The sequence below is a fragment of the Sphingomonas paeninsulae genome (assembly GCF_003660165.1).
GTDB lineage: Bacteria > Pseudomonadota > Alphaproteobacteria > Sphingomonadales > Sphingomonadaceae > Sphingomonas_O > Sphingomonas_O paeninsulae.
In genome coordinates this window covers 57,672-113,302 of sequence record NZ_CP032827.1, presented here as the reverse complement: position 1 = coordinate 113,302, position 55,631 = coordinate 57,672, and the positions used below count along the sequence as shown (strand labels likewise).

Annotated in this window: 61 protein-coding genes and 4 pseudogenes (2 of these 65 cut by a window edge); 41 read left to right on the top strand and 24 right to left on the bottom strand. The window is 58.3% G+C overall.

Annotated elements, in window-relative coordinates; all coding sequences use genetic code 11:
• The 5 genes in view from D3Y57_RS00590 to D3Y57_RS00575 are tightly spaced (at most 37 nt apart) and all read right to left on the bottom strand, a layout consistent with a single transcriptional unit that may run on beyond the window.
• Positions 1-1,513, bottom strand: the 5' portion of a protein-coding gene (locus D3Y57_RS00590) for an efflux RND transporter permease subunit (protein WP_121150390.1). Its footprint begins 1,544 nt before the window's first position; 1,513 of the gene's 3,057 nt are visible here — the first part of the coding sequence; the start codon lies at positions 1,511-1,513; the stop codon falls past the left edge of the window.
• Positions 1,513-2,448, bottom strand: coding sequence for an efflux RND transporter periplasmic adaptor subunit (locus tag D3Y57_RS00585; RefSeq protein ID WP_239025675.1), 936 nt, complete (start codon positions 2,446-2,448; stop codon positions 1,513-1,515). Before D3Y57_RS00585 ends, D3Y57_RS00590 begins: the two co-directional genes overlap by 1 nt.
• A complete protein-coding gene (locus D3Y57_RS21240) occupies positions 2,429-3,103 on the bottom strand; it encodes a TolC family protein (protein WP_347400360.1) in 675 nt (224 codons plus the stop codon). The genes D3Y57_RS00585 and D3Y57_RS21240 overlap by 20 nt, the downstream gene beginning before the upstream one ends.
• A 5-nt stretch (positions 3,104-3,108) precedes the next feature.
• Positions 3,109-3,936 carry a TolC family protein gene (locus tag D3Y57_RS21235; protein WP_347400359.1) on the bottom strand — a complete coding sequence of 276 codons (828 nt, stop codon included), beginning with the start codon at positions 3,934-3,936 and terminating at the stop codon, positions 3,109-3,111.
• 37 nt (positions 3,937-3,973) lie between these two features.
• Positions 3,974-4,282, bottom strand: coding sequence for a PepSY domain-containing protein (locus D3Y57_RS00575; RefSeq protein ID WP_121150386.1), 309 nt, complete (start codon positions 4,280-4,282; stop codon positions 3,974-3,976).
• Between the two features lie 152 nt (positions 4,283-4,434).
• Here D3Y57_RS00575 and D3Y57_RS00570 point away from each other — a divergent pair, with 152 nt between their 5' ends.
• From D3Y57_RS00570 to D3Y57_RS00550, 5 genes and pseudogenes are all read left to right on the top strand, one after another.
• Positions 4,435-5,115 carry a winged helix-turn-helix domain-containing protein gene (locus tag D3Y57_RS00570; RefSeq protein WP_121150384.1) on the top strand — a complete coding sequence of 227 codons (681 nt, stop codon included), beginning with the start codon at positions 4,435-4,437 and terminating at the stop codon, positions 5,113-5,115.
• The gene (locus D3Y57_RS00565) at positions 5,112-6,485 is read left to right on the top strand and encodes a sensor histidine kinase (RefSeq protein ID WP_121150382.1); all 1,374 of its coding nucleotides are present in this window, start codon (positions 5,112-5,114) and stop codon (positions 6,483-6,485) included. The genes D3Y57_RS00570 and D3Y57_RS00565 overlap by 4 nt, the downstream gene beginning before the upstream one ends.
• Before the next feature lie 37 nt (positions 6,486-6,522).
• On the top strand, positions 6,523-7,551 hold the full coding sequence (locus D3Y57_RS00560) for a YncE family protein (protein ID WP_121150372.1): 1,029 nt from the start codon (positions 6,523-6,525) through the stop codon (positions 7,549-7,551).
• Between the two features lie 2 nt (positions 7,552-7,553).
• A pseudogene (locus tag D3Y57_RS00555) lies at positions 7,554-8,045 on the top strand (COG4705 family protein); the annotation flags it as partial.
• A gap of 46 nt (positions 8,046-8,091) precedes the next feature.
• The gene (locus D3Y57_RS00550) at positions 8,092-8,538 is read left to right on the top strand and encodes an Rrf2 family transcriptional regulator (protein WP_121150368.1); all 447 of its coding nucleotides are present in this window, start codon (positions 8,092-8,094) and stop codon (positions 8,536-8,538) included.
• 41 nt (positions 8,539-8,579) lie between these two features.
• Here the strand turns inward: D3Y57_RS00550 and D3Y57_RS00545 are convergent, their stop codons facing one another.
• From D3Y57_RS00545 to D3Y57_RS00535, 3 genes are read right to left on the bottom strand one after another with little or no spacing between them, the layout of a single operon-like run.
• On the bottom strand, positions 8,580-8,936 hold the full coding sequence (locus D3Y57_RS00545; RefSeq protein WP_121150596.1) for a DUF488 domain-containing protein: 357 nt from the start codon (positions 8,934-8,936) through the stop codon (positions 8,580-8,582).
• A 15-nt stretch (positions 8,937-8,951) separates the two neighbouring features.
• Positions 8,952-9,437 carry a DUF6306 domain-containing protein gene (locus D3Y57_RS00540; RefSeq protein WP_121150366.1) on the bottom strand — a complete coding sequence of 162 codons (486 nt, stop codon included), beginning with the start codon at positions 9,435-9,437 and terminating at the stop codon, positions 8,952-8,954.
• Positions 9,434-10,282: a LysR family transcriptional regulator gene (locus D3Y57_RS00535; RefSeq protein ID WP_121150364.1), complete on the bottom strand. Its 849-nt coding sequence runs from the start codon at positions 10,280-10,282 to the stop codon at positions 9,434-9,436. Before D3Y57_RS00535 ends, D3Y57_RS00540 begins: the two co-directional genes overlap by 4 nt.
• Positions 10,283-10,794: 512 nt before the next feature.
• Here D3Y57_RS00535 and D3Y57_RS00530 point away from each other — a divergent pair.
• The 6 genes from D3Y57_RS00530 (at position 10,795) to D3Y57_RS00505 (ending at position 13,990) form a co-directional block, all read left to right on the top strand.
• Positions 10,795-11,418 (top strand): superoxide dismutase, encoded by a 624-nt coding sequence (locus D3Y57_RS00530; protein ID WP_121150362.1) that lies wholly within the window; start codon positions 10,795-10,797, stop codon positions 11,416-11,418.
• A gap of 110 nt (positions 11,419-11,528) precedes the next feature.
• Positions 11,529-12,191: a peroxiredoxin gene (locus D3Y57_RS00525; RefSeq protein WP_121150593.1), complete on the top strand. Its 663-nt coding sequence runs from the start codon at positions 11,529-11,531 to the stop codon at positions 12,189-12,191.
• Positions 12,169-12,870 (top strand): carbonic anhydrase, encoded by a 702-nt coding sequence (locus D3Y57_RS00520; protein WP_121150360.1) that lies wholly within the window; start codon positions 12,169-12,171, stop codon positions 12,868-12,870. The genes D3Y57_RS00525 and D3Y57_RS00520 overlap by 23 nt, the downstream gene beginning before the upstream one ends.
• Positions 12,871-12,898: 28 nt before the next feature.
• A complete protein-coding gene (locus D3Y57_RS00515) occupies positions 12,899-13,273 on the top strand; it encodes a hypothetical protein (protein ID WP_121150358.1) in 375 nt (124 codons plus the stop codon).
• Positions 13,274-13,281: 8 nt separating this feature from the next.
• Complete coding sequence (locus tag D3Y57_RS00510) at positions 13,282-13,575, top strand: hypothetical protein (protein ID WP_162986845.1); 294 nt, start codon at positions 13,282-13,284, stop codon at positions 13,573-13,575.
• Between the two features lie 157 nt (positions 13,576-13,732).
• On the top strand, positions 13,733-13,990 hold the full coding sequence (locus D3Y57_RS00505) for a hypothetical protein (protein WP_162986844.1): 258 nt from the start codon (positions 13,733-13,735) through the stop codon (positions 13,988-13,990).
• Between the two features lie 277 nt (positions 13,991-14,267).
• Here the strand turns inward: D3Y57_RS00505 and D3Y57_RS00500 are convergent, their stop codons facing one another.
• The 3 genes from D3Y57_RS00500 to D3Y57_RS00490 form a co-directional block, all read right to left on the bottom strand.
• Positions 14,268-14,522: a hypothetical protein gene (locus D3Y57_RS00500; protein WP_162986843.1), complete on the bottom strand. Its 255-nt coding sequence runs from the start codon at positions 14,520-14,522 to the stop codon at positions 14,268-14,270.
• A gap of 163 nt (positions 14,523-14,685) precedes the next feature.
• The gene (locus D3Y57_RS00495) at positions 14,686-15,012 is read right to left on the bottom strand and encodes a hypothetical protein (protein WP_121150350.1); all 327 of its coding nucleotides are present in this window, start codon (positions 15,010-15,012) and stop codon (positions 14,686-14,688) included.
• A 160-nt stretch (positions 15,013-15,172) separates the two neighbouring features.
• Positions 15,173-15,613, bottom strand: a complete 441-nt coding sequence (locus D3Y57_RS00490) for a CBS domain-containing protein (protein ID WP_277873292.1) — start codon at positions 15,611-15,613, stop codon at positions 15,173-15,175.
• Between the two features lie 808 nt (positions 15,614-16,421).
• On the opposite strand from D3Y57_RS00490, the gene D3Y57_RS00480 reads away from it, so the two are divergent.
• Entirely contained in the window at positions 16,422-16,775 is a 354-nt protein-coding gene (locus tag D3Y57_RS00480; RefSeq protein ID WP_162986842.1) for a hypothetical protein, read from the top strand.
• Between the two features lie 63 nt (positions 16,776-16,838).
• Here D3Y57_RS00480 and D3Y57_RS00475 read toward each other — a convergent pair.
• Positions 16,839-18,622 (bottom strand): annotated as a pseudogene (locus D3Y57_RS00475) (chloride channel protein).
• A gap of 74 nt (positions 18,623-18,696) precedes the next feature.
• Between D3Y57_RS00475 and D3Y57_RS00470 the strand changes: the two are divergent.
• The 6 genes from D3Y57_RS00470 to D3Y57_RS00445 all read left to right on the top strand — a co-directional run bounded on the left by D3Y57_RS00470 (position 18,697) and on the right by D3Y57_RS00445 (position 24,327).
• Positions 18,697-19,104 (top strand): MarR family winged helix-turn-helix transcriptional regulator, encoded by a 408-nt coding sequence (locus tag D3Y57_RS00470; RefSeq protein WP_121150341.1) that lies wholly within the window; start codon positions 18,697-18,699, stop codon positions 19,102-19,104.
• Positions 19,105-19,279: 175 nt separating this feature from the next.
• Positions 19,280-19,531, top strand: a complete 252-nt coding sequence (locus D3Y57_RS00465) for a hypothetical protein (protein ID WP_121150339.1) — start codon at positions 19,280-19,282, stop codon at positions 19,529-19,531.
• Positions 19,532-19,717: 186 nt separating this feature from the next.
• Positions 19,718-21,784, top strand: coding sequence for an FUSC family protein (locus tag D3Y57_RS00460; protein ID WP_121150337.1), 2,067 nt, complete (start codon positions 19,718-19,720; stop codon positions 21,782-21,784).
• On the top strand, positions 21,781-22,005 hold the full coding sequence (locus D3Y57_RS00455; RefSeq protein WP_121150336.1) for a DUF1656 domain-containing protein: 225 nt from the start codon (positions 21,781-21,783) through the stop codon (positions 22,003-22,005). Before D3Y57_RS00460 ends, D3Y57_RS00455 begins: the two co-directional genes overlap by 4 nt.
• A gap of 1 nt (position 22,006) precedes the next feature.
• Positions 22,007-22,906, top strand: a complete 900-nt coding sequence (locus D3Y57_RS00450; RefSeq protein ID WP_121150334.1) for an efflux RND transporter periplasmic adaptor subunit — start codon at positions 22,007-22,009, stop codon at positions 22,904-22,906.
• Positions 22,900-24,327, top strand: coding sequence for an efflux transporter outer membrane subunit (locus D3Y57_RS00445; protein WP_121150332.1), 1,428 nt, complete (start codon positions 22,900-22,902; stop codon positions 24,325-24,327). The genes D3Y57_RS00450 and D3Y57_RS00445 overlap by 7 nt, the downstream gene beginning before the upstream one ends.
• 457 nt (positions 24,328-24,784) lie before the next feature.
• Here the strand turns inward: D3Y57_RS00445 and D3Y57_RS00440 are convergent, their stop codons facing one another.
• Complete coding sequence (locus D3Y57_RS00440; protein WP_239025712.1) at positions 24,785-25,657, bottom strand: LysR family transcriptional regulator; 873 nt, start codon at positions 25,655-25,657, stop codon at positions 24,785-24,787.
• Between the two features lie 67 nt (positions 25,658-25,724).
• Between D3Y57_RS00440 and D3Y57_RS00435 the strand changes: the two genes are divergently transcribed.
• The 6 genes from D3Y57_RS00435 (at position 25,725) to D3Y57_RS00410 (ending at position 29,279) form a co-directional block, all read left to right on the top strand.
• Positions 25,725-26,924: an amidohydrolase family protein gene (locus D3Y57_RS00435; protein WP_239025711.1), complete on the top strand. Its 1,200-nt coding sequence runs from the start codon at positions 25,725-25,727 to the stop codon at positions 26,922-26,924.
• Between the two features lie 39 nt (positions 26,925-26,963).
• Positions 26,964-27,362 (top strand): hydroxyisourate hydrolase, encoded by a 399-nt coding sequence (gene uraH / locus D3Y57_RS00430; protein WP_121150328.1) that lies wholly within the window; start codon positions 26,964-26,966, stop codon positions 27,360-27,362.
• Positions 27,363-27,364: 2 nt separating this feature from the next.
• Entirely contained in the window at positions 27,365-27,766 is a 402-nt protein-coding gene (locus D3Y57_RS00425; protein WP_239025710.1) for an MAPEG family protein, read from the top strand.
• 41 nt (positions 27,767-27,807) lie between these two features.
• Positions 27,808-28,287 (top strand): GlcG/HbpS family heme-binding protein, encoded by a 480-nt coding sequence (locus tag D3Y57_RS00420; protein ID WP_205590029.1) that lies wholly within the window; start codon positions 27,808-27,810, stop codon positions 28,285-28,287.
• Between the two features lie 295 nt (positions 28,288-28,582).
• Complete coding sequence (rnk, locus tag D3Y57_RS00415; protein WP_121150585.1) at positions 28,583-28,999, top strand: nucleoside diphosphate kinase regulator; 417 nt, start codon at positions 28,583-28,585, stop codon at positions 28,997-28,999.
• A gap of 52 nt (positions 29,000-29,051) precedes the next feature.
• Positions 29,052-29,279 carry a hypothetical protein gene (locus tag D3Y57_RS00410; protein ID WP_121150326.1) on the top strand — a complete coding sequence of 76 codons (228 nt, stop codon included), beginning with the start codon at positions 29,052-29,054 and terminating at the stop codon, positions 29,277-29,279.
• 106 nt (positions 29,280-29,385) lie between these two features.
• Here D3Y57_RS00410 and D3Y57_RS00405 read toward each other — a convergent pair whose 3' ends face one another.
• From D3Y57_RS00405 to D3Y57_RS00395, 3 genes are all read right to left on the bottom strand, one after another.
• The gene (locus D3Y57_RS00405) at positions 29,386-30,048 is read right to left on the bottom strand and encodes a hypothetical protein (RefSeq protein WP_121150324.1); all 663 of its coding nucleotides are present in this window, start codon (positions 30,046-30,048) and stop codon (positions 29,386-29,388) included.
• Between the two features lie 12 nt (positions 30,049-30,060).
• Positions 30,061-30,612, bottom strand: a complete 552-nt coding sequence (locus D3Y57_RS00400; RefSeq protein WP_239025709.1) for an OmpA family protein — start codon at positions 30,610-30,612, stop codon at positions 30,061-30,063.
• Between the two features lie 107 nt (positions 30,613-30,719).
• A complete protein-coding gene (locus D3Y57_RS00395; protein ID WP_162986841.1) occupies positions 30,720-31,241 on the bottom strand; it encodes a hypothetical protein in 522 nt (173 codons plus the stop codon).
• A gap of 355 nt (positions 31,242-31,596) precedes the next feature.
• Between D3Y57_RS00395 and D3Y57_RS00390 the strand changes: the two genes are divergently transcribed.
• Positions 31,597-32,631: an HPP family protein gene (locus tag D3Y57_RS00390; RefSeq protein WP_239025708.1), complete on the top strand. Its 1,035-nt coding sequence runs from the start codon at positions 31,597-31,599 to the stop codon at positions 32,629-32,631.
• Between the two features lie 238 nt (positions 32,632-32,869).
• Here D3Y57_RS00390 and D3Y57_RS20540 read toward each other — a convergent pair whose 3' ends face one another.
• Both D3Y57_RS20540 and D3Y57_RS20535 read right to left on the bottom strand, forming a co-directional pair.
• Complete coding sequence (locus tag D3Y57_RS20540) at positions 32,870-33,361, bottom strand: site-specific integrase (protein ID WP_347400358.1); 492 nt, start codon at positions 33,359-33,361, stop codon at positions 32,870-32,872.
• Positions 33,322-33,990 carry a hypothetical protein gene (locus D3Y57_RS20535; protein ID WP_239025707.1) on the bottom strand — a complete coding sequence of 223 codons (669 nt, stop codon included), beginning with the start codon at positions 33,988-33,990 and terminating at the stop codon, positions 33,322-33,324. Before D3Y57_RS20535 ends, D3Y57_RS20540 begins: the two co-directional genes overlap by 40 nt.
• Before the next feature lie 488 nt (positions 33,991-34,478).
• Here D3Y57_RS20535 and D3Y57_RS00380 point away from each other — a divergent pair, with 488 nt between their 5' ends.
• The 4 genes from D3Y57_RS00380 (at position 34,479) to D3Y57_RS19935 (ending at position 37,979) form a co-directional block, all read left to right on the top strand.
• Positions 34,479-35,357 carry an aldose 1-epimerase family protein gene (locus D3Y57_RS00380; protein WP_121150320.1) on the top strand — a complete coding sequence of 293 codons (879 nt, stop codon included), beginning with the start codon at positions 34,479-34,481 and terminating at the stop codon, positions 35,355-35,357.
• Positions 35,358-35,383: 26 nt separating this feature from the next.
• Complete coding sequence (locus D3Y57_RS00375) at positions 35,384-36,151, top strand: SDR family NAD(P)-dependent oxidoreductase (RefSeq protein ID WP_121150319.1); 768 nt, start codon at positions 35,384-35,386, stop codon at positions 36,149-36,151.
• 2 nt (positions 36,152-36,153) lie between these two features.
• Positions 36,154-37,047 carry a glycoside hydrolase family 130 protein gene (locus tag D3Y57_RS00370; protein ID WP_239025706.1) on the top strand — a complete coding sequence of 298 codons (894 nt, stop codon included), beginning with the start codon at positions 36,154-36,156 and terminating at the stop codon, positions 37,045-37,047.
• 662 nt (positions 37,048-37,709) lie between these two features.
• Positions 37,710-37,979, top strand: a complete 270-nt coding sequence (locus D3Y57_RS19935; RefSeq protein ID WP_162986840.1) for a hypothetical protein — start codon at positions 37,710-37,712, stop codon at positions 37,977-37,979.
• 49 nt (positions 37,980-38,028) lie between these two features.
• Here the strand turns inward: D3Y57_RS19935 and D3Y57_RS19930 are convergent, their stop codons facing one another.
• Entirely contained in the window at positions 38,029-38,220 is a 192-nt protein-coding gene (locus tag D3Y57_RS19930) for a hypothetical protein (RefSeq protein ID WP_162986839.1), read from the bottom strand.
• Positions 38,221-38,455: 235 nt separating this feature from the next.
• Between D3Y57_RS19930 and D3Y57_RS00360 the strand changes: the two genes are divergently transcribed.
• From D3Y57_RS00360 to D3Y57_RS00340, 4 genes and pseudogenes are all read left to right on the top strand, one after another.
• The gene (locus D3Y57_RS00360) at positions 38,456-38,857 is read left to right on the top strand and encodes a response regulator (RefSeq protein ID WP_205590028.1); all 402 of its coding nucleotides are present in this window, start codon (positions 38,456-38,458) and stop codon (positions 38,855-38,857) included.
• Positions 38,858-39,046: 189 nt separating this feature from the next.
• Entirely contained in the window at positions 39,047-39,811 is a 765-nt protein-coding gene (locus tag D3Y57_RS00355; RefSeq protein WP_121150315.1) for a Crp/Fnr family transcriptional regulator, read from the top strand.
• Between the two features lie 608 nt (positions 39,812-40,419).
• Complete coding sequence (locus D3Y57_RS00350; protein ID WP_239025705.1) at positions 40,420-41,637, top strand: sensor histidine kinase; 1,218 nt, start codon at positions 40,420-40,422, stop codon at positions 41,635-41,637.
• A gap of 506 nt (positions 41,638-42,143) precedes the next feature.
• Positions 42,144-44,551: pseudogene (locus D3Y57_RS00340) on the top strand (membrane-bound PQQ-dependent dehydrogenase, glucose/quinate/shikimate family).
• Positions 44,552-44,559: 8 nt separating this feature from the next.
• Here the strand turns inward: D3Y57_RS00340 and D3Y57_RS00335 are convergent.
• From D3Y57_RS00335 to D3Y57_RS00315, 5 genes and pseudogenes are all read right to left on the bottom strand, one after another.
• Complete coding sequence (locus D3Y57_RS00335) at positions 44,560-44,874, bottom strand: cytochrome o ubiquinol oxidase subunit IV (RefSeq protein ID WP_121150311.1); 315 nt, start codon at positions 44,872-44,874, stop codon at positions 44,560-44,562.
• Positions 44,871-45,497, bottom strand: coding sequence for a cytochrome c oxidase subunit 3 (locus tag D3Y57_RS00330; protein ID WP_121150309.1), 627 nt, complete (start codon positions 45,495-45,497; stop codon positions 44,871-44,873). The genes D3Y57_RS00335 and D3Y57_RS00330 overlap by 4 nt, the downstream gene beginning before the upstream one ends.
• Positions 45,494-47,577: pseudogene (locus D3Y57_RS00325) on the bottom strand (cbb3-type cytochrome c oxidase subunit I). Before D3Y57_RS00325 ends, D3Y57_RS00330 begins: the two are co-directional and overlap by 4 nt.
• Positions 47,574-48,437 carry a ubiquinol oxidase subunit II gene (locus tag D3Y57_RS00320; protein ID WP_121150307.1) on the bottom strand — a complete coding sequence of 288 codons (864 nt, stop codon included), beginning with the start codon at positions 48,435-48,437 and terminating at the stop codon, positions 47,574-47,576. The pseudogene D3Y57_RS00325 and the gene D3Y57_RS00320 overlap by 4 nt, the downstream one beginning before the upstream one ends.
• A gap of 16 nt (positions 48,438-48,453) precedes the next feature.
• Positions 48,454-50,739 carry an FdhF/YdeP family oxidoreductase gene (locus tag D3Y57_RS00315; protein WP_121150305.1) on the bottom strand — a complete coding sequence of 762 codons (2,286 nt, stop codon included), beginning with the start codon at positions 50,737-50,739 and terminating at the stop codon, positions 48,454-48,456.
• A gap of 662 nt (positions 50,740-51,401) precedes the next feature.
• Between D3Y57_RS00315 and D3Y57_RS00310 the strand changes: the two genes are divergently transcribed.
• The 8 genes from D3Y57_RS00310 to D3Y57_RS00280 form a co-directional block, all read left to right on the top strand.
• Positions 51,402-51,794 carry a hypothetical protein gene (locus D3Y57_RS00310; protein WP_205590027.1) on the top strand — a complete coding sequence of 131 codons (393 nt, stop codon included), beginning with the start codon at positions 51,402-51,404 and terminating at the stop codon, positions 51,792-51,794.
• A 171-nt stretch (positions 51,795-51,965) separates the two neighbouring features.
• On the top strand, positions 51,966-52,241 hold the full coding sequence (locus tag D3Y57_RS19925) for a hypothetical protein (protein WP_162986838.1): 276 nt from the start codon (positions 51,966-51,968) through the stop codon (positions 52,239-52,241).
• Positions 52,238-52,381 carry a hypothetical protein gene (locus D3Y57_RS19920; RefSeq protein ID WP_162986837.1) on the top strand — a complete coding sequence of 48 codons (144 nt, stop codon included), beginning with the start codon at positions 52,238-52,240 and terminating at the stop codon, positions 52,379-52,381. Before D3Y57_RS19925 ends, D3Y57_RS19920 begins: the two co-directional genes overlap by 4 nt.
• The gene (locus tag D3Y57_RS00300; RefSeq protein ID WP_121150301.1) at positions 52,378-52,896 is read left to right on the top strand and encodes a GNAT family N-acetyltransferase; all 519 of its coding nucleotides are present in this window, start codon (positions 52,378-52,380) and stop codon (positions 52,894-52,896) included. Before D3Y57_RS19920 ends, D3Y57_RS00300 begins: the two co-directional genes overlap by 4 nt.
• A 5-nt stretch (positions 52,897-52,901) precedes the next feature.
• Positions 52,902-53,603 (top strand): VIT1/CCC1 transporter family protein, encoded by a 702-nt coding sequence (locus tag D3Y57_RS00295; RefSeq protein WP_205590026.1) that lies wholly within the window; start codon positions 52,902-52,904, stop codon positions 53,601-53,603.
• An 80-nt stretch (positions 53,604-53,683) separates the two neighbouring features.
• A complete protein-coding gene (locus tag D3Y57_RS00290) occupies positions 53,684-54,514 on the top strand; it encodes a universal stress protein (protein WP_162986836.1) in 831 nt (276 codons plus the stop codon).
• 18 nt (positions 54,515-54,532) lie between these two features.
• On the top strand, positions 54,533-55,192 hold the full coding sequence (locus tag D3Y57_RS00285; protein WP_121150297.1) for a YoaK family protein: 660 nt from the start codon (positions 54,533-54,535) through the stop codon (positions 55,190-55,192).
• 9 nt (positions 55,193-55,201) lie between these two features.
• On the top strand, positions 55,202-55,631 hold the 5' portion of the coding sequence (locus tag D3Y57_RS00280; protein WP_239025704.1) for a PAS domain-containing sensor histidine kinase. 1,124 nt of this gene lie beyond the right edge of the window; only the first 430 of its 1,554 coding nucleotides appear in the window; the start codon lies at positions 55,202-55,204; its stop codon lies off the right edge, out of view.

Below are 55,631 nucleotides of genomic sequence, written 5' to 3'. Positions count from 1 at the left end.
GCCAGCCTTCACCGGCACCGCCGGGGTCGCGCCATTTGCTAAAATCCACGATCCGGCGGGTAAGCACCGGCACCACGAACGCAGTCATGGCCCAGGAAATGCCCAGGGCTGCTGCCATCGTGATCGACAACGCCTTTGAAAAGGCGCCGGTTACTCCGCTCAGGAAGGATAGTGGCAGGAAGACGATTAACGTGGCGAGGCTCGATCCTGCGAGTGGAACCATGAACTCGCGGGCCGCGGGTAGCACGGCGGCCTTGCCGTTCTCGCCATGTGCCTCGTTTGCGCCCGCTCGTCGGGCAATTTGCTCGACCATGACGATCACGTCATCAATGAGCAGCCCCACCGCCGCAGCGATACCGCCAAGCGTCATCAGGTTGAAGCTCATCTTCATCATGCTGAGCACGAGAACGGTCGCTGCCAGGGTCGCAGGAACGACGATTACGGCGACCAAAGTCACTCGCCAGCTGCGCAGGAACAACAGCAGGACGCCGGCCGCGAGCACCAGCCCGATCAGCACTGCGTCGCGCACGCTCGACACCGATTGCGTGACGAGTTCGCTCTGATCATACCAATTGATGAGCTTCACCCCTGGCGGCAGGCGATAGTTTGCAAGCGCCTGCGCCACGGACTTGGCGATCTGGACTGAGTTGCCGTCCGGTTGCTGGTAGATATTGAAAAGCACCGCCGGGTGCCCGTCCTCGACAACGCGCGTCCATTGAGGTGCCACGCCGTCTTGAACTGTCGCGAGATCGCGCACGCGCACGGTTCCGACCGGATCGGATCGGACGACGATCTCGCCAACGGCGGATGCGCTGATAATGCTGCGGTCGGCTAGAACCAGCGAAAGCCGCCCGCGATCCTGGATTTTGCCGACCGCGCTCAACACGTTGCCTGAGCGGATCGCGGTCGCTAGGTCGCTCATCGCCAGACCGTAGCTGGCGAGTCGGTTTGGATCGGCCAGCACCTGTACTTCCGCCGTATCACCGCCCTGAACCTCGACGCGGGCAAGCCCGGGTATCGACGACAGAAGCGGCGTGATTTCGTACCGGGCAAGATCCTGCAAAGCGACAGGTGAGATGGACTTTGAAACGAGCGCGTAGGAAATGACAGGGAAGACCGTGGGGTCCATCCTTCGCACATTGTAGTTGGTTCCCGGCGGAAGGGAGCCGATCGTGCGTGCGATGGCCGTGTCGACCAGTAACGTGCTGGCCACCATGTCGCGACCCCAACCGAAATCGATCGAGATCTGGGCTGAGCCTCGGGTCGTTTCCGATCGAACGTCACGAACGCCTGGAATGCTGCGAATCGCCTCCTCAACGGGGCGGGTGACGATAAGCGCCATTTGATCGGCGGGCCGACTGCCGGCATCAAGATCAACCAGCACGCGCGGGAACGAGACCTGCGGGAACAGGCCGAGCGGCAGCGACAGCGCCGCCGCGATGCCGGCCAGCGCCATTGCCATAGCAATCATCACGAATGCACGGGATTGCCGGCCAAGCAGTCTTTCAAACATCAGCGGGCGATCGAACGGACGGCTTGGCCATCCTGTACTTGATAGGCCCCGTCCACGATCAGCGGCCGGTTAAGCAGTATCGGTCCTTTGACCACATCGAGCTGCTCGCCCGCCAAAAGAAGTTCGATCTTGATGAGGTGCGCTTTGCCGGCGACGAGCTGGAAGATGCTCGTAGGCCCGTTGGCGGTGACCACGGCGCGGTGGGGCACGATCCATCCGGCGACCTCGCCTATGGCGATATCGCCGCGCAGTGCTTCGTTCGGAAGCACCGCGCCTGCCGGTAGCGAGAGGTCCACATTGATCATGTGCGTCTTTGGATTGAGCACTCCGTCCACCCGCACCACATGAGCCGGGATTGGTGGGCCCCCATTCAGGCGAACCACCTTGGCGCTTTGTCCCACTTGGACGCGGCCGGCTTTGGCGGGATCCAGCCCGACGGTCGCGACGATGCTTCCCGTTCGTGCCAAGGTCACCAAAGGTGCACCGGCTTGTGTTCGATCACCTTGTGCGACTGACACCGTGGTGACAACGCCGCCGAATGGCGCGGTAAGCGTTCGCGTCGGCTGTCCTGCACCCGACCGTCGCAAGGCCGTAATGGCAGCTTGGGCGTCGCTGACCACCTTTTCCGCCTGAACGAGTTGGTCGCGCGTCGCGAGCTGTTGCGTCAGCAACTGCGCCGTCGTTGCCCGCTGCTTTTGCGCTGCGGAAAGCGATGTGATTGCCTGCTGATACGCACTTACCGACGATGGGTCGGTGGTGAATACCATGAGCACTTGTCCCGCGCGCACCGTCGAGCCCGGCATCACCGCGAGGCGCGACACTTGGCCGGGTTGGGGCACGCTGATGGTTTCTGAGCCGTTTACCCCTGGCGCGGCGCTGCCATAGGCTGTCGCCCACTCGGGAGCGGTGCCCCGCTCAATTTTCTGCAGGCTCACGAGCACCGAAGGCGTAGGAGCAGGATCGGACGGCGATGAACTGCCGCACCCAGCCAGCAGGGCCAGAGGCAGAAGGGCGAGCGGCTTCATCGCCGCACTTCGGTGTTATCCAGACCCGGCAAGATTTCGACGGGGGTAGCCCGGCGCCTACCAGAGTTTGTAGCGCCACCTGCCGGTCGAGCAGTCCCAGCTCCAGAGTTACCACTTCCTGCTCCTTGGTGTAGCGATTGACGACAAGATCAACATAGCTGCGCTCGTCGAGATTGGAGGCGCCGAAGGCATTGGCGGCGCGTTCTGCAGCCAGCCTTGCTGCCGGAAGATCACGGCGCACGATGGCAAGTTGCTCGGACAGCAGGTCCATTTCGGACAGAAGTGCGCCAACCTGGCCGGCTGCTGCCGCAAGGCGCGCCGAATAGTCCCCATGGAGCTGAGCCCGGGTCGCATTCGCAATGGCGACATTGCCTTGATTGCGATCGAAGATCGGCAGCCCGATCGTGGCTTGCGGCCCGCCGTTGATGACACTGCTGTTGTCGCTGCTGGCGGTCGCCCCGAGAATCAGATCGGGAAACTGCGACAGGATCGCCACCCGGACATTGGCGTCTTGGGCGTCATATCCGAGGCGGAGCGCCACGAGGTCAGGACGCCGATCGGCCAATGTTGTCAGATCCGCGCGGATCGTGGCCGGATTGAAGGGAGGCAGATCAATCGTCCCCCTAGCGGAACGACGGCATCAGGCACCAGTCCGAGCAGCGCGTTGAGCTGGTGCCTGAGCGAGAGTTGCCGCTGATCCAGCGCTTGCAAGGCGGCTCGCGCCGATTCCAGAGCGACAAGCGTGGGTGCCGCCGTGACCAGAGTGACGTTACCGGCTGCAAGCGCATGCTGGAGAACGGCGTTGCGGTGGGAGAGAAGGCCGAAAGCCTCGACCAGCAGGGGCCGGCTTTGCTCACCTGCGATCAATTCTACCGCGAGTTGCCGTGCCTGTCCGGCGACCTGCCATTCGTTCCAGAGGATTTCGGCATCGATCTGTTGGGCCGCATAGCCCGCCGCCTGCCGCCGCGCACGGTAGGTGATGAGCGATTTAATGTCTTGCGTCAGGCCAACATTCCATCCGGTCACGGTGCCAGCTCCCGAGATCAGAGGGAGTAACGCGCCGGCAAGCGAGGGGTTTGGCAGGATACCGGATTGCAGGAGTTGAGCTTGCGCGAGCCCGTGCTTTCCGCGCGCCGCGCGCAGATCAGGATTGTTTTGAAGCGCCAGCGCAGTGACTTGAGCGACACTAAGCGGCGCTCCCGGTACGAAACCAGGGAGCGCCGCGACCGAGGGTGCCAGAGGGGGCGTTTGCACCAGCGAGAGGGGGAATAATGCGCGCAGCCAGCCAGCGCCAAGGGGGCAAAGAGCAGCAGGGAGCGCACGGTGGCGGCCCGGTTCGTCGGCAGTGGCAGTGGCATCGGTCCTCCCGTTCAGCGCCGTGTCTTCGACCCGGGCCACGCAGCCTATAGTGCTGCGATCAGCTATCAGGTGTGCATCAATCGGGATGCGCGCCTTCGGCCTGGTTCTCCAGAACCCTGCCCGTTTTTGCATCGACGCCGACTTCATAAGTCTTGCCGTGGCTTATCACGTCGAAAGAGTAGCGCAGGCCCGTGCCGCCCGCTTCCTTTTCCAGTTCTTGGTCGGTGATTTTGCCGGGCCGGGCGTGAAGCGCCGTCGCCCGCGCCGTCGCCAGTGACACCTTCGCCGTCGGCATGAGTTCGGAACCTGCCATGTGCCCAGTTGCCGCTTGAGCGCCGCTGGCGATCAACGTGGCAGCGGCCAGCGCGATGAGATAGTTACGCATTGTGACTCTCCTGAGGCTTCATTGCCTCTGTGATCCGGCCTACACCCCCCTACATTCGCGGAACCTCAATTGGACATTAGGAATTCCTAACTTGTGTGGCGAAGATTCATTAGCACCATAGGCGTACTCGCATAGGAAAGGCGGCCCTGACGATGAAGCTGCTGCTACTCGAGGATGACGATGCGACACGTTCGCATATCGAGAAGGCTCTGACCTCGGCCGGGCATGTTGTCGATGTATGCCTAACTGGACCAGATGCAGTATTTCTTGCGAGCAGTAACGAATATTCGGTTATCATTCTTGACCGCATGGTGCCAGAACTTGATGGTCTCTCCGCGTTGAAGCAGCTGCGCGCTCAAGGAGTCTCTACGCCGGCAATCCTGCTGACCGGAATGGACGGCATCAGGGATCGGGTCGAAGGCCTCGAGGGCGGAGCAGATGACTATCTGGTGAAGCCGTTTGCGACCACCGAACTTGTCGCCCGGGTGGCGGCGCTTGCCCGGCGCCCACCGTCCGTCGATGCCATCACGATGTTGAGGGTGGGCGACCTGGAACTGGACCTCCTGAAGAGAACGGTAAGCCGGGCGGGACGCCGCATTGAGCTCCAAGCGCAGGAAATGAAGCTTCTCGAATACCTTATGCGTCACAAGGGCGAAGTCGTAACTCGGACGATGATGCTCGAAAATGTCTGGTCGTTTCACTTCGACCCGCAGACCAATCTCATCGAGAGCCACATGAGCCGGTTGCGAGCGAAGATCGATCGCGGATTTGACGCGGACCTGATCCACACCATTCGCGGCTCCGGTTACCGGATCGAAGCGTCGCCGCCATGAAAAAAACCAGCTCCTTCAACAGCGCCGCTTTTCGCTTTGCCCTGCTAATTGCAGGGCTTTTCGCCGTGGGCTCGATCGTCTTGCTGACGATCGTCGAACATTCGCTTCGCGCTTATGCAGCCGAGGCGACAGCAGTTGGCCTTCGATCGGAACTGGCTGTTCTGACAGAAGATTGGCCGGATGGCGGCAAGCAGGAAGTGATTGATAGCATCCGCCGTCGCCAACGATCAGCATTCGAGCAACCGTTCCACTATCTGCTGCTGGATGCCGACAGCAAACGTCTGGCGGGGGATCTGCCGGTGACTGCCGCCCGGCCCGGATGGGGCCGCGTTACTTTCGTGGACGACAGGCCTCAACTAGGTGAACCGAGCGATGCGGAGACCTTCCAGACCCTCGGCACACGACTATCAGACGGCTCGCTGCTGGTGGTCGCCACCGATACTTTCGACGTGCAGAGCGTTCGCCATCGGCTTGTGGCGTTCACGATCGGCTCGAGCATTGCATTGACCATTCTGGCCCTCATTGGCGGCTATTTGATCGGGCTGATGTTCCTGCGCCGGCTTGATCGCGTTAACGGTGCGGTGGCGCGCATCATGTCGGGAGACATGACAGAACGCTTGCCCGCGATCGGCATGAGCGCAGAGTTCGATCACCTGTCCACGAACCTCAATGCTATGCTGGACCGGATCGCAGCGTTGATGGAAGGGTTGCGACAGGTATCGACTGATATCGCGCATGACCTGCGGACGCCGTTAACGCGGCTCCAACAGCGACTGGAAGCGATGCGGGGCAGTGAATCCGAGGCTGCCTACGAGACCGGCATCTCAGATGCCTTGACGCAGATCGGCGAAATCCACGTGATATTCAGAGCCCTGCTTCGCATCGGGCAGATCGAGGGAGGCGAACGAGGGTCTCTCGTCCGGATTGATCTGTCCGAATTGATGAGGCGGTTGGAGGAAGCCTATCAGCCCGTTGCTGAGGACGCGGGGAAGACTTTGCGCGCTGCGATCGATGACGGCATCGCCGTAGTTGGGGACGCAGAATTGATTGCCCAGCTCCTCACCAACCTGATCGACAACGCGCTTGTCCACACGCCCCCTGGTACGAACATCACATTTGCTTTGCATGAAGGGGCTGCCGGCGTGGTTGTCATGGTCTCGGACAACGGACCCGGCGTACCTGCAGATCAGCACGGCAAAATTCTCCGACGCTTCTATCGGCTAGACCAGAGCAGACATACGCCCGGCGCCGGCCTTGGGCTGGCGTTGGTCGCCTCGATCGCTGCGTTGCACGGGGCAGAGCTATTGCTGGAGGACAACGAACCCGGATTGCGGATTCATCTGCGGTTCGCTGCCGCCGCGTGCTCATAACAGTTAATTCTACCAGCATCGCACAAGGAGCCATAGCGTGAAATCTTCGATCATTGCCACCATGGTGGCTGCGGCTGCGGCCGCCCTGGCTGGGGTTGCCCATGCTGACGCGACTCCGGACTATTCGTTGACCAACAGCATTCCGCTCGGGTCTCCCGACCGGTGGGACTATGCCGTATTCGATGGTCCTACGATGCGGGTCTATGTGGCGCATGGTGAGCGGCTTACGGTCCTCGATGCGCGAACAGGAGAGTTGATCGGACAGGTTGAAGGCATAGCGGGCGGCACCCATGGCACCGCCATATCGGATCGAGAAGGCCTCGGCTTTACCGACGACGGCGAGAAGGGAGAGGTCGTCGCGTTCGATCTCAAAACGCTAAAGATCATTGGTCATATTCCCGCAGGGGCAGATGCAGATGGCATGGTCCGTGATCCCGCTACCGGCCATATATTCGTGATCGAGGGCGATCCAGGAACGGTGACCGTGATTGATCCTGCGCAGAGGAAAGCTATTGCAACGATCAACGCGGGCGAAAAAATGGAATATGCCGCTGCGGACGGCCAAGGCCACGTCTTCGTAGCGGGCGAGGCGAATAGTGATGTGGTTGAGATTGATGCACACACCAACAGGATCATGGCGCGTTGGCCGGCGCCAAATTGCAGGAGCCCCCACGGCCTTGCGCTCGACAAGGCTGGGCAGCGCCTGTTCATGGGGTGCGCCAACGCCCGGTTGATGGTGCTCGACGCGCATTCCGGCCATGTTGTTGCCGACCTTGCTATCGGCTCGGGGAGCGACGCAATTGCCTTCGATCCCGTCCGGAAGCGGGTGTTCAGCTCCAACGGACGCGATGGGACGGTCACGATCTACCAGCAAATCTCCGCCGACGAATATACCGTGCGGGCGCCGATCCGTACGGCGGTGAGCGGCAGGACCATGACCCTCGATCCGGCGACCGGCCGGCTGTTCGTCATTGCTGCCGATACCGATCCCAGCTCAACGCCGGGTGGCCGGCCGCATATAAGGCCCGGAACTGTACGCGCTCTCATCTATGATCCCGTTCAGTGAGCATGGATCAGCCTGCCTTGAAGGAGCTACATTGTAGGGCGAGCCAAACCGACGCGCAGATTGCCTTGAGCAAGGTACCAGAAGTCACACTCGTGTTCTGGATCATAAAAATCCTGGCGACGACGCTTGGTGAGACCGGCGGCGACACCGTGAGCATGACGATGAACCTTGGCTATTTGGTTGGGACCGCGATATTCGCAACCCTCCTCGTCATCTTCGTTGTCTGGCAGATCAGGGCTGAACGCTTCCATCCGGTTCTATATTGGGCAACCATCATTGCCTCAACCACGGCCGGAACGACCATGGCGGACTTTTCCGATCGCTCGCTCGGTATCGGTTATCCCGGCGGCGCGACGTTGCTCCTCGTCTGCGTGCTGGCTTCGCTGGCAGTCTGGCATTTTACCTTGGGATCGGTATCGGCGGACACGGTACGGACGCCGAAAGCGGAGATCTTCTACTGGGTTGACGTCCCCCCTGTTTTTTCATCCATTTTAAGCGAGAGTTTCCCGGTCTTGTAAAGCCTTCGGGCAAGGAGATTCCATGCGGCTCACGCGCTACACCGACTATGCCCTGCGAGTGCTCATTTATCTGGGCGCCCGGCCCGACATGCAGTGTTCAATCGCCGAGATATCGCGCGCTTATGACATCTCGCAGAACCACCTGATGAAGGTGGTCAACGATCTGGTAAATGCCGGCTACCTGGCGAGCGCGCGTGGTCGGTTTGGTGGGATTAAGCTTGCCAGACCGGCCGAGGAGATCAATGTGGGATCTGTCATACGGCACACCGAAGATGGCTTCGATCTGGTTGATTGCGGCGATTGTATCATCGCCCCCGCTTGCGGATTGACCGGTGCATTGCGGCAGGCGCTCGCTGCCTTTTTAAATGTGCTGGACGGCTACACGCTGGCGAATCTCGTCACCAATCCGGCAGAGCTTGGCATGCTGTTTAGCGCAGCAAAGAAGCGGGATCTGCCTCAGGCCGGCTAAAATAACGCAGTTGTAACAATTGCGAACTGCCACAGCCGTTTTCAGCGATGCTCTGCCATATAGTTTGCGAGGACGATCGCGTGATTGTGCTGCTCGTCTCGTGCGGCATATAGCAACGTGCTGGGACCGCTGCTGAGCAATTTCGCCAGTTCGGCTACCGCAACGGGGTTGGCATCCAGTTCTTCCCGGTAGCGGCGGTTGAAATCGGCCCAAAGCTCTGGGTCATGCCCAAACCACTTCCGCAGTTCAGTGCTGGGAGCGATATTCTTGAACCACGATGTCAAAACAGCGGCATCTCGGCGCAGGCCACGCGGCCAAAGTCGATCCACTAGAATCCTGTTTCCGTCCTGCTTTACAGGAGGATCATAAGCACGTTTGATACGAATGGGCTGCACAATGGTCACGGTGCCTGCTCAGTCACCCGTGTCAGCGATGCACTGCTCTGCGTGCAAGATATTCTCGACGTGGCTCATTTTCATCTCGGCTAGAGCGGCATGCAACTTTTCGTCACGGACACGCGGAAGCAGGTCATCGAGCTTGCGGACAACCCAGGCTTGGCCGCGATTCAGGAAAGTGAGCCGTTCACAGGGGTCAACGATGGCCATAGCCTTGCCATAAAATGCGCCGCATGCTGCCGAGGGGATGACGCCAATCCGTTTGATCTGGCCGGCGAGCATTGCACACCATTGTGCCTCATCCGCGTGTATCGCCTGTACTAGGTCCGCAAGCGCCGGATCGCTGAAGGCTTTCGCACTTTCGAGCGTGACGCGTGCGCCGGCGCGTTCGGCTTCGAGAAGCGCGTTGAGCGCAGCGGCGATCTCATCGCGGCCAGCATAACCCATATAAACGTCATCGCTCTGGGATGCGTAGCACACTGGGGAGGCGGGCTCATCGATCATGCGGCGATGGCCGCGGCGGCACGCAAGCCGGTTCGAATACGCGCCATAATACCTTCGTCGGCCTTGGTGGAATGGACCGCATAAGCAGAATAGGAGAATTCGGGACTATCCGGCACCAGCGCTAGTCGGCCTTCCTCCAAATAGGAGCGTACGAATCCCTTGCGAAAATAGCCAGTTCCGCCTGTGGCCAGGATATAATCAAGCGCGAGCGGACCGTAGCTGATTGCAACGACGGAATTGGCCCGATCGGGAAAGGCAGCCTGGTAGCTTGCTGCGAATTCTTCGCCCCAGTCGATAAGGACATGATCTTCAGCCCCTAGCACCCGATCGGTAGGCGTGGTGCGCACCAGCACCAGTTTCTCTTCGAAAAGCAATTCTGCAATCACGCCGGGGCGGCGTGGTGCGCCATAGAGGATCGCGACATCGAGCGAACCATCCTGGACCTGCTCCATGAGATTTTCAGCGCTATCGATCTGCGTGCTTACCGCGAACTCGGGACATTCGCGGCGCATCCACAACAGCCAGTGGCGTAACAATGGGCTCCACAAGCTGAGCTCAGCGCCGATGGTGACCACACTCTCGCGTCCCGGAGGAAGAGCCACCGATCGGCGGGCGCGTTCCCAAACCTGCACAAGCGTGGTTGCGAACCGGAGAAATTGCTCGCCGGCGGGCGTGAGCTTTGCACCTGATTTGTTACGGATGAAGACCGGCCGATCGAGTTGCTCTTCGAGTACGCGGATCCGTGCGCTGACTGCTGTTTGGGTCAAATTGAGGTTAGCGGCTGCACTCACGAACGTGCCGGTTTTTACGACTTCCAGGAATGTCCGCGCGACCCCGATATCCATGCAGCACTCATTTTCTGTTTATATTGCAATTATATTCATTTGCATGCCGACAATAGCAGAGCGAACAAGGTTGGGAAAGGAGGCCCTGCCATTATGCAATATCCCGGGCCAATCCGGCCGGAGAGGTCGTCGGGTCCTTATCGGCGGATATGGCCGATCATTCTGACACTACTGTGTGCTGGAGGGTGGCAGTTGATATATTGGCTTTGCGCGAGCAAAATCGTGAGCGAAGATACTGTTACAATGGCAATTGTGATCATTGTCCCGCTCGCGACTTTCGGGCTCGCAGGCAACGGGGCCCAGGAGCTGTTTTGCAGGATATCCCGTCATCGCAGCGGCGCACCATCCTCAAAAGCGCCCGTTGAACCCATTGATTGATCAAAAGATTGATCTGGCTGTCCCTTTCGGAACACGAGCAATGGCTGCGCCTCACCTCAGACAAGCGCGACATGGTGGCTCGACAAAAAATCCTCCATCATACTCACTCATTATTCTAAAAGGAGAATATTGCCATGGCATTTACGCTTCCCGAACTCCCCTTTGACAAGTCCGCGCTTGAACCCGTGCTTTCGGCAGAAAGCTTCGACTTTCATCATGGCAAGCACCACAGGGCCTATATCGATAAGGTCAATGGCTGGATCGACGAAAAGGGCCTGGCCGGCAAAACGATCATCGACATCGTGGAGTTTGCGAACGAACGCGGTGACAAGCCGCTTTTCAACAACGCGGCCCAGGTCTGGAACCACAGCTTCTTCTGGCAGTGTCTGGCGCCGGTCGACGCGACCAAACCATCGGGAAAACTCAGAACGATGATCGAGAGTGGGTTTGGCTCGCAACAGGGGTTGATCGAGAAGCTGGCCGCCGAGGCGGTCAGCCATTTCGCGAGCGGCTGGGCCTGGTTGATCCTCGAAGGAGACAATCTCAGGATCACATCGCTTCACGACGCCGATACACCGATCGTAAACAGCATGGCCCCGTTGCTGACAATCGATGTCTGGGAACATGCTTATTATATTGACTACCGCAATGCGCGGCCGAAGTTTGCCGAAGAGCTGCTCGCCAAAGCGATCAACTGGGATTTCGTTTCGCGCAATCTCGACGGCGCGGGCGCGGCACGGGCCGACCAAGCCCAATAGTCGCTTGATCCATTAACCGCAATAATATCGCTACAAACAATCAATAACATTCGTTTGTTAGGGGCACGGAGAGCTGGGATAAGGAGGCCTTATCAGAATGAGGAATGAGCATGACCATTCAGCTCGGGCAGATCGCGCCGGATTTCGTGCAGGACAGCACTGAAGGACGTATCGGCTTTCATGATTGGCTAGGAGGTTCGTGGGGCGTGCTCTTCAGTCACCCCAAGGATTTCACGCCGGTTTGCACGACAGAACTGGCTGAGGTTGGACGGCTCCGACCCGAGTGGCGCCGTCGAAACGTCAAGGTTATCGGGTTGTCGATCGATCCTGTCGAGGCGCACCGGATCTGGGAGGCCGATATCGAAGCGACACAAGGGCAAAAGGTCAACTTTCCGATGCTCGCCGATAACGATCGAACGGTTTCTCAGCTTTATGGCATGATTCATCCGCAAAGCGACCCGGCCGTCACCGTCCGCTCCGTCTTCGTCATCGATCCGCTCAAAAAGGTCAGGCTGATCCTCACCTATCCGCCGAGCGCGGGACGCAATTTTGCCGAGGTCCTGCGAACGATCGACAGCCTGCAACTGACCGATCGTCGCAGCGTAGCCACGCCCGTGAACTGGCAGCCCGGACAGCCGGTTATCGTGTCCCCGAATCTGTCGAATGAGGAAGCCGCACGGCAATTTCCGCAAGGCTACAAAACGCTCAAGCCCTATTTGCGGATTGTTGATCTCGAGGAAGGCATGGCAGATGGTCGCCCCGCCGCAGCTTAATGAGGTATCAGAACTAACTGGTAGCGATGGCATCGCTGATCTGTTTGAACGGAATCGGCGCTGGGCGAATCGCAAGACTCTGACCGATCCACATTTTTTCGAACGGCTCGTCGGCCAGCAAAGTCCGCAATATTTCTGGGTGGGATGTTCCGATAGTCGCGTGCCTGCAACAGAAATCGTCGATCTCGAACCGGGCGAAATGTTCGTCCACCGCAACATCGCAAATCTTGCGCCGGCGAACGATGTCAATTTCAACGCCGCCCTCCTGTTCTCCGTTAACGTACTGCGCGTTCGACATATCCTTGTCGTAGGCCATTATTGCTGCGGGGGCATTCGCGCGTCCCGGAAAGCTTTAGCAAATGATGCCGTCGGAATGTGGCTCGCGCCTGTTCGGGCCTTGTGCTGGCAGCATCGTGGCACGCTCTATGCCTTGCCAGACGAACAAGCGCGGGAAGACCGACTTTGCGAACTTAATGTCGTTTCCCAGGTCGAGAAGCTCTGCGCCAATCCGCTGGTCAAGCAGGCATGGGAGGATGGCTACGATCTGACGGTGCATGGGCTCATTTACGCTATTGGGGATGGGCTCTTGCAGAGAGTCTGCGCCCCTGTCTCTGGGATTTATGCGGGTGGCGCCGGTGTCGTGAGTGACGATGACGATGACTATCAGAATATCCTGTGAACGATCGGACGCTCTGTGCGCAAGGGGCTTGGACTTATCCCGAGAATATGGCGAGCTCGCCCAACTTTGCGAGGGTGCCTCCGCAGCGGACCGCGAACTCGACGCGCGGATCGCCCGCGCCATGTTTCCCGGCCTGGCGGATCTGCACCCGCTCGAGATTGCGGTTTGGCGCCATGGCGACGGCAGCCGCATCCGTGCACTGCGCTATTCCGCGGATAAGAATGCAGCGATGACGCTTGTTCCGATAGGTCATTGGATTGAAGCTGATGCTGGTCTGCGTGGTCACGTTTGGGTTTACGGCCCGCGCGGCGACGAGGCAGTATCGGCAAATCATGATCTGGAACCGCTGGCGATATCAGCGGCATGTCTACGCAGCCACGCGCGGGCCAAGGCGAGGTCATAGCCGCTTTAATGGCCGCCATTCAACAAATTTGCCCATCAACACTCTGTTTAGGAGAAAAAAAGGTGCTCATCACCGTATATCATGGTGCCGACGTCGACACTGCAAAGTTCAAAGGAACGATGTATTTCGACGCCATTCCTGCTCGCGGCGAAGAACTCGAAATAGATAATAGGAACTATGTTGTCGGCCGCGTATGGCACCTACCAAATGTTTTCTACGCAGGCGCAAAACTTGCAATCCTGATCAATGAGACAGCCGAAGACATCGCTGCATCGCCTAAGCGCACGTTGGCAAGTGCGTAATTGATGCTCTATCCGAATCTATTCCTGCAACTGGTAGGAGGATTAGCTATGGGAATGACTACCACTTCCATAGCTCATTCCAATGGCTCCGAGCCTTGGGGTTGGTTCTGCGTTACGGTTCGAGGACATCGAATCTTCTTTTGGCGAAGAGGGCCGGATGCCAGCAGCGCAAGCCGTCGCGCTTATTGCAATACCGGTTGGCACGCCTCTTTCCGATGCTCGAGCGACTTTGGAACGGGCCGGTGCGCGCTGCAACATGCAACGTCTTCACCCTTCGATCATGGAGTGTATTTACGCCCAACGGGTCACGGTCGATGATTATTATCCCGCAGACATCATATGGACGACGCGCCTGCACGGGGATGGTGTTCGCGTCACAGGGATGACTGTTAGCCGGGCTTTCGATAAACACTGATCTCCCCAGTGCAGGAAGTGCACCGAATTTCCCTGCAGAGTAGCTTTTCCAACCCAAGCAGTTGTTGCGATAAAGCGTGGGTGACCCTATCCGTCTGGCGATTGGCGTTGCTCGCTTGCAATTACATTGCGGGAAACGATCCGGAGGGGGCGGCGACTGCGGGGGCCCACGATCCGTATCCAGCAGACCGGACTGGACCATAAGGTCGGCCATAGCTTCGATACCCTTGCCAATTCTGGCAGTCCACACGTTCTCAATGCATCATGGTGGGCTCTTGCTAGTTTGTTGCTCCGCCACGAGCCATCATCACAACGGCTTTTTTACCTTTGACGCCGAGTGCCGCCAAAGCAATACGGATGATTTTCCGATGATCGGCTGACCCTGGGAAAAGATTTGCCCATTCTGGCGCGCCTGCATTCTTGGTTTCGGCCCAGATCCGTGCAGCAACGAGTTCAATCTCGCGTTTTTCTGGCAACCGTGCATTATTCATGCATGCTACAATTGCAGGATATTTACGCGGACTTGGTTGCATGGCTTTATTCCTTCAAATCAAGTGAATATCGACTCAACAGATTTGCTCTTCTGTCCGGAAGCGGCTTCGATTGACATAACGGTTTTACCAAACACGCTTTGTTTGCTCGGCGCACAAATTTCACGTTGCGCTCTGCGGAGTCCAACGATCGCAACCCGTAAATTCAAGGCGATCGATGCATCCCAGCCACCTTAATAACCTTGTACTTTGTTTTTTGCGCATCTATCCGGCTCCGCCAAACGCTTCCCTCTGACCATCCGCAGAAAATCGAAATCAGGCTGAAGATCGTGATAATCGGCAGCATTCGAGTCCCTTGATGGGTTGCTAAAAGAATGGTTGCCACGATGAGAAATCCGGCGACCGGCCCCAGTTCCGGATGGTGAGTGACTTTAAAGAGGTTCCAGAGAGCCCAGGACACCGCCGCTGCAATGGCAGCGCCGCCAACTAGATCCCCGATAACCTGAAGCAAGATAATTAACAGCTGAATCACAAACCCGCCTTTCGGACCGTGTGAAACAAGTTTTCCCGGAAAACAGGAACCCTGTTTAGGCGTTCAAACTATCTCGTAATGCGATATAATACAACTTTGTTTATTGGTCAAAATGAGAATTTTGAAAATCTCAGGGGACACGGGGGCGGAGAACTCGAACTCAGTTGGCGAAGGTGGTCGGGTGAAAAGAACGTTGATTATGCTCGCCGCCGGGACGAACGATTTTCTCCAGAGCTAAGCTTGTCGATGAAGCCTCGGCGTGCTTCGCCGCATCCGCTAGTGAAACGAGACCGACGAGTCTGCCGGAGGCATCGACAATCGGGACGCGGCGAACCTGTTGTTTGCCCATCCATCGAACGACGCTCTCAACGCTATCTTCTGCAAGACACGATTTGGCCGGTGAAGTCATAGCGTCGCGGATGGCGCATAACGATGATCTTCCCGTGACAACCATACGCGTCACAATGTCGCGATCTGTAACTATCCCCACGAGGGTTTCGCCGTCCATAACGGGGAGCCATCCGACGTCTCTGTCCGCCATTGTCTGTGCGATGGCTTGAACAGTGTCTCTGGGGCACGCGGTAATAACAGTCCGAGTCATGATCTCCGAAACCTTCATGTTTTTCTCCAATGACCATATGACTATGGGATATCGTTCAGTGCATGATCGTTCCCTTTCCTAAGGGCCTGCGCAACAGAATATTTTTGCCGTCGAAGCACAGAAAGTTTGTGGAGAAACGACTTCACCACACTCGAAATTGCCTTTTCATCTCAAGTTTAAATACAAGATCTTTGCGCTATCTGATCAAAAATACTCGTTTGGCTGGCGAGTTTAATAGGCAGATTATCGTTTGTGAGGAGTTACACGAAATGAACTCGCGCAACCGAACGACTTTCAAAAGGTCGCATGAAATCAATCGGTCGAGCACATTTGCAATTCGAATGGCAACCGCTTTCGTTTTGACGGTGGTCGTTCTGGCTGTATTGAAATTCATAAAGGCGGCCGGAATCATTGGCGAGCCGGGCAGGCTTCTCTTTATGGGAATGATCATCATTCCATTAGCTTTGTCTGTCCGAATTTTTCGCTTTTGGCGAAGCATGATAAAGTCGGAGAAGCACCGAAGTCAGAAAATGCCGCCGATCATCGACGCGAGTATGTGGCCTGTGGTGGTAGCGTTTTCAAGAAACGGGGACAGCACTCCGTCTAGCTAAGATCCGGAAGCAGGTCTAAAAACGGTTTCCACCTCACCAGTCTAGTCTTAGCAAACCGCTTGAGAAGACTATTTCAAATAGCTTAAAGGAACATAATACTATCCGCCTTAATCGGATAAAAACATTCTATTTACTGGGAATGTTTTAATTTCCCGGGTAGCAAAACCCATTTTCACCGACAAGAGATCGCATGTAAAATGAGACGTCCTTCCTACCGTGTAGAACTTTTATACTTTCGCTATGTTATTTTGGTGGTTGTCTTCGCATGTGTCGGGTTGTTTCTTTATTTACTAAGCTCTGCCACGGTTATGACCGGAGACATCTTCACGTTGCTGATTGTATTTATTATCCCTGTTGCCGCCTTAGTTTTGGCGACCGATGGGCCTCAGATGGGGGCGGGCTATTCACGAGCCAACGACCAACGGTCTCACCCGCTGGGAGAGAAACGGAATACGGTAAATCCAGGGGCACGCCGGCTTGCGGAAAAAAGCAATGATGACGAGGCATTCGAAGTTGAGGAAAGGCTTTTATTGACGAGGCAGCAGGAGTGAGCGTGTCCGTTTACGGCAGGGTTTTTCAATAACTCACCGAGTTTGAAGCGGTTCGGTTGCGTATCAGGCTATCGCGCCAGCCTGTGGTCGTTTCACGAAGCCTGATCGACTGGTTTCAGACTGTCGATGCGCGCTGCGCGCTTTCAACAAGTCCTGTCGTGAGAGGATGCCGAGGACACGGCGACTGCCCGGATCGACAATCGGAATGCGGCCAATCCCCGAGTCCACCATTAGGTCGGCGACAACCCCGATCGGCGTTTCGGGATAGGCGACCAACAGCGACGCATCGGAAAGCGTCTCAGCCAGACTGGTTTCAATCATCCGATCGTCGATCTGCCAGCGTAGTGCGTCGGTTCGAGAGGCAAGGCCGAGCAAAACGCCATCGGCATCCACAACGGGATAGCTGCGATGCTTGGCATCTTCTTCAAAAAAAACACCTGCTTCGCGGAGCGACATGTCACCCGGGAGCGTTGCCGGATTATGCGTCATCAACTGGTCCGCCTGAACGAGATCGAGGGGATCGACACTATATTCCTGAAGGATATGACGTCCCCGCCGAGCGATTTTTTCGGTAAGGATAGAGCGGCGCATCAGGAGTACACTTATGGCATAAGCGGACGCCGCCGCCGTGATAGCGAGCGGCAGGGCCTCGAAATGGCCGGTCAGCTCGACGGCAAAAAGTGCGCCCGTGATGGGTGCGCGCATTGCGCCGCTCATTATGCCCGCCATGCCGATCATAGCCCATAAACCCGAGCCACCCGGCAGGAAATGCCCGATCAAACTGCCGGCCGCTCCGCCGAGTATAAGCAGGGGGCAAGGACGCCGCCCGACGTTCCCGAACCCAACGCCACGAGCCAGACAATCCCCTTGACCACAAGGAGTGCCAGCACGACCCGCATCGCCAGCGACCCGTCGAGCAAAGCCTGAATACTGGGATAGCCCGCACCAAGCACATGCGTATCGATCAATCCACCGATGCCGACCACGACGCCACCAAGCGCTGGCCACCACATCCAATGGACGGGCAGCCGATGAAACAGGTCCTCGATGCGGTACAGGAATGTTGAGAGTAATGTAGCCTCTAGACCGACAAGAATACCGACACAGGCGGCGGCGCCGATAGGCCATAGTCCCGACGGCGTCAGTGCAACGAAAGAAAACATCGCTCCGCTGCCGATCATCCACGGCCGCCATGCGAAAGCGACGATTACGCCGACGACCACCGGCACGAAACTGCGCGGTTTCCATTCGAAGAGCAGCACCTCGATCGCGAGCAGTATAGCCGCCATCGGAGTGCCAAAAACTGCGGTCATACCGGCGGCGGCCCCTGCAACGAGCAGCGTTTTGCGTTCAGCGGCGCTCAGATGGAAACACTGCGCAAAAAGCGAGCCTATCGCGCCACCCGTCATGATGATCGGCCCCTCGGCTCCGAACGGGCCGCCGCTGCCGATAGACACAGCCGACGAAAGAGGTTTGAGCAACGCAACCTTTAGCGACAACCGGCTTTCGCCGAACAAGATCGTCTCGATCGCTTCGGGGATGCCGTGGCCGCGGATCTTGTCAGAGCCATAGCGTGCCATCAGGCCAACGATCAGACTGCCGATGACCGGAATGGCGATGATCCAGAGTCCGATCGTCGTTTCAGTAATTGCGGCGGGTTGCGCAGAAAACCGTCCGAACCAGAACAGGTTGGTGGCAATGGCAATCAAACGAAGCAGCGTCCACGCGCCGATCGCGCCGCCCGTTCCGACGACGACGGCCATCGCACCCAGCATGAGCATACGCCAGTTCGCACTATGATCGGCCAGTCGATGACTTTCTGTTATGCGTGCCGTTGCGAACGTCATGAAACACCTTTGAACTCAGAGAATGGCCCTTTTATGTCGCAATGCGATACTGTTCAACAGCGAGCGGACGAACGATGACAAGAAGCGGCAGCTTGACGGACCAGGACTATGTCGCGCTGGCCGAATTTCGGCATACGTTGCGGCGTTTTCAGGCATTCAGTGAATCAAAAGCGGCTGAAGTTGGCTTAACGCCGCAACAGCACCAGGCGTTACTCGCGATCCGCGCGGCATCACCCGAAGAAGTGACGGTGGGCTATATCGCGCAAAGGCTTGTTATGAAGCCTCATAGCGCCAGCGGGTTGATCGACCGGTTAGAAGTGCTTGAACTTGTCACGCGACAAGAAACAACGAGCGATCGCCGCCGGTCGATTTTGCAACTCACCGACAAAGCGGAAGTGTTGCTCGCCAGCCTATCCGAAACGCATCGGGACGAGGTTATTCGGCTCAAGCCGTTGCTCGTCGATCTTTTAAAATGGCTGTAACCACCTGTTTTTCTTTAAACTATGTGATGAGGCCGCCAAATTGCTAGCATCGGCGATGGCCTGCTGCGTCTCTGGGCCGGACTCGAAGGTGAAAGGAATTTGATCGCAGGATTGTCCGCATGTTGAAGCGACGGCTCACCGCCAAATTCGACCTCAAGGAAAAAGGACGCGAGCCATGCCCACAGCTGTCATAATCATCGATCTGATGGGGCTAGTTCTGATCGTTCTGGGATTCCATCTGGCATTCCGTCAGGATCTGGTGCGCCGATGGTGTCCAGTGCTCCGCCATGAAAGCCAAGCGCCGGCCCACTTGCAACCGCTGACCGACGAAGATCACGCCCGCTATGCAATGCGCATTTCTGGAGTGATGATCCTTGCTTTTGGTGTGGCCATAACGCTCCTATTTACGCTTTCCCACCTGCGTTGAATTTAATTTTCCAAATCTACTCCAACTGCGAGAAATACGTACCGCAAAATATTTGCGCCATGCCATAAATATTTTGAACTTCGGCGGCAGGCCTCCGTGAGGCAATAGGCGCTCGTCTTCGGACGATGTTCTCACAATGACCTTCGGTTTTGCCGTCGGTCTGTACAGCGACGCGATAGCCATATCATGCCAGTAAAGACTAGCGCGGGCGCAGCGCAGCCCTTCTTCGCGATCGACTCTCAGAAGTTTCTCTTTTCCTTCAGCAGTTATATTGCTGCAGCGGCTACGCTTGCGATAGCCTTTTCCGCAAGTTTGCCGCGCCCATGGTGGGCACTTCTCACCGTCTACGTCACCGCGCAACCTATGGCAGGGGCCTTCAGGCCCAAGATCTTTTATCGGCTGGGCGGTATAGTGACGGGTGCTGTGGTTACGGTCGCGCTGGTTCCGAACCTGCAGAATTCGCCCGAGCTTCTGATATTGTGCCTGGCGGCCTGGACAGGCTTTTGCATCTATCTTGCCGTTCTCGACCGTACGCCACGTGCCTTCCTTTTCCAGATGGCAGCGTTCAGCTCAGCCGTGATCAGTTTTCCTTATCTCGACGACCCGGGTAATATCTTCACCACAACCATATCCCGGGTCGAGGAAATGACGGTGGCCATCGTGTGCGTTTCGATCGCACACGCTCTGCTCCAGCCATGGAGCGCCACTCCGGTCATCCGCAGCAAGGCAGAAGCTTTTCTCGCGCACGCTTCGCGCTGGACCGCCGAGGCGCTGAGAAGCCGCCATACGTCGCTGGAATATGAACATCGTCGGACCCTTGCCGCCGACGTGACCGAACTCGGCATGATCGCCATTCACCTTCCTTTCGATCAACGCGCGGCGCCAGCAACGCGACGGTTGGTCTTGAGCCTGCAAGAACGTCTGGCAACGGTGCTTCCATTGGCATCGGCTGCAGCAAACCGGCTCGACCTTCTGCGGGGGATTTCGCCGCTCGACGCCCCGCTTGAGGCGTTGATCGACGACGTCATCCTCTGGCTTGGCGGAGTGATCGACACGCCCGGCGCTGTTGAGCATGCGCTTGTTGATCGGTGTCGATCCCTGGCAGCCCTTCATGAACAAACCGCCGACTGGGAGGGGCTTTTGGTCGTCAGCGTCTGCGAGCGGGTAGCTGAATTTCTGGAGGCGCTGGATGACAGCCGCCGGCTCGTCCAGCAAATTGGGGGTGCGCACGAAGGGCCACAGGCTGTCACGCCAGAAACGGTTCGCGAAAGTTACCCACTTGCGCGGGACCATAGCGTCGCGGCGCTTGCTGGTCTCGCAACGGCCACGGCGATCGCGCTCTATTGCGCGGTGTGGATTCTCCTGGCCTGGCCCAATGGATCGGCCACGGCTGCTTTTGCCGCGCTAATCACCTGCTCGTTCGCGGTGCAGGACGACCCGGCGCCCGTGATTGGTCGTTACCTTGGCGCGACGCTGATGACATTCCCGCTGGCGGCGCTCTATTTGTTTGTGATCTTGCCACGCGTCGATGGCTACGGAATGCTAATCGTCACTCTTGCGCCAGCGTTGCTCTGGATGGGCTATATCCAGGCGGACCCCCCGCGGTCCGCACGGGCTTTACCGATGTTTTCCTGTTTCATCGTCGGCCTTGGTTTTCTGGCGCGCTTTCAGGCGGACTTTGCCGTGTTCATCAACACCGGGCTTGCCCAGGTGGGGGGTGTCGTGACGACGCTCGCCGTGACCAAGTTGTTTCGTTCGACCAATGTACTGTGGACGGCGCGCCGGATCGTGCTTGGAAATTGGGCTGACCTCGAGCAACTCGCTAACATTCGCAGACCGTTCGAAGCCGAACGCTGGACGGGCCTGGCCGTCGACCGGCTGGGACAGATCGCTGCGCGTATGGCGGTTGCACCGGCCGGCGATGCGCTGCACGAGGCCGATGGTCTGGCTGACCTGCGTATCGGCCGGAACATCATCCCGATCCGGCGCGCGCTGGTCGCCGTGCCGCATGACATCCGTCACGCCCTCGGCATGGTGCTGTCTGAGACATCCTCCTTATTTCGCGCGCGCCGGCAAGCCAGTGAAGCCGTGTCACCCCCGGCGTCTTTGCTTGAGGCGATCGATGCAGCAATCGACGATATGCTTGCGAGCGCGCAGCTTGCGCCACGCCATCAAGCGCTGTTGGCGCTCGTCGGTATGCGGTGCAACCTGTTCCCGGCAGCGCTGCCTTTCGAGAGTGCGCGCGCGCGATGATCGAGGAACTGCATCTCTTTGGTGTTTACATGCCAGCTGCGCTCGTCTGGGCGGTTGTAGCGGGGGTTCTTGCTTATTGTCTTCGCAATCTGCTGCAGCGCCTCCCTTTCTCCCAATTGCTTTGGCACCCGGGCGTTCTCGAGCTGGCGCTGTTCGCGACGCTTTGGTGGGCTCTCACCTTCCTTGCCGACAATTTCCTCTCCCGTGCCCTGGTATCCTGATATGATCGGTCGTCGTTCCCTTCTGCGTACAGCGGTCACCGCGCTGGTGATCTGTATCGTGCTTGCAGCAATCCACGCCTTGTGGATGCGCTACCAGGTTGAGCCGCTGACGCGCGACGGCAAGGTTCGGGCCGATCTCGTGCCGGTCGCCGCAGATGTCAGTGGGCTTGTCACCGAAGTACGCATCCGTGACGATGAGTTCGTTCGCAAGGGCCAGATCCTGCTGGTCATCGACCGCCCGCGCTATCAGCTGGCACTCGATCAGGCTGACGCGAATCTGGCGACCCAGCGGGTGACGCTGGCGCAGGCGGCGCGGGAGGATCGTCGCAATCGTTCGATGGCCGAGTTGCTGGCTGCGGAGGTGATCGAGCAGGGGCGGGCGCGGGTGGATGCCCTAAGGACTGGACTGGATCAGGCCATTGCCGCGCGCAATCTGGCACGGCTCAATCTGGATCGGACCTATGTCCGTGCGCCCGTCGATGGGACGGTGTCGAACATGACTCTACAGCCTGGCGTCTACCTGAACGCCGGAAAGCCAGCGGTCGCGCTTGTCTATGGCCAGTCGCTGCGGGTGGAGGGGTATTTCGAGGAAACGAAATTGCCCGCTATCCATCTCGGCGATCCCGCGAGCGTTTACCTGATGGGCATCGCCGACGAAATCACCGGTCATGTCGAAAGCATCGCCGCAGGGGTCGAAGATCGGGAACGCGCCGGAGGGGAAGCACAACTTGCCAACGTCAACCCGTCCTTCACCTGGGTCAGATTGGCGCAACGCATTCCTGTGCGAATCAAAATCGACAAAGTGCCCAGTAATGTCCGGCTGATCCCAGGCCAAACGGCGACCGTGATCGTTCATGCCCGCGCTGGTGATGTGCCTGTTCGCCGGAGCCTGCCATGGTGAATGCTCGCCGGTTGCTGGTGCCTCTCGCGCTCATCTCCCTGTCCGCCTGCGCAACCGTAGGCCCGAATTACGGAGTGCCGGACGAGGCCCTCGTCAACGTGCCAAAAGGGCAGGGCGCGTTTATATCCGGCGGGCATGGGACCACGAACGAGCCGCTGCCCGATCAATGGTGGAAGTTATTCGACGACCAGGTTTTGAACCGTCTGATCGAACAAGCGCTCATCGCCAACACCGATCTGCGGATTGCCGAAGCCAATCTTCAGCGCAGTGACGCGCTGCTCGCGGAGGCACGAACTGGGCGCGAGGTTGGAGGCGCCGCAAATCTGGAGACGAGCTGGGCGCAGCCTTCAGCAGAAGCGGTCATGCAACATGTTCAACCGCCGGAACATCAGATCTACAATGGCGGGCTTTCGATCAGCTACGACCTTGACCTGTTTGGCGGGATCCGGCGCGGTGTCGAGGCAGCCACCGCCGAGGACGAAGCCGCGGTTGCCGCCCGCGATCTGGTTCGGATCAACGTCGCGGCCCAGACAGCCCAGGCCTATGCCGATGCCTGCAACGCCGGGCACGAGATCGCGGACCTTCGCCAGCTAATTGCTGTACTGGAGGAAGACCTACGCCTCACACGCCTGATGATTGCGCATGGCCGTGCGCCGAAGTTCGAGCAGGATCGCCAGCTAAGCCTGCTGGCAAACACCAGGGCGCGCTTGCCCCGCATGGAAGCAGGCCAGCGGAACGCTGTTTTTCGCATTGTGTCGTTGATCGGACAGGTACCTGCAGAATTCGATCACGGCCTGCTCGAATGCCACGCGCCGTTGGTGCTGTCCTCGCTGATGCCGATTGGGGACGGACAGGGACTGCTCAAGCGGCGACCCGATGTTCGCGCGGCCGAACGCCGATTGGCTGCGGCGACGGCACGGATCGGTATCGCAACGGCTGCGCTTTATCCCGACATCAAACTCGGAGCTTCGATTGGCTCCACCGGCGCTGCGGCAGACCTGCTGTCATCATTGACCAATCGGTTCGGCATTGGCCCATTGATCAGCTGGAACCTGCACCGAAGCACAATTCGGGCGCGGATTGCACAGAGCGAGGCGCAGACGCGCGCTAACCTTGCAACCTTTGACGGCACGGTGCTGAGCGCCCTGCGGGAAGTGGAAAGCGCACTGAACAACTACGCTGCCGATCTTGTGCGACTGGAAGATTTGAAAGCGGCACGAGATAGCGCGGTGCAGGTTTCCGAACGAACGGCCGTTTTGCGGCGGGGTGGCAAGCTGGGAGGTCTGGTTGCTCTGGATGCCCAGCGCAGTCGGATCATCGCCGAGCAAGCCGTTACAGCTGCGCACACCGACATCAATCGCGATCAGATTGCGCTTTTTTTGGCCCTCGGGGGAGGATGGTCAACACGGTCAACGCAATGAGAAAACTTCGCATGGCGATCGTTCGCGGCCATGAGATCGACAAAACGGATCAACCCTGCCTTGACGGGGTGCACGGCAACGCCTGATCCAGCCTTGGCTCAAGAAAGCTGCTGGCAGCAATAGGCAGCTTGTTTCTGATATTTGGTAAGACTCTATGTCCGCTTGGTAGTCGAGGTTAGTTCGTCCTACACAGGCAATGCGAGGGTACTCGGGTGAGCCCGGCCTATCCTCACAAGAGGAGAAATATCCGTGAGGCAGCATAAGCCGACCTGCTCCACCCAAGTATCCTCAAAATAACAAAGGTCACGGCTGCTGACGGCTGCGTCATGAAGCCTTCCTTTTCATTATGTCAACTTGGGCCAGGTTTTACACAAGAGACTCAAGCCCGAAAGTAAGGCATGCCGTTCACCGGTCCTGCCAAGGCTCATATCCATGCCTCTGCCTCATGCGCGAGAAATCATTTTGATCGACCGAACAGGGTGTTCGTCATCGCATTGACGAGTTCGCCAGTCGTACCGCCGGGTTCCCACGCATATATTGACAGCACGAGTGGCGGTTCCGCCGGAAATATTGTGCTAATCTGTACGGCATGGGATGCCGTCGTGCTGTTTGGTATAACGGATAATCCAAGGCCGGCCTCGACCGCCGAAAGAACGCTACCCAGACTGTTGCCGGTAAATGCGATATACCAGCGCATCTGCGCACGCTCGATCCGCTCGATCATCAGGTCACGATACAAACCACCTGGCGGAAATGTGACGAGAGGAATAGGATCGGGCCAGGGCTGCGCCCGATCGGTGGCTTCGAACCAGGCGAGCGGTTCAGCAAAGCTGGCACGCGCATCGCCGCTAGGCACTGCTTCCTTGACGATCGCGATATCGAACTCTCCGGCACGAAACCGCCTGGTGAGATCACGGCTAAGGCCTGTTGTCACATCGAGCCGGATTTCGCGGTGGCGCTCGGCAAATTGTGCAAACTGTCGGCTCATCGCCGAGTTGACGATGTCGTCAGGCACACCGATGCGGATTGTTGTTGTGCCAGCAGGATCGGCGAGTATCGCCTTCGCCTCATCCTGCAATGCCAACAATCGCCGCGCATAACCGAGCAGCCGCCCGCCCGCCGGCGTGGGTCCGACTGGTCTATCCGCCCGCTCAATCAATCGATGACCGACTGCCGTCTCCAGTTTACCAAGATGCTGGCTGACGGTCGATTGCGTCGAATTAAGGCGCTTGGCCGCCAGCGTAAAACTGCCGGTTTCAACGATTGCAACGAAAGTGCGGAGCAGTCTGGGATCAAGGAGCATTTCATTCCAATACCGAATGATGTGCATTTAAACATATCATTCGTAAATAATGGTCGAAATTGCCATGTGACGTACGCGCCATTTGGAAATGATCTTGCCCGAACCTGCCAATACCCGACTGTTTATTAATGCTGTGTCGCCGGACGGTGTCCGCCGCGATCTGGCAGTGCGCGATGGTCGGTTCTGCGACATTGCAATGGTAGGACGGGACGACAAGATTGAGGTCGTAGATCTTCACGGCTTGCTGGTATTGCCGGCATTCGTTGATGGCCATGTGCACCTTGACAAGAGTTTCGTCGGTGATCGCTGGCACTCACATGTGACTGCCGACAGTCTCGGCGCGCGCCTTGCGATTGAAAAAGACTTGCTCGCCGATGCGCTGCCCATAATCGAACGTGCAGAGGCGCTGCTCGCCCGCGCGCACGGCTTCGGTACGGTTGCAATGCGCAGCCATGTCGACATCGATGCAACGCTGGGCCTGAGCACTCTTCATGCAGTGATGGAGGCATGTGAGCGGTGGCATGACCGGGTCAGCGTCGAACTGGTTGCGTTTCCGCAGGCAGGCATTCTTTCGTCGCCGGGTACCGCAGACCTGCTTGATGCCGCTATGCGCGAGGGAGCCAGTGTGGTTGGTGGCCTCGACCCAACAACGTTCGATGGCGATGCAGATGCGCATCTAAACATCGTCTTTGGCGTTGCCGGGCGGCACGGCGCGCAGATCGACATCCATCTGCATGAACCGGGCCTCCAGGGCATAGAACAGCTGCGCCGGATCGCCTCGCGCACTTCGGCTGAAGGCATGTACGGCAAAGTGGCGGTGAGCCATGCTTACGCACTCGGCGAAGTTGGCAGCGACGAAGCAGCGCGCACTGCCGACATTCTGGCAGAGGCGGGCGTTTCTATCATGACCAACGCGCCGGGAGATCGGCCCTTCCCGCCAATTCTGATGCTACGTGCTGCTGGCGTGCGCGTGTTTTCGGGCAACGACAATATTCGGGATGCGTGGTGGCCATACGGGGATGCCGACATGCTTGGTCGCGCGATGCTGATCGGTTACCGTTCGGGGTTTTTAAGCGACGCCGATCTGGCAGTCGCGCTCGATATGGCCACGTCAGTAGCGGCAAATGTGCTCGGGCTTGAGCGATATGGATTAGCGGCGGGCGACGATGCGACTTTCGTGGTTGTCGATGCAGAAACTCCGGCCGCGGCCGTCGCCGCACCATCATGTGCGCGCCGCCTAATCCAGCGTGGAGCCACCGTTCCGATTGATCGGTCAAGGCTCGCAAATCTCTAGTCCAGGCGTAAAATTTAGCTTTAACGAAGGAATATATCTATGAAAGTCAGCATTTTAACCGCAGCTACTCTGATCGCAGCGTTCGCAACGCCTGCTGGCGCAGCGGATATTTCCACTCACGTTCTCGATCTCGCGCGTGGCGTCGGCGGCAAGGCTGTACCCGTGACATTGGCAAAGCGGACTGCCGACGGCCGGTGGAAGGAAGTTGGCAAGGCTACGACCGATGCAGACGGCCGCATCCGCAGCTTCGGCGATGCATCAATGTTCAATTCTGGGATCTATCGCCTGCAGTTCGACATGTCGCGCTATCCCGATCCTGCGTCCATGCCGTTCTTCCCTGAGATTACGCTGACGTTTCGAGTGACCGATGCAGCAGGTCATTATCACGTTCCGGTTGTTGTAAGTCCCTACGGTTATTCGACGTATCGCGGGAATTGAGCATGATCGCTATGACATTGCCCATTACGCTGATCACGGCGGCTGCGCTCGGCACGATCAGCCTGTGGCTAGGCCTGCGCATCTTCCGCATGCGACTGCGCGAAGAGATACTGATCGGTGATGATGGCAATGATAAGCTGGCGGGCCGGATGCGCGCCCATGCCAATCTTGTCGAATATGCGCCTTTCGTGCTGATTCTGATGGCGTTGATCGAGGTTGCGAGAGGGGCAGGAATCACGCTGGCCGTGACTGCTGCGCTTTTTATCCTCGCGCGGATCGCAAATCCGATCGGGATGGATCTGCGTCGTTCAAACGTGCCCCGTGCCAGTGGCGCGATCGTGACCTGGGTCGTGCTGGCATTTCTCGTTGGTTGGGGCGCGCTGATCGCGCTCGGCTTGGCGTGAGCACGGCGCTAATTTTACCACTGAGGAGCCTGACCCGTATCATGCTTGTCCTGGCCCTTTTTTCGTCGGTCGCGGCTGCTGCGGTTCCAGCAGCGCCACCTCTGGATCGCAAGACCGTCTCGCTTGCATTGGCAAATGAGCTGGCCACGGCGGTAATTGAAAAGTGCATGGCGCTTGGCAAGGCCTCGGTCGTCGCTGTGGTTGATCGTGGCGGTAATCTCGTCGCACTGCAAAGGGGGGATGATATTGGGCCGCACAATACGATCGCGGCACAGCGAAAGGCCTTCACGGCATTGTCGACGAAGACCGCAACAACATTACTGGCCAAGCGCGCTGCGACTGATCCCACCGCAGGCAACCTGACCACGGTCCCCGAATTGCTTTTACTTGGCGGCGGATTGCCGCTTGTGGTCGAAGGTGAGACGATTGGCGGGATCGGCGTAGCCGGGTCGGGCGGCTCAGCGAATGATGATCTCTGCGCTGCAGCCGCAATCGCACAGGTGTTGCCCACAAATCACTAACGGTAATCACCGATGTCACTCTGAATTAACGGTAAAAATATTGATTTGATATCTGGCCGGGGCAATCCGGCCACAAGGGCGGCTTGACTTAGTTCATGGGGGCCATCACCTATGGTGCATGTCGGCTCTAGCAACACACAGGCGTTTTCGAGACCACGCCGGACAACTCGCCTCACGCCGTTAGCCCGAGCTTCGGCTGGCATACTGCCGCCTGGTTCGGGATTATTCGATCTGAAAAACTGGAATGCTGCGCCGCTGCGCGCTTCCGACCTCGAATAAATGGAAAGTTTCCGCAATGGAACAACACACATCTTTAGCCGATCTGCGTCCGGACATTCACCTTTCAGCCGCTGAGTGCGACGCACTGTGGGATCTGGCGCTTCGTTCGGAAACCCGCCACCCTCAATCCTCGGCAATGCTTTTGGACGAACTTGGTCGTGCAAAGCTTTGCGGGCCGGAAAATCTGCCAGACGAAACTGTTGTGATGAATTCGTTGGTCGATTTCATCGACGAAGGGACAGGCACGCGCCGCGTCGTGCAACTTGTGTATCCGCAGGACGCCGACATTGGGGCTGGACGCATATCGATCCTGACACCGATCGGCGCAGGCCTCATCGGAATGACGGCGGGTAATTCGATCCGCTGGCCTGACCGCGATGGTCAAGACAGAATGTTGCGCATCGTGACAGTCATGTCGCCCATCGAGGCTTGAGGTCATCATCGAAGAGTTGGCTCGCCATCGCTGTAGCGGCGAGGACGGCACGATGTTCATCGTTGTCGAGCATCGTCATGTTTTTACGACGCATGACGATGACGGAATGCGTGCACAGCACGGAACCTCAAGGATGACGCTGCTTGATGGTGAACCGGTACGCTATATCGATGCACAGACATTCGAGATCATCGCAACGGGCAAACTTATGACGCATAGTGAACAATGCGCCTGTGTGCCGGCCAGCATGATCATCGTCCGTGACCGCGTAAAACGATAAATCAGCGGGGCGTGGATGAGTTGATCTGCCAAAAGGTGCACATATTAAATATATGGACGCGTTCATTCATTCGCCAATGAGCGCGGCTAACCGACAACATTGTCAATCAATGGCCTTCCTGCGTGAAATCGAATGAACCAAACGCGGTCTGCTTTGGCAGCGTCCAGCTTCCATTGACACGCATCAGGTCTTCGCCGTCGCTTTCAGTGGCACCCGTCAGCCTTTTGCCAAGACCGGGATAGAACTCGATGATTGCGCGGCTGCTCGTCCACGCCGGTACGTCGATTAGCTGGTAATCGTATTTAACGCTCAATCGGTCCGGGAAATTTTCATCCAAGCCTCCGCTGGTGACGGAAATTACCTTGCGTTTGCCGTAGCAAATCTGCGTTCTGGCCGAATTGGTTTCTGAAGGGCGCAGTGAATGCTCACCCAACGGCGTCGATATGTAGCGGGCATATTGCTCGGGAACGCCGGTCACCTGATGGGGTTTCATGATTTCGCCGGTGCGTTGAAGAACGCCCGCTGCAACGAAAGCGTCGAGCTGTCTGATCCGGTAAGAGCCCTGTTCCATCCGCGCCTCGGCAGGTATGTCGAAAAACGGAGTACATTCGGGGTGAGCGTCGAAATAGGTTTGCAGCGCCTTTCGAAGCTCAATCTGGCTCGGTACTGTCTGAACATCAGTTTGGCCGGTTTCGGGTGACGCTGAACATCCGGCGACGGCAAGGAATGCTGCGACAATAAACGACGGCCGCATATAAGTATTTGGCATGCTAAACTCCTGTCAGCGGATTGGAACCAGCGGCCGGATCAGGATCTCGACGCGCCTGTTCCGCTGGCGGCCTTCTGGATCATCTGTGCCATTCGGTTGAACATTCGGTGCAACCGGGTGTCGCTTGCCCAGTCCGGCTGCGGCAGGTGTTCGACCGGTACTCTGCTTTAGCCACTGAGCCACAGCAGTAGCGCGCTTCATCGACAGCGGATCATTGTAAGCATCGCTTCCCTTGCCATCGGTGTGTCCATTAACCAGCAACGGGGCCTCGGGGTAGCTGGCGATCAACTGCGCCGCTCTGGAGAGCGGCTCGTTGGCGTCAGGCCGCAAGACCGCCTTGTCGAAGTCGAAAAGTACATCGGTGGGCAGGTCGATCGCAATTGACTGGTCCGGTGTCTGCGTCGCCTTGAGCTCGGACAAAAGCACCTCAGTGGATTGCAGTTTTTCCGGCGGAATTTCAGCAAGACGAAAAGTCGATCCGGCAGATAGTGCTTCACCGAATTTACTCTCCGGACCGCTAGCCACAAACCGACTGTCCGGCGCGTCGGAGTCTTGCCGGAACACGCTCGGCTGATTCTTCAAACTACGCGGAACAGGGCGACCCTCGCACCCCGAAAGCAGGATCAGCAGCAGTAAAAACGGGGGGCCGCGGCGGTGAACGCGCAAAAAGTTCACTTGGCCGCGTCATCCAGCGGGAGCGCTATGGTCAGGCCCGGATCAATGATGCTGTTGCCGTCATTGTTGTCGTTGAACACTAGTTTCACCGCCTTCGTGCCCTCGGCAACGGCGCCCAGAAAAACGAGCTTTCCGTCCATCGTCTGCCCTTTGGTGATGCGCAGGTCTCGATCATCCTGAGGCGGTTTCAACATCAGCCGGTTGCCTTGCTCATCAAGAAGATAAGTCGGTGATCCGGCCAGCGTTACATCGCTGCTTGCCGTGCCGCCATAGGAGGCGCTGACGTCGAGGATTGTGGCATCTGTCCCAACTTCGATATTCTTGACGCGCACCGTGACGCCGACCGGCGCTGTGCCTTGCACATTTACGGCTAACGAACGTTCCTCTTGAGGAAGCCTGTTTACCGTAGAAACAGGAACGGCAGAACTTGAATTATTCGCCGTAGCTGTTGCGGTTTCATTGCTGGGAGCGGGGTGCATCCAACAAGAGTAAAGCCCATCAGCGATGGGACGATCCAATGGCTTTTTATGCTCAAACTTTTCCCTCCAACTCGTTACGCCTCTGTAAGGTAACGGTATGCGTCGATTGAGGTTCCAAGATATCGGACTCAGCGTGCCAAAGCGAGGACGTATAGTTTGTTCGGCACTTCTAGGGGTCCGTTCACTCTCAAGATTGGTGGCAGCAAAGGTTTCAACGCGTAAGAGAAAGACCGAACAATCACTATTGGGTCAGCCGCTCGAACGTGCGACGCAGTGCGTTCACCGATAGATAGATCAATCAAAACCAAAACTTAACAACACCCGGGATATTCCGATCCACACTCTTTTGAACTCCGCATTGAACCGCTGGTCCCCTGTCGGGAGGCTTGGATGGTTGCGCCCGAGCTTCGGTGCGATGTGTGGCATCATGCTTACCAGCCTGATCTGCCATATTTGGCTTGGGAATTATGTCGGCTTGCCCGCGCTTGTTGCACCAATGGGAGCCTCTGCCGTTCTTTTGTTTGCGGTGCCGGCAAGTCCACTTGCACAGCCGTGGGCAATTGTTGGCGGCAACACACTTTCGGCGCTCGTCGGGATAGGCTGCGCAATGCTGGTCCATGATCCGGTCTATGCAGCCGGCTTTGCGGTAGCCGGCGCTATCGGTGTGATGAGCTTGGCCCGCTGCCTTCATCCACCGGGCGGCGCGGCGGCGCTGACAGCAGTTCTGGGTGGTCCTGCAATAACGGCGGCAGGCTGGTCTTTCGCATTTGTGCCCGTCACGCTGAACTGCCTGATCTTGTTGGCGGTCGGATGGCTATTCAACAACGCCACCCGGCACGATTACCCCCACCGTGTTCAGTCGCTTTCCCGCAACGTCCACGGCACGACCGATCGCCCGCCGCAGGATCGTGTGGGTTACACGTCTGCCGATATTGACGCCGTACTGGCGCGCTACGATGAGTTGCTCGACGTAAGTCGCGACGATCTGGACGCACTTTTCCGCCAGGTGGAAGCTCAGGCCCACCGTCGTCTACATGGCGAGATTCGCTGTGAAACCATTATGTCGCGCGATGTCATCCATGCGATCAGCGGTGAGGGTGTTGAGCAGGCGCGCGACCGATTGCTGACCCACAAACTGAGGGCGATGCCCGTGATCGATGAGACAGGTCATGTGGTCGGATTGATAGGTCACGCCGAACTTCTTGCCAGCGCAGACCGAACCGTCGATCAGGTGATGATAGTGTCACCATGCCTGACCTCTTCGGAAACACCGATCGATGAGCTCCTGCCTGTTTTGTCTGGCGGCATCTTTCATGAGGCGATTGTGACCGACCCTGACGGTCGCCTAATCGGCATGATCACGCAGACCGATCTGCTTGCGGCGCTCTGGCGCGGCCACGTGGCAGAACAGGTGACCGCTGCGGGTTGAGTGGCGAATTTCACATGAGACAAATTATCGGGCTCGAAATGGTGTACAGGAAATCGTGATCTAACGTCTTCCCCCCCCATGTCATCGAGGCCCCATTGGGCTGCGCGCATTCCGTGTTCACCGTCCGACGCCTCCTAGTGCAGTGCTATTTTTCTGCGCTTGAGAAACGTCTGAAACCAGACTCTCAGCATATTGTTGCATGGCAAACTACCGCGGGATGTCAGAACTTTGGTTGTGTTTATAAAAAACCTTCCCCGGCGTGTTCGCGAAACCGTTCATGATCCCGAACGTACTCGGCGACCATCTCGAGCGAAGAATGGCGGCTGTGCTCCTTCATCTTAAAGAGATTGGCGTTCTGACGGCCAGCTTCCGTCAGAAACCCGGCGCGGAGCGAGTGGCCTGAGAACAGCTCGGGCGGGTAACCTGCTGCAACCGCGGCGGCTTTCACCACCAACGCCACACCTTGGGCGCTCATTGGCTTATCTGTTATCCGGCCCTGCGGCGTCAGCTTGCGGAATACAGGGCCGCTGGTAACCCCGGCCGTTTGCAACCAGGCGCGATAATGCGACACCGGTTCGAGCCGGCGCCCATCGGGGATCGCGACCGTGTGCCCCTTTCCCTCCTGGTCGGTCTTCGATGCCGCGATCCGCACCAGAAGCCCCCGGCTGTCCTCGCTCACGTGCGCGACAGTTATCGCCACCAGTTCTGAACGCCGGAATGCCCCCGCCATCCCGATGGCCAGGAGCGCGCGGTCGCGGTGCGCACGCAGATCGTTGCCGACGATCGCCCGCACCATGTCGCGCAAGACGTCGCCATCGGCGGGGCGCTTCTTACCGGGCAATTCGCCGCGCTTGTCCTTGCGAATCCCCGCATCGCGCGCTCAAGCCGCGACGCGTCGGGTTGCGAGGTCGGCGGCTCGACGTCGGCGGCGCGGTGGGCGAACACGATCGCAGCAAGCCGGCGGCCGATCGTCGCGCGCCCGAGCGGCACTGGTTCCTTGCGCGGCAGCACGGTCCCGCGCTTCGTGCGGCGAAGTTCCTGCGGACTGAACCCGCGCTCGGCGAGCAGCGTCAGGAATGCGGCAACCGTTGCGGGCGTCGCCGGGAGCGGTCGATACCCGGTTTCTTGGCACCAAGCGCAGAACAGTCGCCAGTCCGACTTGTACGCGCGCAGCGTCGCGTCGGCCGAGGCGCGGCGAACATAATCGTCGACCCGCTCGCGATCGTCAGGTGCAAGCTGCGGAAGATAGGGTTCTAGCGACTGGACACGATCCACCACGACGATTGCGTCTGCCACGATCGCATCCAGTTCGCCGTGATCGATGCCTGCGGTGCTATTGAGGTCATCATTCTCCGCCATGCCAACCTTTTGCGTTACGAGTTCAACCGAACCGAAACGCGACGCCGCGTCTCTGATAAATAAAACCGATACTCGATCGCGAATTCCGGAGCCAGCAAGTAATTAGCGGGAATCAGTGTTATCGCTAATTACCTCGCCTGTCGTTGGGGGTGATTGTCTCCCCTTCTGAACCACGATGGGCATAAGGCGAATAAATTTGGGAACAACGTCCGACTTTTCCCGATAAATCTCTTTACCGTATCACATGAGCAAATTTTTCAATTAACGTCTGGCGGAAACTGCGAACCGGCCTGCGATGGCTGGCGTTAAAGAATAGCGGGACGATCTCGACCGGTAGTTCGAGATCACTACGCAAACCCGCACGCAGTCCGCAGTGTTTGGGCTTCATGAACAAGAATTCACCCAATTCGCGCGGACCCAAGCTTAACGCTCGCGGTTAACCCATCGGCTGTCGCCTTCATTCAGCCCGATTTCTTCAGGACCGCCGCATGAGCATCGACATCACGACAATTTCCTCTGGGCGCTTGAGCGCGGGTATTTCGGCGCTCGGCGCAGAATTACAGTATCTGACAGACAGCGACGGGCGCGACTTGCAATGGAATGGCAACCCTGCTTTCTGGACAGGCCGAGCGCCAATTCTTTTTCCGGTCATCGGGCTACTCGAGGGGGGCTGCTACCGGCTGGATGGTATCAGCTATACAATGCCCAAGCACGGGTTCGCGCGGGACGCGACGTTCGACTTAGTGCAGCAGGCAGCCGATACGATCACCTTTCGGCTTGCGGCTTCCGACACGACGCGTGCGATCTACCCGTTCGAATTCCAGCTCGACATCCGCTTCTCTCTAGCCGATGCGACGCTGACGATCGAGGCGATCATCAGCAATATGGGCGACGCCGCTATGCCCGCCAGTTTTGGCTTCCACCCGGCCTTGCGCTGGCCGCTGCCCTACGGTCAGCCGCGCGACGAACATGTGATTCGCTTCGAGCATGAAGAACCCGCACCGGTCAGGCGCATCGACGGGGAAGGTTTCCTGCTGCCCGAACCGCAGACGTCACCGATTATCGGCAATACGCTGAAGCTGCGCGACGATCTGTTCGTAGATGATGCATTGATCTTCGACCAGCTTGAAAGCCGTCGCATCGAATACGGGGCACTGCAAGGCCCGCGCCTGACGGTCGACTTTGCGGATTTTCCGACCCTCGGCGTGTGGACCAAGCCAGGAGCAGGCTTCGTTTGTATTGAGCCATGGCAGGGCTTTTCCGACCCTGTCGGCTATGCCGGAGACCTTCGCGATAAGCCCGGCATCATCGAGATTGCAGCCAGTGCCAGCAAACGCCTCGCCATGCACATCGGCTTGACCGATTAACCAAGATTTTCACCGGAGACGAAACGATGTTCGACAATAGCGTAGCCATTGTAACTGGTGGCGAGTCTGGAATAGGCGCTGCTTGCGCAAAGGCGCTGGGCGACGCTGGCGCGCGCGTCATTATTACGTATTTCAGGGACAAGGAAGCAGCGGAGCGGGTATGCGCTTCGATAGGCGATGCCTCCCGCGCGATTGCTGTGCAGACCGATGTCGGCGACGAGGCTGGGGTGAAAGCCATGTTCGATGCCGCCGAGGCGGCGTTCGACACGGTCAGCCTTCTGGTCAACTCTGCGGGACTCAATATGAGTGGGGTTTTCCTTGTCGACATGGAACTCGCGCAATTCGACCGCGTCATTCGATCCGACCTCTATGGCCCGTTTCTGACGTGCCGCGCGATGGTGCGCAGGCTCGAGGCGAAAACGATGAAGGGCCGGATCGTCAACATTTCCTCCATCCATGAGCGCGCACCGCGACCCGGCGGTGTCGATTACGATTCCGCGAAGGGAGGCCTGTCGCAGCTCACCGCAACCCTTGCCCTGGAGCTCGCGCCGAAGGGCATCGCCGTCAACGGTGTCGCGCCCGGCATGATCCTGACACCGATGAATCAGAGTGCGCTCGACAATGCGGCCGAACTCGCAAGCAAGGAGGCCGCGATACCCTGGAAACGCGCGGGGAGACCCGACGAGGTCGCGGCGCTGGTCAACTTCCTGCTTTCCCCGGCGGCGGACTATATCACGGGCACGACGGTCACGATTGACGGGGCGCTGTCCTTAACCGTCGCGCAGGGCGCGTGACGGTGTCAGTGGATTTTAACGTAGAACAGATCAACCCGCTAACGATGGTCGGCAACGAGGCGGTTTCGCGTCGTGACCTGATGAGCCCCTATATCTGGCGGCTGGATGACGGCAGCTATGCCATGCTGGTCCGCGCAGTGCCCCGCCCCGGCGAGACCGGCGATACGGGCACGATCTGGTATGCGACGAGCAGCGACGGCCTTTGTTTCTCCGCGACCGACGTGCCGGTGCTGTCACCCGGCCCCGGGCCGGACGATATCGGTGGGTGCGAAGACCCGACGCCTGTTTTTCGCGCCGACGGCAGCGTCGTCATTTATTACACAGGCGTGGATGAAACACGGACGCACGGCGAAATGCTGTACGCCACCGGCCCATCGATCAATCGGCTGGAGAAGCAGGGCGTGGCGATGCAAAACACGCCCACCCAGGGCAACATAAAGGAGGCCACGGTCGATCGTACCACGAGCGGCGGATGGCGCATGTTCTTCGAGTTCGCGCGGGGCGAGGCGTCGCTGGTCGGGCTCGCGGTCAGCGATGGCGACGCCGGCCCGTGGATCGACAAGAGCGACCCATTCGCGCCACGCCCCGATGGTTGGGATAGCTGGCACCTCTCGACAGGCCCGCTGCTCACCACCGACAAGGAACGCCCGGTGATGTTCTACAACGGCGCAACCCACGATGCGCGCTGGCGTATCGGCTGGATCGCGTTCGATGCGGAATACACAAAGGTTGTGGGACGCTGCGTCGAACCGCTCATAACGCCGCCGCCCTCGCTCGAGCGCACGGCTACCGACATAGCGTTCGCGGCATCCGTTGTGAATGTCGGGGACGAGATCTGGCTGTACTATTCACTGGCCGACACTCACTTATACCGGGCGATCATCAGGCAGAGTTAGGACTGGCCATAAGCCGAGAGACGCGCTCGCCAAACGGACAAAAACCGTGGTGCCGGTAGTTTGTGTCTTGAATTGCAATTGAAAGTTTCCGGAAACAAACGTTTGTCGATCGATTATGCCTAAGGTGACTGTTGGTATCCCGCCGGCAGACTCATGATTAGAAGTGCCAATCATGGACACTCAGCGTCCGCCTCACTCGTCCTAAAATGCAGAAACCCATGCATCGGTCCTCGTTCGCCCTGCAGCGACGTTGGAATGGCGAAGACTGGCACTTTCCTGCCGTTCGCGGCGGCAGGAGGAAATGACTGCTGTCATCAGAAGCGAACGGAAAGCTCGATCTGCCCCCTTTCCCGCGTACGCCAAAGTCTTGCTTTTTATAGGCTGACCGTCTCCGGGCAGCCGGTTAGAATAGCGGCTATTTACTTGTCGGCTAAAGAAGCGTTTCGGCTCGGCGCTGACGCGTGACGCGTGACGCCGACACCGAGATCGTAAACTACTCGAAATTAACGAGTTTGTGGAAAAAGATGGGGTCACGATCGGCGCCGACCCGGACCCCATCATGAACCGATATCTCCGGGTTTCACAGGCACTTACCTGAGGGTCAGTCGGGGCGCCGATCCATAGCCTTGATCGAGCCATGGCCATAAGCAGCCGTTATCGGCATGTCCAAATATGACCTGAAGGTGTTGCGCGGCGTCGGTCAGCTCGAAACCAAAAAGCTCGACCAGATAATCGTGCACCTCACTGCCGGCGTCGATCAGGACAACGCCGATCGCGTCCGGCGACACGCGAGCCTGAAGATCCTCAATCAGGAACTTGAGAAAAGGATAGAGGCGAACCAGCAAGCCGTCGAGCAGGAGCGTACCGGTCGGGGGCAGTTCTTGAGATTATGGAACTGTTATCGATTTGAACGATTTACTAAAAGTCGTTAGAGACAGCGACTCATTCTGCTCCAAAATGATTGACGCATATGCCCCGGGTCTAAGCTCCCGGGGCCTTTGCCGCCGCAATAATCCCGCGCAGTTGCCGAGCCAGGCCTGTTCCTGCCATATGCTGGCGCACGCTTTCATAGCCTTCGTCGGTCAGGGTGGCCCGAATTTCATCCACGCTCATACACTGGCCCTGTCGGGCCAGCTGGAAAGCTCGCTGGATGATGTGCGTGGGTTCAGGCAATCCAAGGATCCTAGGGCAATACGCTGTTACAGTCTTGGGAACCGAAGTAGACAAATAGCGCCGGAAACCAAGCCGTGTGCTTAATGCGCGGCGGGGTCTCGAACAAGACTGTCTTGGCCAGGAAATATAACATTGTCCGGAACCGAACTGACAAATGTTGGTTGGCGGAATGGGTAATTTATTTTGGGCTATAGAAAATTCTATCGCCTCATTGCTCCGTTGTGATCGGAAGACCGTGCTGGAGCATACGAAAATACTGATTGTCGAAGACGAAGCCGTAATCGCGATGCACCTGTCGATGATTATCGAAGATTGCGGCGGGGAGGTCATCGGCCCAGCAATCAGTGTGGCAGAGGCGCTTGCATTGATAGCCGCCGGGGCAGAAATCGAAGGTGCTGTGCTCGATGGCAATCTGGGTGACGGAGACGTTACGCCGGTTGCTCTGGAGCTGGTAGCCAAGGCTATTCCTGTCGTGATTTATTCAGGCGTCGGTATTCCGCCCGATCTGGCATCCATTCACCCTGATTTGCCAGTTGTCCTGAAGCCTCAGGCTGCGTCAAAGGCAATAAGTCTGCTCGTTGCCAGCATCGAAGATAAGCAAATTTGTAAGCAAATTTGCAGGCTGCATCTGCCCTGACCAAAGAATTGCCAATCGGAAGCAGAAGCACCGTTGGCAATGCGGGAGAAAGGCAAATCGGATTAGATGTTCGATAACGGACCATGTCTGTGTTAGGATGTCATCATCGCGCAAACCTGCAGTCTGGCATTTCGCGACTGAGAGACATGTCTCGGCTCTCGCTCCCCTGATTTCGAAGGTAGAGCGACTTTGTCTGTTTTCCAGCCCTCGACGCACAATATCCTGCTGCAGACAATGTCGGCGGAGGATTACGGTCGCCTCGAACCGCACCTGATCCGTATACCGCTGCCGGTAAAGCTTCAGCTGCATGTGGCATCTGATACTATTGAATATGTCTATTTTCCTGAAGACGGGGTGATTTCGATCGTGGCGACAGCGCTCGATGGTACGTCCTGCGAAATAGGATTGTTCGGGCGTGAAGGCATGTCTGAGACGGCAACCGTGCTTGGGACGGACCGATCTCCACACGAAGCCTATGTGCAGGTTGCCGGTATTTCCGGATTGCGATTACCTGTTGACGTGCTGAATGAGGCGTTACGAGACAGCCCGACGCTGCGTGGGCACTTACTGCATTATGTGCAGGCCATGATGATCCAGCTATCGAGTTCAATCGCCGCTGGGGGGCAAACGATCGAAAAGCGTCTCGCCAGATGGTTGTTGATGTGTAACGATCGCATCGATGGCGACCAGATCGGCCTGACCCACGATTTTATAGCGATGATGCTCAGCGTGAGACGCCCGGGCGTCACTGAAGCCCTCGATCGGCTTAAGAACCGGCACCTTATCCTGAAACGTCGCGGTATTATCGTAATTGCGGATCGGGCTGGACTTAAGCGTTTGGCTGGCGGCAGCTATGGTCTGGCCGAACGTGAATACCATCGATTGCTGGGTCAGCCCCTTGAAAGGACGGGGATAAAATATGAACGCGACAGTGGGCCACGTGATGAACGCTGAAGCTGCGGTCCACCAGGTCTGGGAGTGTCGAGTATCGACTTTTCATATTCTCCATCGTAAGTTGATTTATCAGCGATATTTTCTGATCAAATCGCAGACTTAGAGACACTGGAGTGCTCCCGTTAAATCGGGGTTCGCATGTCAAAGATAGATAATCTTCAATACTACACGAGGCGCGCCGCGGAAGAGCGCAAAGCTGCCAAGCTTTCGCAAAATCGAGCAATTTCCGAACCGCATCGTCTTATGGCAGTACATTATGAAGCTCTGATCATATCATTGGAGCCAGATATAGTAGACGGGTATATGGACCCCGATCGTTCCAGCACATGATCGCTACCGTCCAGATTTAAAATTGTCGTTTAGAAAACAACCCGGTAATGAACGTCAAAAGGCTCAGCCGGTGACAGCGGCCTTATAGGTGCGACTGATGGCAAACACCTCGCGACTTCCATTTTTTGACGGCGTTATGGCTTGGTCGATCGATCGGACTTTGCCAGCAGCTGTGCGATATTTCGTAGCTACAGTGGCAATAATCATCATTGCCGTTCTGCGCGCCATAGTTGTCACGACGATTGTGCCATGGCTACTTTTTTGTTCCCGCAATTGTCGTGATCGGCCTCACGCTTGAGCGAGGCCCTGCACTTCTGGCAAGCGTCGTCGCAACGATCGCGGCTGCAGTGTCGATCGGCAAGCAGGCGCAACCGTTTTGGCTGACAGAACCGCAGTGGGGCAGCTCTCTGCTTTTTCTGATCGTCGGCATCGGCCTGTCGTTCCTGACAGGAGAGGTTCGTGTCGGATTGCGCCGTGTGAGCGAGCTGAACAGTGAACTCGCCGAGCGCGAAGCTTTCCTTGCCGGGGTACTCGCCAGCTCGACCGATTGCATCAAGATACTCGACCTCGATGGTCGACTCACCTTTATGAATGAGGGTGGCATGAGGGTGATGGAAGTCAGCGATTTCAACGCCATTGAGGGATGTGCGTGGCCCGATTTCTGGCAGGATGCCGGCAACAGCGACGCCAAGGCAGCGCTCGCAGCCGCACAATCGGGCAGCGCGAGCCATTTTATCGGTAAGGCCGATACGTTCATGGGCAATTCGAGATGGTGGGATGTGTCGGTGTCGCCGATCAACGGGCCGGACGGCTCGCCAGCACGGATATTATCGGTGTCGCGCGATACCACAGCGCTTATGGAATCACAGGAGCAGCAACGTCTTTTGAACGGAGAACTCGGTCATCGTCTCAAAAACCTGCTGACGCTGATCCAGTCGATCGCCATGCAGACGTTCAGACAGGCTGACAGTCTGGAATCCGCCAGCGCCGACTTTGCCGCTCGTATTTCAGCACTGGGCAAAGCGACCGACGTTTTAACAGCCACATCCTGGCACAAGGCAACGCTCTATGAGATTGTGCAGGCGGGCATCACGTCGATCGATGGGCTGGCCGATCGTGTGAGCTTTACGGGGCCGGACATCGAGCTAGCTGCGCAGCCAGCCCTTGCCTTGACCCTTGCCCTGCATGAACTGTCGACCAACGCCTGCAAATATGGCGCGCTGTCCAATGAGAACGGAACGGTCGCCATCGAATGGAAATGTGAACCTGGTAACGATGGCAGTAGCGGACGGTTTGATTTTTCGTGGCAAGAAGCTGGCGGCCCGCCGGTAAAACCCCCGACGCGGCGGGGCTTTGGTACCAAGCTTATCGAACGCTCGTTGGCAAACTATTTTCGGGGACCGGCGTCGCTCACCTTTGATCCGGCAGGCATTCTTTTCACCATCGCAGTGGCCCTAACCGCTCCTGATGATGCGTCTAGCGATTTCATTGCTTGATCGTAGCAGAGCAGTTTTCTGCTTTTATAAAATTAGCATCCTGTAGCTCGAATTTCGCATTTGATGGATGCCTTAGCATTCCCGTAAATCCTCATATTTGGGGGGCCTATCTATTGCGGATATGGCGCACATGCCGCCCGCTATATCTAAAAACCGCCTGGATCGTGTCGCCGCCCATTGGCCGATGAAGTGCAGACCGACAATAATCTCCACGATCTGAATGAAATATATCTGCCAACCGAAGGGGGGCAAAACGGCAGAAACTGTGTAAATGGCAACGACTTCTGCGGCGACGGCGATCTGATATGCCTTTCGGTCAAACAGGTGCTCCGTCGAGCCTGATGCTGGTTGGTTCGTGCACCAGAGCCGGAAAAAAGTACGAATCCGATTTGTAGCCGGAAACATCACGCCATCAGAACGTTCTTAAATTTCGCCAGCCATTAACTGGGCAAAATGCGACGGTTTATGGCGCTTCCCGTGTCGGTGTTGGAATAAGGAATCTGAGAATGCGCGACCGGCGAGTTTGGGCGGCTATTCTTCTTGGATTGGTCATTGCGGCGATTGGTGTGGTGCTGGCAATCGGTGGCGTCTGGTTGGCAGTACTCGGAGGTTCAATCTATTATCTGCTTGCAGGTGCAGCGATGGTTGTTTCCGGTGTGCTTTTAATACGCGGCCGCATGGCAGGTGCTTATGTGTACATCGCAGTCGCAGCACTCACGGTGATATGGGCGTTTTTCGATGCGCACACCAACCTTGTCTGGGCTCTTGTGCCTCGTATTATCGCACCGGTCGTTCTGTTGATTGCCACGTTCCTGGTTATGCCAACGCTGACCCGGCAGCCGAACCGCTGGAAGCTGGCCGGCGGTGGCGTCGTCAGTGTCGTTGCCGCTACCGCGATCCTTTTTACCGCGCTTGGAACGCAAGGCGTCGCTGTCTCTGCACTGCCTGCACAAAACTCGATCGGCATGGCCGACCCGTCGGGCTTTGCAACTGGGGCAGACTGGCCGGTTTATGGCGGCACCGGCGCGGCCCGTCGTTACTCTCCGCTGACCCAGATTAATGTGAGCAATGTCGGCCAACTGGAAAAGGTCTGGTTGAGCCATACCGGAGATATGCCAACTGACGCCGCCGCCGCCGCGCAATATGGGGCTGAAACCACGCCGCTGAAAATCGGTAACTCGCTGTACCTTTGTTCAGCAAAAAACATCGTGATTTCGATGGATGCAGCCACCGGCAAGGAGCTGTGGCGATTTGACCCCAAGGTCGCAAACCAATGGATTCCCTACACCGCAGCTTGCCGCGGCGTCACTTATTATGCTGTTCCCGGCGCCAAGCCCGATGCGCTCTGTTCGACAAGGATCATCGAAGGAACGCTTGATGCGCGCATGATCGCGGTCGATGCCAAAACCGGAAAACCTTGCACCGACTTTGGCATAAATGGACAGGTCGATGCGAAGATCGGCATGGGCAAGGTTTTCCCAGGTCTCGTCTCGATCAACTCGCCACCCGTCATCGTTCGCGGCATTGCCGTCACAGGACACCAGACCACCGATGGCCAGGAGCGTTACGAACCATCGGGCGTAATCCAGGGCTTTGATGCTGTCACTGGGAAGCTCCGCTTTGCCTGGGACATGAAGCATCCCGAATGGACCGGCTATCCTCCAAAAGGTCAGCAATGGTCACGCGGTACACCAAATATGTGGACAATGGCGAGTGGCGATGAAAAGCTCGGACTCGTCTATCTGCCGATGGGTAATTCGACCGTCGATTATTGGAGCACGCTACGCACCAAGCCCGAGAATGATTTTGCTACATCCATCGTCGCGCTCGACGTGACGACCGGCAAGCCACGCTGGAAATTCCAGGCCGTCAAGAAAGATGCGTGGGACTATGATTTTGGCAGCCAGCCAACGCTGATCGACTATAAGGGGATCCCGGCGCTGCTGGTCTCTTCCAAACAAGGCGATATCTATATTCTCGACCGCGCCACCGGCAGGCCGTTGACGCCGATCGGCACCATCAAAGCTCCATCTGGTGGCGTCGAGCCCGAGCAGCGTTCGCCAACGCAGATCGTCTCGCTTTGGCATACGCTGCGCAAGGATCCTCTGACCGAATCCGATATGTGGGGGATGTCGCCGATCGATCAGATGATATGTCGGATCAATTTCAAGCGCGCGAGCTACAAGGGTTTCTACACCCCCCTGAGGTGGCTAAGCATTCGATCGAATATCCAGGCTATAATGGCGGAACCGACTGGGGCAGCGTTGCCGTTGATCCGGCACGGGGCGTGATTGTCGCCAATTATAACGACATGCCGAATTACGTGCGCCTTGTGCCACGAGCCGAGGCTAACGCAAAGGGCTGGTTCACGCGGGAACAGAAAGCGGACCTTCGCAAACAGGGCAAAACAGTAAAGGTAGAGGCCGGTGCCGAGGGTGCTGGAGATCCACAGGCACAGACGCCCTATGCCGTGGACGTCAATGCCGGTTGGCAAATGCCATTCACCGGTATGTTGTGCAAACAGCCGCCCTATGGGGGCATCCGCGCAATCGACATAGCAACGGGCAAGACGATATGGGATCGGCCCTTTGGATCTGCGCGCAAAAACGGGCCATTCGGTATCCCAAGTTATTTGCCCTTCACGATCGGCACGCCCAACAACGGCGGTTCGGTTGTAACGGCAGGCGGAATCATTTTCGTTGCCGCAGCGACCGATGATCTGTTCAAGGCGATTGATCTGAAAACCGGCAAGATTCTGTGGCAAACTGTGCTGCCTGCCGGTGGGCAAGCCACCCCCATGGTCTATGAACAAAACGGTCGGGAATATGTCGTGCTTATGACCGGCGGCCATCATTTCATGAAAACCCCGATCGGCGATCAGGTGATAGCCTGGGCGTTGCCCCGCAAGGGGTGATAGCCAGGCTACATCATGCGGCTGTGCAAATTGGCCATGATCACGATCGTGCCCGCCACCATCATGATGATGATGAGCGTGGAAAACAGGATCAGCAAAAGGTCGTCGCGGGACGATCGGTTCAGGCTGATGTGCAGAAAGCACTGGAAGTGCACGATCATCTGCATCAGTGCCAGGCCGAAGACCAGACCGAGTGTCGTGCGGGCAGGAAAGCTCGGCCAGTGCACCAGCGCAAACGCCGCGCCGGTTGCCGCAAGCGCCAGCATGAGGCCAATCGCGTAGGTCTGGATTTCCCGGCGTTTATCGTTGCGCATCGCAGTCATCGGATCAGCCCCTGCAAATAGACGACCGAAAAGATCGCGATCCAGACGATGTCGAGGAAATGCCAGAACAGCCCGAGCCGCAGCAAATTGATCTTTACGCGCGCATCGAGTCCAAAGAGCGGCACCTGCACCATCATCACGACCAACCACAGGCAACCGGCCAGCACATGCAGGCCATGCAGCGGCACCAGTGCGAAGAACGATGAAAGAAAACCGCTGCGTGTGGGCGACGCGCCATTGCCGATCATCGTCGCAAAATCGTTCAATTCCAGGCTAAGAAAAGCGAGGCCGAGGATCAGCGTCACGGCAAGCCAGCTTATTAACACGCGAAGCCGTGACCCGTATTTCATCGCGATCGAGGCCATGCCGAAGGTGAAACTGCTTGTTAGCAGGATCACCGTTTCGATGAATGTCGGGCCGATCTTGTACGCACTCGCCGCCGTTGGCCCGCCAGCGGTCGCGCCGAGCATCGTGCCATAGACGGCAAACAGCAGCGCAAAGATCACGGCGTCGCTCATCAGGAATATCCAGAAGCCGAAGACGTCGGGTTCCGCCTGCTTGTGCGTTTCCTGATCGGTGGCACCAAGATTGATACCGGCGTGCTTTACGTCGCCGGCGCTCATGCTGTCACCTCGGCGAGGCCCTGATTGGCAGAGGTCATTTCGCGATGTCGAGTAATCGGATGCGCTATGGCGATCTCACGGTGCCAGCGCTCCTCTATGCGCGCGACCTCCGCTGCGGGAACGACGCGCTCGACGTTGCGGACGAAGCTGCGGGCGATCACGGTGGAGATTATTCCCCGAGGCACAGAGGCGCCAGCCACCAAATGTGCCAGACCAGCGCGAACGCGAGCGCGGCGCCGAGAATGCCGGTCACCGGGCCGACCATGCTGTTACGCGGTACGGCAATGTCCTCATACGCCGCCTGCGCTAGGTAAGCGCTGCCGTCGCGCTTGCCGTCGAAAAACGAGTCACGGTCATCAACCACAGGGATCACTGCATAATTATATTCGGGCGGCGGTGCGGACATCGACCATTCGAGGCCGCGTCCGTCCCACGGATCGCCGGCGAACACGCGGTTGTCCCCACGCTCGCGAATGCTGACCCAAAGTTGCACGAACAGCGAGGCGAGCGCGGTCAACAATATCAGTGCGCCGACGCCAGCGACATAGAGCCAGGGCCGAAACGCCGGCTCGAAGAACGCCTGGCTCCGCCGCGCCGCACCGCCCGCGCCAAGCACGTAAAGCGGCATGAAGGCGAGGTAGAAGCCGACCACCCAGCAACCGAACGAGATGCGCCCCCATTTCTCGTTCAGACGAAAGCCGAACGCCTTGGGGAACCAGTAATGCGTCGCCGCCAGCATTCCGTACAACAATCCCGGAATGAGCATGTTGTGGAAATGCGCGACGAGGAACAGCGTGTTATGGACGAGGTAATCGAGTGGTGGAAAAGCGAGCAAAATACCAGTGAACCCGCCAAGCACAAAGGTCATCATGAAAGCGAGCGAATAGAGCATCGGCACGGTGAAGCGCACCTCGCCGCGGAACATAGTCCAGATCCAGTCGTAGATCTTGACCCCGGTCGGCACGCCGATCGTCATCGTTGCGATCCCGAACACCGCGTTCAGGTTCGCGCTCTGGCCCATCGTGAAGAAGTGATGAACCCAGACGGTGAACGAGAGCACCGCGATCGCCATCGTCGCGAGCACCAGCGAGGTATAGCCGTAAAGCTCCTTCGACGAAAAGGTCGAAACGACTTCGGAATAGACACCGAACGCGGGAAGGATCAGGATATAGACCTCGGGATGACCGAACAGCCAGAACAGGTTGGCGTAGTTCATCATGTTGCCGCCAAGGTCATTCGTGAACAGGTGGAAGCCGAGATAGCGATCAAGCGCGAGCAGCGCGGTCGCCACGGTCAGCGGCGGCATGGCGAAGATCATCAGGATCGACGTGCATAACGTCGTCCAGCAGAACAGCGGCATCCGCATCAGCGTCATTCCCGGACAACGCATCTTGTAGAGCGTCACCGCGAAGTTGAGCCCCGACAGCGTCGACGCGATCGATCCGAGAGTTACCGCCCAAATCCAGTAATCGGGACCGACATCGGGGCTGAATGCGAGTTCGGTGTAGGGCGGATATCCGCTCCATCCGCCCGTCGAGAAGCGTCCGATCACCAGCGACACCATCATCAGCCCGGCCGCCCCTCCGGTGAGCCACAGGCTGATCGAGTTGAGCAGCGGAAACGCCACATCGCGCGCTCCGATCTGCAACGGGGTGACGTAATTGATGATGCCGGTCAGGAACGGCATCGCCATGAAGAAGATCATGATGCTGCCATGCGTGCTGAACAACTGCGCGAAATGGTCCGGCTCGACGAAGCCCGGCGCGTTCACCGCAGCCGCCTGCTGCATCCGCATCAGCACCGCCTCGGCCAGCGCGCGCGCCAGCATTACGAAGGCGATGATGACATACATGATGCCGATCTTCTTGTGATCGAGGCTGGTGAGCCACTCGCGCCACAGATATCGCCATTTGCCCGCCACTGTTATCAGCGCAATCAAGGTTGCGGCACCGAGCACGACGATCAGCGCCGCCCCAGCCCCAATGATCTCGCTGACGGTCGGGTTTTCCCATGCGCGGACGAACGCCAGCGCGTTCCAGGTAAAGCGCCCGAGCAGCGCTGGCCAGATACCCTCGGTCATCGTGCCTTGTCCGGTGTTTGCGCGACGATATGCGAAAACAGATTGGGCGGCGTCGAGGCGAAGAAGACAGGCCGTGCGATCACCGATCGGGCAGACAGTCTGGCATAGCTCGCCGCATCGAGACGTTGGCCGGACGCATGCACCCGGTCCACCCAGTGGCGGTATTGAGGAGCCGGACGCGCGATGACATTGAATTTCTGGTTCTGGAAACCGATGCCGTTGAACTGCGTGTTCTGACCGTGGAACACTCCCGCCCGGCTCGCCGCGAAGTTCAGCTGCGTGGTCATTCCCGCCATCGCGTAAATCTGGCCAGCAAGCTGCGGCACCATCAGCGACTGCATCACGGTCCCGCTCGTGAGGCTGATATGGACTGGTCGGCCGACCGGTATATCGAGTTCGTTCACCGTGGCGATCTGCTCGCCGGGATAGATGAACAGCCACTTCCAGTCGAGCGCGACCGCCTGTATCTCAAGCGGTGCCTGCGGCGAAGGTATCGGGCGATACGGATCGAGCAGGTGCGTGTAGGTCCAGAGCACCACGCCGAGGCCGATCACGATGACGATCGGCGGAATCCAGATCAGCGCCTCGATCCACCATGAAAAGTCCCATTTCGGCTTGAACGCGCTCTTCGTGTTCGACAGGCGGTAATGCCATGCCATGATCGGCGTCAGCAGCAGCACGGGCCCCGCGACGAATATCAGAACGGCGCCGACGACGAGATACAGATGCCACTGGCCCTCCGCGACTGGCCCGGCGTGTCCGACGACGCCAAGCCTGAGAACGTCGCACCCTGAAAGCAGCATGAGCGCCATGATACCGATGCCGCGCAGTGCCAATCTAGTATTACCCCGGATGGTCATCGCCCGCGCCGAGTGCTCAGCCGGCCTCGACCCGGACCGGCACAGATTTCGATGCCGGTGTCTTCGACAATTGATCGTGATGGCCGATCGGTACCAGCACGTTACATTCGGGATAATAAGACGCGATCGTCCCGCGTGGCAGTTTGTAAGCGGTCAGCGTCAGCCCGCCGAGCCTGCGGTCCTGGCCATCATCGACATCGGTCACCAAGGCGACGATCTGGCCATCGCGGAACCCGCGCTCCTCGATATCCTCCGGGCTCATCAATACGATGTCACGCGAACCCTCCAGCCCGCGCAGGCGGTCCGAATAACCGTAGATCGTCGTGTTGAACTGGTCGTTCGAGCGCATGGTGATCAACCGGTAACGCCCGGGCGCATCCTGGAACCCGAGCGAGTTCAGCTGCCCCGGCGTCGTGAACACCGCCCTTCCCTCCGGCGTCTTCCAGATCCGCTCGTGCGCGCCATTGCCACGATAAAAACCACCCGCCTCGTACATGCGCGCGTTATAGTCGCGGAAATCATCGGGATAGGTGTGCTCGATCAGGTCGCGGACGAGCGCATAATTGGCCGTCCACTCGTCCCATTTTAACCCGGCCGCCGGTGCCACCGCCGCCTTGGCGATGCCGGTGACGATCGCGAGTTCGCTCCTGACCATGCCCGATACCGGCGCGGTATGGCCAATCGATGCGCTGATCATCGAGAAGCTGTCTTCGGTGGTGATCGACTGGTTGCCGGTGGCCTGTTCGTCGCGTTCGAAGCGGCCCAGGCAAGGCAGGATATACGCCTGCCTGGCCGGGAAGAGGTGGCTGCGGTTGAGCTTGGTCGAGACCATCACGGTCAGGTCCTGCGCGGCCCACGCCGCCTCCATGCGCTTCTGGTCGGGCACGGCGCGCACCAGATTGCCGCCGAGCGAGACGAACGCGCGAACCTTGCCCGCAAACAATCCCTCGACCGCCTCGACGATGTTCATGCCGTCCTTTGTCGGCGGATCGAAGTCGAACAGCGCCTTCAGTTTATCCAGTGGCACCAGCTTGACCTTCTCGGCGATCCCGACGGTGCGCTGTCCCTGCACATTGCTATGCCCGCGCACGGGGCAGCAGCCTGCGCCCGGCCTGCCGATGTTACCGCGCAGCAGCAGCAGGTTGACCAGCATCGCGATGTTCAGCGCACCATGCGTGTGCTGGGTCAGCCCCATGCCATAAACGCCGATCACTTTCTCGGCAGCGATATAGACGTCGCCAGCTTCACGAAGCGCGGCCTCGGTCAGTCCCGATTCCTGCTCGATTTCCGCCCAGCTCGCATCGCGACACGAATCGATGAACTCGTCGAAGCCGGTGGTGTGCTGCTTGACGAAGCCATGATCAATCACCTCGGCCTTGCCCGCTGCCTTTGCGGCATCATCCGCCTCGACCACGCATTTGCAAAGCCCGAGTATCGCGGCAACGTCGCCCCCGGCCTTGAGCTGGTGGTATTGATCGGAAATCCTGGTTTCCTTGCCGGTCAGCATTGCCGTCGGGCTTTGCGGATCGACGAACGACACCAGTCCCTGTTCGATCACCGGGTTGAACGTGATGATCTTGCCGCCACGATCCTTCAGATCCTTCATCGGGTGCAGGAACCGCGGGCTGTTGGTGCCGGGATTTTGCCCGAAAAAGAAGAACGCATCGGTTTCGGCGAGGTCATCCCAGACGATCGTCCCGACGGGCGAACCGATTACCTTGGTCAGCCCAACCGAGGTCGTTTCGTGGCACATGTTCGAACTCTGCGGCAAATTGTTGTTGCCGTAAGTACGCGCCAGCAACGCGTAGAGATACGACGCCTCAAGTCCCGCATGACCCGACGCATAAAAGACCGCAGCTTCGCGATCGATCGACTGTAGCGTCGTACCAATCGCCGCGAACGCATCCTCCCAGCTCACCGCCACATAGCGATCGGTCTCCGCGTTGTAGCGCAGCGGATGCGTCAGCCGTCCGGTCTTTTCGAGATCATGATCCTTCCAGTCGCGCAGCGCGGTGACGGTGTGCGCGTCGTCCTGCCAGAATGCGGGCGTGCAGCGCGCCTTGGTCAGCTCCCACATCGTCGCCTTCGCGCCGTTCTCGCAGAACTCGAATGCGGAATAATTGGCGGGCTTAGGCCACGCGCACGACACGCACATCACGCCCTTGGGCTTGTTCATCTTGGCCAGGCTGCGGACGCCACCGCCCGCGGGCCAGGTCTCTCCAAAAATCTGCGATATTCCCTTCATAGAGCCCCACCCGCCTGCCGGACCGGAATCGTGGGGGAGGTCCTTCTGATCGGCCATGAATGCGGTCCTTCAACTCGAGTTCGGCAGTGGCCTGACGACCTGATGCGCTCAATAACAACTTATCCTGAACCGCAAATGCGAGAGAGGCAAAGCATTCGAGTTGCTTAACAAAATTGTAATAATAAGAGCAGGTCGTAAATTCGTGAAAATGCGCTTTTACGGAACTTAAGCGGGCCACCGGTAGGGCCAGGCGACGCTGGTTCGCTTCACGTTAGCCAAATAGCCTGACGAGCCAGTCCCCGCTCGCTCGCGGCCGCTTTGGACATTGTCACCTTCGGCCGCTCGTTCCGGTCAAATTAGTGCAGGTCAAAATGTCTTGGTTTGGGACTTAACGATCATTCCTCGTGTCCATGGTAAATGACCGCTTCTCAGCGAGGAGCGGACGTTCCTGCAGAGCTCTCCCGGGCGATCGCGGGGATCATGATTACGAGGTCGTTGTTTGCAAACTTGCGATGTTTTTCGACGCACTGGCTTTGAGTCCACGCGCGGGCACTTCAAAATGTGAGCTGCCCCTTATCGGTGCATCGTCCGTATCCCATCCACAACAACCTGCGGATTATGCAAGCCCTTGTAGACCGGCGGCGGCTTTTTGTTCAGTTTGAGCAATGTGTAGACCGCCGTCATCGCACTCCGGACCGGCGCAGTCGGATTTCAGGACGATGATCACGGCCCCGGTGATTTATTCGTTAATCGTCCCGCTGGTTCTGGTCGACCTGTGGGTGAGCGTGTATCAGGCAATCTGCTTTCGCGCCTATGGCATAGCGCGCGTGCGCCGGGCCGATTATATCGCATTCGACCGCCAGAAACTTGCCTCTCTGAACGTCATCGAGGTCATCAACTGCCAGTTCTGCGCCTATGCCAACGGGCTGGTCGGCTATGTCCGCGAAATCAGCAGCCGGACCGAACAATATTGGTGCCCGATCAAACATTCGGTGCGGATCACCGACCCGCACGAACGCTATTTCGGCTTTCTGGAATATGGCGATGCGGAGGGATATCGCACCAAACTCGATGCGTTTCGCCAGCGACTGCGCGCACCGGAGACGGTGTAGCAGCTCGAGCAGCTCCCATTCCCCTCGCCTGCGTATTTTCCGAGTCTCGCGGCAAAACTCTGGTCGGTTATTCAGGACAGGCTGGTTCAGGTGACCGGACGACTTCAGCTTTCTTCGCGCGCCGAAACAGACGCGCGATCAAGGGTCAGGGGTCGGCAATCAGGGAGGGTGATGATGTTTAACGACCCCGTCGAAGCCGAATATTATGAGCGGCGTCTGAAGTGCTCGCTCGATATGGCGGCAACGTCCGACAATGCGGGGGCTGTGCTAGCCCATCGCGGGCTGGCGGCCTGTTATCAGGCCAGACTACTCTCGCTGATGAGCGCGGACACGCCGTTCAGGCCGGGAGCAAGAGCGGCGCTTTCGCTCGATGCCTTTCGCATCAAAAAGCCGTCGGCCGCTTTTCCGATGGCCCGGTCGGGCGGGGGATCGGCGGCGAGACTATGAGGAACAAACTGACAGTTTTGGCTTTTGCCGCCGTGACCATTGCGACCGGCGTTTCGGGTGCGGGCTTGATCGGCAATAATGGCAATGGGGCCGGCACACCACCCGGCTTCGCGGTCGAGCATCGAGGGTCAATCAAATGATCAATGCAGACTGGAGTGCCGACCTGACCACGAACAGCGGTTTCGAGTTTAGCGTGAGGCCTGCCAATGCGTTGGACGAGGCGGCCCTGAAATCGTTCTTTGCTGGCGTGACGCCCGAGGATCTGCGGTTTCGGTTTCTGACCGGCCTGACGACGGTCGGGCAGTCGCAAATCGATGCGATGACCGATGTCGATCACCGGACGACCGAGAATTTTCTGGCGTTCGTCGATGACGGATCGGAACTGATCGCGACGGCCATGCTGGCCTGTGACGGCGGGATGGAAACCGGCGAGGTAGCTATGGCGATTCTGCCTCACTATAAAGGGCGCGGGGTAAGCTGGGATTTGCTGAACCATGTCGCGCGCTATGCTAAGGCGAAGGGGGTGAAAACCATCCAGTCGATCGAACGGCGCGATCATCGGGCGGCGATCGATATGGAGCGTGAAATGGGCTTTGTCGTCGGGCCATATCCGGGTGATCCGGCGCTCACGCTGGTTCAGCGTCGGCTTGGATAGATATTGTGACGCGGCTGAAGACATTGCCCGAACATCATCTCGTCGCGCGGGTGGGGTGGCTGCGCGCAGCTGTTCTGGGGGCAAATGACGGGATATTATCGACGGCCAGCCTGATACTCGGCGTCGCGACTGCTGGCGGGTCGAGGGCTAATATCCTGATCGCGGGAACAGCGGGCCTTGTAGCGGGTGCGATGTCGATGGCCGCCGGTGAATATGTGTCGGTCAGTTCGCAGCATGACACCGAACAGGCGGACCTTTCGCGTGAGCGTGCCGAACTAAAAAGCGACCCTGTCGGCGAGGCCGAGGAGTTGTCGCAAATCTATGTGGAACGCGGCGTGGATGACGCAACGGCGCGCACGGTTTCCCAAGAGTTGATGGCAAAAGACGCGCTGGGCGCTCACGCCCGCGACGAACTCGGCATCACGATGGTCAGCCTCGCGCGCCCATTGCAAGCGGCGGTTACGTCCGCCGCGACGTTTACGTGCGGGGCGCTGATGCCGTTGCTGATCGTGATGTTTGCCCCTGCCCGGCTTTTGATTGTCGCAGAGACGGTGGGGACACTGTTGTTTCTGGCGCTGCTCGGGGCGATTGGTGGCGCGGCGGGCGGTGCCGGTATTGGGCGCGCTACGATGCGCGTGTTGCTGTGCGGCGGGCTGGCTCTCGGCATAACGGCGGGCATTGGGCGGCTGGTGGGTACAGCGATCTGAGATCGGAGCGGGCTGCGTAGTTTCCGATACTGGCTGCGCACCGGACGTCGCGTCACACTCTTTGCGAAGGGTGCAATATTATGATGTATCAGACGATCATGGTTCATTTGAAGCTGTCGCATACCAACACCGGTTTGCTGACGGTCGTCAGCGAACTCGCCGACCGTTTCGGGTCGAGAATAGTCGGGGTGGTTGCCTGTCAGCCGATCCCTATCGTGTATTGCGAGGTTCCTCTGCCGCCGACGCTGATGGAGGAGGACACAAAAGAGATCCGCCGCGAAATGGGACTGGCGGAAGCCGAGTTCCGGGCGGCGTTTTTTGGCAAACCCAATCAGATCGAATGGCGGTCTTCAATTGGGCTCGAGCCGACTTCGGATTTCGTGGCGCGAGAAGCCCGCTGTGCCGATCTCGTGGTGACCAGTGCGGTTTCGTTCGACCCGAGCGACACCGCGCGCAGGGAAAATCCGGCCCAGATCGTGTTGCAAACAGGGCGACCTGTGTTGATCGTGCCGCGTGATGCGCCCGGTTTGAAGCTAAATCGCATGACCATTGCGTGGAAGGAAACGCCCGAGGCAAGGCGCGCGGTGGCCGATGCGCTGCCGCTGCTGAAGACGGCGAGCCATGTCAGCATCGTGCATCTGGCACCCGAGCGTGACCGCCATGACGCCTTGGCTGGGATGAAGGATGTGGCCGGATGGCTCGACCGGCACGGGATTGTGGCTGAGGTGATCTTCACGCCGACGACGCAGGGCGACGACGCCTATCAACTCAACGAGGCACTTGAGAACAACCGGACCGATGTCGTGGTCGCGGGTGCCTATGGACATAGCCGGTTGCGTCAGTGGGTGTTCGGCGGGGTTACGCGCGACCTGACGCTTCATGCCGGTTATTGCGCGCTGCTGTCGCATTGACGCGATGATCCGGCCCCGATGATCCGGCATAGTCGCGCGGTTCAGGCGCTGGCGATCGCCCTTGCCGCGCTGGCAGGCTATGTGGATGCCGTCGCCTATATCGAGACGGGCGGGTTCTTCGTGTCGTTCATGAGCGGCAATACTACGCGGCTGGGTGTTGGTCTTTCCGGGCAGAGCCATGCCGCCGCGATCGCATTCGGCCTGATCGGTTGCTTTGTCATGGGCGTGACGGGCGCATCACTTGCGGGCGACTGGGCGGGTCGATTTCGGCGCGTTGTGGTGCTGTCGATGGTGTCGGTGCTCCTGGTGGCATCGGCGGTGCTCGCGTCGTTTGGAGACGAGTCCGTTGCCATCGCCTGCCTTGCGGTTGGGATGGGCGCGGAAAATGCCGTTGTCGGTCAGGCGGGGGAAACGCCGATCGGGCTGACGTACATGACCGGCACCATCGTCAATCTGGGGCGGTGCCTCGCCATCGCCATTCGCGGCGGCGACCCGGTCGGCTGGCGTTCCTATCTGCTGCTGTGGTGCGGCCTGTTGAGTGGCGCGGTTCTGGGAGCCAGCGCCGATCATGCGATGGGGATGTCGGCGCTGTGGCTGGGAGCAGGGCTCGCTGCCGTTCTGGCCCTGATCAGTGCGCACCGACAGGTTAACCTCGCTAATCCAAAGCTTAAGGGCTAGGCTGGTGTCTTGACCTCAACGCCCCCCGAGCAAAGCCATAGCGGGGCCGAAATAGCGGCGCGGCGGCAGGCGATGATGGCCGAAGAACTCGGGCTGCTGATCGACGGCGCGACTAATTACGCGATCTATATGCTCGATCCGGCGGGCCGGGTGACGCTGTGGAACCGTGGCGCCGAACGCATCAAGGGGTGGAGCGAAGCGGAGATCATCGGGCAGGATGTCGCGGTCTTCTATCCGCCCGACGATGTGGCTGCGGGCAAGCCAGTACGCGACCTTGCGCTGGCAAATGATCTGGGGCGTATCGAGGAAGAAAGCTGGCGGGTTCGCAAGGACGGGTCGGAGTTTCTGGCGAGCGTGACGATCACCGCGCTTCGCGATGAGAATGGTGCGCTGAGGGGCTTCGGCAAGGTCATTCGCGACATTACCGATCAGAAGGCGG

Bases quoted from the DNA above. Each gene is read 5' to 3' on its own strand.
- D3Y57_RS00500 (WP_162986843.1), bottom strand. From the start codon at position 14,522: ATGCAACCAAGTCCGCGTAAATATCCTGCAATTGTAGCATGCATGAAT.
- D3Y57_RS00425 (WP_239025710.1), top strand. From the start codon at position 27,365: ATGATCGCTATGACATTGCCCATTACGCTGATCACGGCGGCTGCGCTC.
- D3Y57_RS00505 (WP_162986844.1), top strand. From the start codon at position 13,733: ATGCCAGCAGCGCAAGCCGTCGCGCTTATTGCAATACCGGTTGGCACG.
- D3Y57_RS00530 (WP_121150362.1), top strand. From the start codon at position 10,795: ATGGCATTTACGCTTCCCGAACTCCCCTTTGACAAGTCCGCGCTTGAA.
- D3Y57_RS00440 (WP_239025712.1), bottom strand. From the start codon at position 25,657: ATGCACATCATTCGGTATTGGAATGAAATGCTCCTTGATCCCAGACTG.
- D3Y57_RS00480 (WP_162986842.1), top strand. From the start codon at position 16,422: ATGAGACGTCCTTCCTACCGTGTAGAACTTTTATACTTTCGCTATGTT.
- D3Y57_RS00285 (WP_121150297.1), top strand. From the start codon at position 54,533: ATGATCCGGCATAGTCGCGCGGTTCAGGCGCTGGCGATCGCCCTTGCC.
- D3Y57_RS00420 (WP_205590029.1), top strand. From the start codon at position 27,808: ATGCTTGTCCTGGCCCTTTTTTCGTCGGTCGCGGCTGCTGCGGTTCCA.
- D3Y57_RS00320 (WP_121150307.1), bottom strand. From the start codon at position 48,437: ATGACCATCCGGGGTAATACTAGATTGGCACTGCGCGGCATCGGTATC.
- D3Y57_RS19925 (WP_162986838.1), top strand. From the start codon at position 51,966: ATGATGTTTAACGACCCCGTCGAAGCCGAATATTATGAGCGGCGTCTG.
- D3Y57_RS00470 (WP_121150341.1), top strand. From the start codon at position 18,697: ATGACAAGAAGCGGCAGCTTGACGGACCAGGACTATGTCGCGCTGGCC.
- D3Y57_RS00300 (WP_121150301.1), top strand. From the start codon at position 52,378: ATGATCAATGCAGACTGGAGTGCCGACCTGACCACGAACAGCGGTTTC.
- D3Y57_RS00550 (WP_121150368.1), top strand. From the start codon at position 8,092: ATGCGGCTCACGCGCTACACCGACTATGCCCTGCGAGTGCTCATTTAT.
- D3Y57_RS19935 (WP_162986840.1), top strand. From the start codon at position 37,710: ATGTCCAAATATGACCTGAAGGTGTTGCGCGGCGTCGGTCAGCTCGAA.
- rnk (WP_121150585.1), top strand. From the start codon at position 28,583: ATGGAACAACACACATCTTTAGCCGATCTGCGTCCGGACATTCACCTT.
- uraH (WP_121150328.1), top strand. From the start codon at position 26,964: ATGAAAGTCAGCATTTTAACCGCAGCTACTCTGATCGCAGCGTTCGCA.
- D3Y57_RS00540 (WP_121150366.1), bottom strand. From the start codon at position 9,437: ATGATCGATGAGCCCGCCTCCCCAGTGTGCTACGCATCCCAGAGCGAT.
- D3Y57_RS00405 (WP_121150324.1), bottom strand. From the start codon at position 30,048: ATGCCAAATACTTATATGCGGCCGTCGTTTATTGTCGCAGCATTCCTT.
- D3Y57_RS00465 (WP_121150339.1), top strand. From the start codon at position 19,280: ATGCCCACAGCTGTCATAATCATCGATCTGATGGGGCTAGTTCTGATC.
- D3Y57_RS00565 (WP_121150382.1), top strand. From the start codon at position 5,112: ATGAAAAAAACCAGCTCCTTCAACAGCGCCGCTTTTCGCTTTGCCCTG.
- D3Y57_RS20540 (WP_347400358.1), bottom strand. From the start codon at position 33,361: ATGGCGGGGGCATTCCGGCGTTCAGAACTGGTGGCGATAACTGTCGCG.
- D3Y57_RS00575 (WP_121150386.1), bottom strand. From the start codon at position 4,282: ATGCGTAACTATCTCATCGCGCTGGCCGCTGCCACGTTGATCGCCAGC.
- D3Y57_RS00490 (WP_277873292.1), bottom strand. From the start codon at position 15,613: ATGACTCGGACTGTTATTACCGCGTGCCCCAGAGACACTGTTCAAGCC.
- D3Y57_RS00450 (WP_121150334.1), top strand. From the start codon at position 22,007: ATGATCGGTCGTCGTTCCCTTCTGCGTACAGCGGTCACCGCGCTGGTG.
- D3Y57_RS00315 (WP_121150305.1), bottom strand. From the start codon at position 50,739: ATGGCCGATCAGAAGGACCTCCCCCACGATTCCGGTCCGGCAGGCGGG.
- D3Y57_RS00380 (WP_121150320.1), top strand. From the start codon at position 34,479: ATGAGCATCGACATCACGACAATTTCCTCTGGGCGCTTGAGCGCGGGT.
- D3Y57_RS00455 (WP_121150336.1), top strand. From the start codon at position 21,781: ATGATCGAGGAACTGCATCTCTTTGGTGTTTACATGCCAGCTGCGCTC.
- D3Y57_RS00335 (WP_121150311.1), bottom strand. From the start codon at position 44,874: ATGACTGCGATGCGCAACGATAAACGCCGGGAAATCCAGACCTACGCG.
- D3Y57_RS00445 (WP_121150332.1), top strand. From the start codon at position 22,900: ATGGTGAATGCTCGCCGGTTGCTGGTGCCTCTCGCGCTCATCTCCCTG.
- D3Y57_RS20535 (WP_239025707.1), bottom strand. From the start codon at position 33,990: ATGGCGGAGAATGATGACCTCAATAGCACCGCAGGCATCGATCACGGC.
- D3Y57_RS00535 (WP_121150364.1), bottom strand. From the start codon at position 10,282: ATGGATATCGGGGTCGCGCGGACATTCCTGGAAGTCGTAAAAACCGGC.
- D3Y57_RS00460 (WP_121150337.1), top strand. From the start codon at position 19,718: ATGCCAGTAAAGACTAGCGCGGGCGCAGCGCAGCCCTTCTTCGCGATC.
- D3Y57_RS00570 (WP_121150384.1), top strand. From the start codon at position 4,435: ATGAAGCTGCTGCTACTCGAGGATGACGATGCGACACGTTCGCATATC.
- D3Y57_RS00310 (WP_205590027.1), top strand. From the start codon at position 51,402: ATGATCACGGCCCCGGTGATTTATTCGTTAATCGTCCCGCTGGTTCTG.
- D3Y57_RS00290 (WP_162986836.1), top strand. From the start codon at position 53,684: ATGATGTATCAGACGATCATGGTTCATTTGAAGCTGTCGCATACCAAC.
- D3Y57_RS00510 (WP_162986845.1), top strand. From the start codon at position 13,282: ATGGCCGCCATTCAACAAATTTGCCCATCAACACTCTGTTTAGGAGAA.
- D3Y57_RS00375 (WP_121150319.1), top strand. From the start codon at position 35,384: ATGTTCGACAATAGCGTAGCCATTGTAACTGGTGGCGAGTCTGGAATA.
- D3Y57_RS00330 (WP_121150309.1), bottom strand. From the start codon at position 45,497: ATGAGCGCCGGCGACGTAAAGCACGCCGGTATCAATCTTGGTGCCACC.
- D3Y57_RS19920 (WP_162986837.1), top strand. From the start codon at position 52,238: ATGAGGAACAAACTGACAGTTTTGGCTTTTGCCGCCGTGACCATTGCG.
- D3Y57_RS00520 (WP_121150360.1), top strand. From the start codon at position 12,169: ATGGTCGCCCCGCCGCAGCTTAATGAGGTATCAGAACTAACTGGTAGC.
- D3Y57_RS00525 (WP_121150593.1), top strand. From the start codon at position 11,529: ATGACCATTCAGCTCGGGCAGATCGCGCCGGATTTCGTGCAGGACAGC.
- D3Y57_RS00410 (WP_121150326.1), top strand. From the start codon at position 29,052: ATGTTCATCGTTGTCGAGCATCGTCATGTTTTTACGACGCATGACGAT.